Origin of the sequence: Methanoregula sp. (assembly GCA_041645435.1) — an archaeon.
Classification (GTDB): Archaea; Halobacteriota; Methanomicrobia; order Methanomicrobiales; family Methanospirillaceae; genus Methanoregula.
Window position 1 is genome coordinate 173,015 of the sequence record JBAZQB010000002.1, and the last position, 57,671, is coordinate 230,685.

The 57,671-nt window shown below is 47.4% G+C and carries 56 protein-coding genes (1 of these 56 cut by a window edge); 20 read left to right on the forward strand and 36 right to left on the reverse strand.

Translation table 11 applies throughout. From position 1 onward, the window contains the following. The 4 genes in view from WC593_04490 to WC593_04505 are tightly spaced (at most 43 nt apart) and all read right to left on the reverse strand, a layout consistent with a single transcriptional unit that may run on beyond the window. Window positions 1-288: the beginning of a transketolase C-terminal domain-containing protein gene (locus WC593_04490; GenBank protein MFA4824397.1), read on the reverse strand. It extends 867 nt beyond the left edge of the window; 288 of the gene's 1,155 nt are visible here — the first part of the coding sequence; the start codon lies at window positions 286-288; its stop codon lies off the left edge, out of view. Continuing rightward, complete coding sequence (locus WC593_04495) at window positions 289-549, reverse strand: 4Fe-4S binding protein (GenBank protein ID MFA4824398.1); 261 nt, start codon at window positions 547-549, stop codon at window positions 289-291. It abuts the gene before it with no gap. Beyond that, window positions 549-1,091 (reverse strand): pyruvate ferredoxin oxidoreductase subunit gamma, encoded by a 543-nt coding sequence (locus WC593_04500; GenBank protein MFA4824399.1) that lies wholly within the window; start codon window positions 1,089-1,091, stop codon window positions 549-551. Before WC593_04500 ends, WC593_04495 begins: the two co-directional genes overlap by 1 nt. 43 nt (window positions 1,092-1,134) lie before the next feature. After that, complete coding sequence (locus tag WC593_04505; GenBank protein ID MFA4824400.1) at window positions 1,135-2,007, reverse strand: methanogenesis marker 12 protein; 873 nt, start codon at window positions 2,005-2,007, stop codon at window positions 1,135-1,137. Window positions 2,008-2,046: 39 nt separating this feature from the next. On the opposite strand from WC593_04505, the gene WC593_04510 reads away from it, so the two are divergent. The 4 genes from WC593_04510 (at window position 2,047) to WC593_04525 (ending at window position 5,823) form a co-directional block, all read left to right on the forward strand. Further along, window positions 2,047-2,982 (forward strand): NAD-dependent epimerase/dehydratase family protein, encoded by a 936-nt coding sequence (locus WC593_04510; protein MFA4824401.1) that lies wholly within the window; start codon window positions 2,047-2,049, stop codon window positions 2,980-2,982. 12 nt (window positions 2,983-2,994) lie between these two features. Beyond that, complete coding sequence (locus WC593_04515) at window positions 2,995-4,146, forward strand: cofactor-independent phosphoglycerate mutase (GenBank protein MFA4824402.1); 1,152 nt, start codon at window positions 2,995-2,997, stop codon at window positions 4,144-4,146. A 257-nt stretch (window positions 4,147-4,403) separates the two neighbouring features. Then, complete coding sequence (locus WC593_04520) at window positions 4,404-5,114, forward strand: ABC transporter ATP-binding protein (GenBank protein MFA4824403.1); 711 nt, start codon at window positions 4,404-4,406, stop codon at window positions 5,112-5,114. Between the two features lie 13 nt (window positions 5,115-5,127). After that, window positions 5,128-5,823: an ABC transporter ATP-binding protein gene (locus WC593_04525; GenBank protein ID MFA4824404.1), complete on the forward strand. Its 696-nt coding sequence runs from the start codon at window positions 5,128-5,130 to the stop codon at window positions 5,821-5,823. A 111-nt stretch (window positions 5,824-5,934) separates the two neighbouring features. Here WC593_04525 and WC593_04530 read toward each other — a convergent pair whose 3' ends face one another. The 4 genes from WC593_04530 to WC593_04545 form a co-directional block, all read right to left on the reverse strand. Continuing rightward, window positions 5,935-6,924 (reverse strand): branched-chain amino acid ABC transporter permease, encoded by a 990-nt coding sequence (locus WC593_04530; GenBank protein ID MFA4824405.1) that lies wholly within the window; start codon window positions 6,922-6,924, stop codon window positions 5,935-5,937. 4 nt (window positions 6,925-6,928) lie between these two features. Then, the gene (locus tag WC593_04535; GenBank protein ID MFA4824406.1) at window positions 6,929-7,807 is read right to left on the reverse strand and encodes a branched-chain amino acid ABC transporter permease; all 879 of its coding nucleotides are present in this window, start codon (window positions 7,805-7,807) and stop codon (window positions 6,929-6,931) included. A 69-nt stretch (window positions 7,808-7,876) separates the two neighbouring features. Next, the gene (locus WC593_04540; protein MFA4824407.1) at window positions 7,877-9,208 is read right to left on the reverse strand and encodes an ABC transporter substrate-binding protein; all 1,332 of its coding nucleotides are present in this window, start codon (window positions 9,206-9,208) and stop codon (window positions 7,877-7,879) included. A gap of 267 nt (window positions 9,209-9,475) precedes the next feature. After that, on the reverse strand, window positions 9,476-11,182 hold the full coding sequence (locus WC593_04545) for an ATP-binding protein (GenBank protein MFA4824408.1): 1,707 nt from the start codon (window positions 11,180-11,182) through the stop codon (window positions 9,476-9,478). Window positions 11,183-11,433: 251 nt separating this feature from the next. Here WC593_04545 and WC593_04550 point away from each other — a divergent pair, with 251 nt between their 5' ends. Continuing rightward, window positions 11,434-12,558, forward strand: a complete 1,125-nt coding sequence (locus WC593_04550; GenBank protein MFA4824409.1) for an ORC1-type DNA replication protein — start codon at window positions 11,434-11,436, stop codon at window positions 12,556-12,558. An 86-nt stretch (window positions 12,559-12,644) separates the two neighbouring features. Next, on the forward strand, window positions 12,645-13,589 hold the full coding sequence (gene mch, locus WC593_04555) for a methenyltetrahydromethanopterin cyclohydrolase (GenBank protein MFA4824410.1): 945 nt from the start codon (window positions 12,645-12,647) through the stop codon (window positions 13,587-13,589). 265 nt (window positions 13,590-13,854) lie between these two features. On the opposite strand, the gene WC593_04560 is transcribed toward mch, so the two are convergent. Beyond that, window positions 13,855-14,415, reverse strand: a complete 561-nt coding sequence (locus tag WC593_04560; GenBank protein ID MFA4824411.1) for a hypothetical protein — start codon at window positions 14,413-14,415, stop codon at window positions 13,855-13,857. 297 nt (window positions 14,416-14,712) lie between these two features. Here WC593_04560 and WC593_04565 point away from each other — a divergent pair, with 297 nt between their 5' ends. Beyond that, on the forward strand, window positions 14,713-15,690 hold the full coding sequence (locus WC593_04565; GenBank protein ID MFA4824412.1) for a cation diffusion facilitator family transporter: 978 nt from the start codon (window positions 14,713-14,715) through the stop codon (window positions 15,688-15,690). A gap of 43 nt (window positions 15,691-15,733) precedes the next feature. Here WC593_04565 and WC593_04570 read toward each other — a convergent pair whose 3' ends face one another. The 14 genes from WC593_04570 to WC593_04635 all read right to left on the reverse strand — a co-directional run bounded on the left by WC593_04570 (window position 15,734) and on the right by WC593_04635 (window position 28,409). After that, complete coding sequence (locus tag WC593_04570) at window positions 15,734-18,286, reverse strand: cation-translocating P-type ATPase (GenBank protein ID MFA4824413.1); 2,553 nt, start codon at window positions 18,284-18,286, stop codon at window positions 15,734-15,736. A 213-nt stretch (window positions 18,287-18,499) separates the two neighbouring features. Further along, complete coding sequence (locus WC593_04575; GenBank protein MFA4824414.1) at window positions 18,500-19,135, reverse strand: DUF5803 family protein; 636 nt, start codon at window positions 19,133-19,135, stop codon at window positions 18,500-18,502. Then, the gene (thrC, locus tag WC593_04580; protein MFA4824415.1) at window positions 19,072-20,277 is read right to left on the reverse strand and encodes a threonine synthase; all 1,206 of its coding nucleotides are present in this window, start codon (window positions 20,275-20,277) and stop codon (window positions 19,072-19,074) included. Before thrC ends, WC593_04575 begins: the two co-directional genes overlap by 64 nt. A 75-nt stretch (window positions 20,278-20,352) precedes the next feature. Further along, a complete protein-coding gene (locus WC593_04585; GenBank protein MFA4824416.1) occupies window positions 20,353-21,186 on the reverse strand; it encodes a nitrilase-related carbon-nitrogen hydrolase in 834 nt (277 codons plus the stop codon). Continuing rightward, on the reverse strand, window positions 21,179-21,373 hold the full coding sequence (locus WC593_04590) for a hypothetical protein (GenBank protein MFA4824417.1): 195 nt from the start codon (window positions 21,371-21,373) through the stop codon (window positions 21,179-21,181). The genes WC593_04585 and WC593_04590 overlap by 8 nt, the downstream gene beginning before the upstream one ends. A gap of 2 nt (window positions 21,374-21,375) precedes the next feature. After that, on the reverse strand, window positions 21,376-22,026 hold the full coding sequence (locus WC593_04595; GenBank protein ID MFA4824418.1) for an NAAT family transporter: 651 nt from the start codon (window positions 22,024-22,026) through the stop codon (window positions 21,376-21,378). Between the two features lie 74 nt (window positions 22,027-22,100). Further along, entirely contained in the window at window positions 22,101-22,553 is a 453-nt protein-coding gene (ndk, locus tag WC593_04600; protein ID MFA4824419.1) for a nucleoside-diphosphate kinase, read from the reverse strand. 6 nt (window positions 22,554-22,559) lie between these two features. Continuing rightward, window positions 22,560-22,751 (reverse strand): 50S ribosomal protein L24e, encoded by a 192-nt coding sequence (locus tag WC593_04605; protein MFA4824420.1) that lies wholly within the window; start codon window positions 22,749-22,751, stop codon window positions 22,560-22,562. 3 nt (window positions 22,752-22,754) lie between these two features. Continuing rightward, entirely contained in the window at window positions 22,755-22,964 is a 210-nt protein-coding gene (locus WC593_04610) for a 30S ribosomal protein S28e (GenBank protein MFA4824421.1), read from the reverse strand. A gap of 10 nt (window positions 22,965-22,974) precedes the next feature. Beyond that, a complete protein-coding gene (rpl7ae, locus tag WC593_04615) occupies window positions 22,975-23,343 on the reverse strand; it encodes a 50S ribosomal protein L7Ae (GenBank protein MFA4824422.1) in 369 nt (122 codons plus the stop codon). Between the two features lie 167 nt (window positions 23,344-23,510). Further along, a complete protein-coding gene (locus WC593_04620; GenBank protein MFA4824423.1) occupies window positions 23,511-25,529 on the reverse strand; it encodes a DUF2298 domain-containing protein in 2,019 nt (672 codons plus the stop codon). After that, the gene (locus tag WC593_04625) at window positions 25,513-26,484 is read right to left on the reverse strand and encodes a lysylphosphatidylglycerol synthase transmembrane domain-containing protein (protein MFA4824424.1); all 972 of its coding nucleotides are present in this window, start codon (window positions 26,482-26,484) and stop codon (window positions 25,513-25,515) included. The genes WC593_04620 and WC593_04625 overlap by 17 nt, the downstream gene beginning before the upstream one ends. Then, window positions 26,468-27,184 carry a glycosyltransferase gene (locus tag WC593_04630; protein ID MFA4824425.1) on the reverse strand — a complete coding sequence of 239 codons (717 nt, stop codon included), beginning with the start codon at window positions 27,182-27,184 and terminating at the stop codon, window positions 26,468-26,470. Before WC593_04630 ends, WC593_04625 begins: the two co-directional genes overlap by 17 nt. Continuing rightward, the gene (locus WC593_04635; GenBank protein ID MFA4824426.1) at window positions 27,171-28,409 is read right to left on the reverse strand and encodes an NAD(P)/FAD-dependent oxidoreductase; all 1,239 of its coding nucleotides are present in this window, start codon (window positions 28,407-28,409) and stop codon (window positions 27,171-27,173) included. Before WC593_04635 ends, WC593_04630 begins: the two co-directional genes overlap by 14 nt. A 193-nt stretch (window positions 28,410-28,602) precedes the next feature. On the opposite strand from WC593_04635, the gene WC593_04640 reads away from it, so the two are divergent. Together WC593_04640 and WC593_04645 are read left to right on the forward strand one after the other, a co-directional pair. After that, window positions 28,603-29,781 (forward strand): tubulin/FtsZ family protein, encoded by a 1,179-nt coding sequence (locus tag WC593_04640; GenBank protein MFA4824427.1) that lies wholly within the window; start codon window positions 28,603-28,605, stop codon window positions 29,779-29,781. Between the two features lie 8 nt (window positions 29,782-29,789). Then, complete coding sequence (locus WC593_04645; protein ID MFA4824428.1) at window positions 29,790-30,899, forward strand: hypothetical protein; 1,110 nt, start codon at window positions 29,790-29,792, stop codon at window positions 30,897-30,899. A gap of 573 nt (window positions 30,900-31,472) precedes the next feature. On the opposite strand, the gene WC593_04650 is transcribed toward WC593_04645, so the two are convergent. The 3 genes from WC593_04650 to tuf are packed head-to-tail and all read right to left on the reverse strand — an operon-like array spanning window position 31,473 to window position 34,725. Further along, window positions 31,473-33,110, reverse strand: a complete 1,638-nt coding sequence (locus tag WC593_04650) for a flippase activity-associated protein Agl23 (GenBank protein MFA4824429.1) — start codon at window positions 33,108-33,110, stop codon at window positions 31,473-31,475. 9 nt (window positions 33,111-33,119) lie between these two features. Beyond that, on the reverse strand, window positions 33,120-33,428 hold the full coding sequence (gene rpsJ, locus WC593_04655; protein ID MFA4824430.1) for a 30S ribosomal protein S10: 309 nt from the start codon (window positions 33,426-33,428) through the stop codon (window positions 33,120-33,122). Window positions 33,429-33,447: 19 nt separating this feature from the next. Next, window positions 33,448-34,725 (reverse strand): translation elongation factor EF-1 subunit alpha, encoded by a 1,278-nt coding sequence (gene tuf, locus WC593_04660; GenBank protein MFA4824431.1) that lies wholly within the window; start codon window positions 34,723-34,725, stop codon window positions 33,448-33,450. Window positions 34,726-35,018: 293 nt separating this feature from the next. Between tuf and WC593_04665 the strand changes: the two genes are divergently transcribed. Next, the gene (locus WC593_04665; GenBank protein ID MFA4824432.1) at window positions 35,019-35,195 is read left to right on the forward strand and encodes a hypothetical protein; all 177 of its coding nucleotides are present in this window, start codon (window positions 35,019-35,021) and stop codon (window positions 35,193-35,195) included. Between the two features lie 221 nt (window positions 35,196-35,416). On the opposite strand, the gene cobS is transcribed toward WC593_04665, so the two are convergent. Together cobS and WC593_04675 are read right to left on the reverse strand one after the other, a co-directional pair. Then, window positions 35,417-36,127, reverse strand: coding sequence for an adenosylcobinamide-GDP ribazoletransferase (gene cobS / locus WC593_04670; protein ID MFA4824433.1), 711 nt, complete (start codon window positions 36,125-36,127; stop codon window positions 35,417-35,419). Beyond that, entirely contained in the window at window positions 36,124-36,558 is a 435-nt protein-coding gene (locus WC593_04675; GenBank protein MFA4824434.1) for a phosphatidylglycerophosphatase A, read from the reverse strand. Before WC593_04675 ends, cobS begins: the two co-directional genes overlap by 4 nt. Before the next feature lie 96 nt (window positions 36,559-36,654). On the opposite strand from WC593_04675, the gene WC593_04680 reads away from it, so the two are divergent. The 5 genes from WC593_04680 to hxlA all read left to right on the forward strand — a co-directional run bounded on the left by WC593_04680 (window position 36,655) and on the right by hxlA (window position 41,416). Then, window positions 36,655-37,665 carry a TIGR00303 family protein gene (locus tag WC593_04680; GenBank protein ID MFA4824435.1) on the forward strand — a complete coding sequence of 337 codons (1,011 nt, stop codon included), beginning with the start codon at window positions 36,655-36,657 and terminating at the stop codon, window positions 37,663-37,665. Window positions 37,666-37,701: 36 nt separating this feature from the next. Next, window positions 37,702-38,265 carry a GMP synthase subunit A gene (locus tag WC593_04685; GenBank protein MFA4824436.1) on the forward strand — a complete coding sequence of 188 codons (564 nt, stop codon included), beginning with the start codon at window positions 37,702-37,704 and terminating at the stop codon, window positions 38,263-38,265. 158 nt (window positions 38,266-38,423) lie between these two features. Further along, window positions 38,424-39,470, forward strand: a complete 1,047-nt coding sequence (locus WC593_04690) for a DUF3821 domain-containing protein (GenBank protein MFA4824437.1) — start codon at window positions 38,424-38,426, stop codon at window positions 39,468-39,470. 52 nt (window positions 39,471-39,522) lie between these two features. Beyond that, entirely contained in the window at window positions 39,523-40,038 is a 516-nt protein-coding gene (locus tag WC593_04695) for a nitroreductase family protein (GenBank protein ID MFA4824438.1), read from the forward strand. Between the two features lie 91 nt (window positions 40,039-40,129). Beyond that, window positions 40,130-41,416, forward strand: a complete 1,287-nt coding sequence (gene hxlA / locus WC593_04700) for a 3-hexulose-6-phosphate synthase (GenBank protein ID MFA4824439.1) — start codon at window positions 40,130-40,132, stop codon at window positions 41,414-41,416. A 7-nt stretch (window positions 41,417-41,423) separates the two neighbouring features. On the opposite strand, the gene WC593_04705 is transcribed toward hxlA, so the two are convergent. Genes WC593_04705 through WC593_04715 form a run of 3 tightly spaced genes read right to left on the reverse strand, consistent with a single transcriptional unit; the run spans window position 41,424 to window position 44,449 of the window. Then, window positions 41,424-41,858, reverse strand: a complete 435-nt coding sequence (locus WC593_04705; protein ID MFA4824440.1) for an ACT domain-containing protein — start codon at window positions 41,856-41,858, stop codon at window positions 41,424-41,426. Next, on the reverse strand, window positions 41,859-43,160 hold the full coding sequence (locus WC593_04710; GenBank protein MFA4824441.1) for a phenylacetate--CoA ligase: 1,302 nt from the start codon (window positions 43,158-43,160) through the stop codon (window positions 41,859-41,861). Beyond that, window positions 43,160-44,449, reverse strand: coding sequence for a phenylacetate--CoA ligase (locus WC593_04715; GenBank protein ID MFA4824442.1), 1,290 nt, complete (start codon window positions 44,447-44,449; stop codon window positions 43,160-43,162). The genes WC593_04710 and WC593_04715 overlap by 1 nt, the downstream gene beginning before the upstream one ends. 198 nt (window positions 44,450-44,647) lie before the next feature. Between WC593_04715 and cas1 the strand changes: the two genes are divergently transcribed. Continuing rightward, window positions 44,648-45,580, forward strand: coding sequence for a CRISPR-associated endonuclease Cas1 (gene cas1 / locus WC593_04720; GenBank protein MFA4824443.1), 933 nt, complete (start codon window positions 44,648-44,650; stop codon window positions 45,578-45,580). Here cas1 and WC593_04725 read toward each other — a convergent pair. The 5 genes from WC593_04725 to WC593_04745 form a co-directional block, all read right to left on the reverse strand. Beyond that, complete coding sequence (locus WC593_04725) at window positions 45,564-45,860, reverse strand: acylphosphatase (protein ID MFA4824444.1); 297 nt, start codon at window positions 45,858-45,860, stop codon at window positions 45,564-45,566. The genes cas1 and WC593_04725 overlap by 17 nt on opposite strands. Continuing rightward, on the reverse strand, window positions 45,860-49,417 hold the full coding sequence (locus tag WC593_04730) for a hypothetical protein (GenBank protein ID MFA4824445.1): 3,558 nt from the start codon (window positions 49,415-49,417) through the stop codon (window positions 45,860-45,862). Before WC593_04730 ends, WC593_04725 begins: the two co-directional genes overlap by 1 nt. Window positions 49,418-49,686: 269 nt before the next feature. After that, window positions 49,687-51,054 (reverse strand): phosphoglucosamine mutase, encoded by a 1,368-nt coding sequence (glmM, locus tag WC593_04735; GenBank protein MFA4824446.1) that lies wholly within the window; start codon window positions 51,052-51,054, stop codon window positions 49,687-49,689. Window positions 51,055-51,076: 22 nt separating this feature from the next. Next, window positions 51,077-51,493 (reverse strand): molybdopterin-guanine dinucleotide biosynthesis protein B, encoded by a 417-nt coding sequence (gene mobB, locus WC593_04740; GenBank protein MFA4824447.1) that lies wholly within the window; start codon window positions 51,491-51,493, stop codon window positions 51,077-51,079. Continuing rightward, complete coding sequence (locus tag WC593_04745) at window positions 51,490-52,386, reverse strand: DUF5806 family protein (protein ID MFA4824448.1); 897 nt, start codon at window positions 52,384-52,386, stop codon at window positions 51,490-51,492. Before WC593_04745 ends, mobB begins: the two co-directional genes overlap by 4 nt. 532 nt (window positions 52,387-52,918) lie before the next feature. Between WC593_04745 and WC593_04750 the strand changes: the two genes are divergently transcribed. From WC593_04750 to xerA, 4 genes are all read left to right on the forward strand, one after another. After that, the gene (locus WC593_04750) at window positions 52,919-53,107 is read left to right on the forward strand and encodes a hypothetical protein (GenBank protein ID MFA4824449.1); all 189 of its coding nucleotides are present in this window, start codon (window positions 52,919-52,921) and stop codon (window positions 53,105-53,107) included. 599 nt (window positions 53,108-53,706) lie between these two features. After that, a complete protein-coding gene (locus tag WC593_04755) occupies window positions 53,707-53,943 on the forward strand; it encodes a hypothetical protein (protein MFA4824450.1) in 237 nt (78 codons plus the stop codon). An 83-nt stretch (window positions 53,944-54,026) separates the two neighbouring features. Continuing rightward, on the forward strand, window positions 54,027-54,161 hold the full coding sequence (locus WC593_04760; GenBank protein ID MFA4824451.1) for a hypothetical protein: 135 nt from the start codon (window positions 54,027-54,029) through the stop codon (window positions 54,159-54,161). 1,517 nt (window positions 54,162-55,678) lie between these two features. Next, the gene (gene xerA, locus WC593_04765; protein MFA4824452.1) at window positions 55,679-56,599 is read left to right on the forward strand and encodes a site-specific tyrosine recombinase/integron integrase; all 921 of its coding nucleotides are present in this window, start codon (window positions 55,679-55,681) and stop codon (window positions 56,597-56,599) included. Window positions 56,600-57,671 lie beyond the last annotated feature (1,072 nt).

A 57,671-nucleotide genomic window follows, 5' to 3' on the forward strand; every position in this document is an offset into this window, starting at 1 on the left:
CATACCCGCTGCGTTGAAGACTACTTCGGCCATCAGCATAAGTCCCTGCGAGGTGGTTGCGGAATATGTCCGGGAACCCGCTGCGCTTGCACCCACGCAGGCAGAGAGAGCGGAGAGTTCATTCTCAACCGTGATGTATTCGGCATCGAGCTGGCAGTTGGCCACAAAATCAGCCAGTGCTTCGACAATATGGGTCTGGGGTGTGATCGGGTAGGCAGAGATCACCTGCGGACGGCAGAGACGGACTGCCTCTGCAATGGCATGCGACCCCTCGGTTATCTCCATCATTTACTTCTCCTCCTGTTTCATCGCGATCGCTTCTTTGGGGCATTCAGCTGCGCAGATCCCGCAGCCCTTGCAGTAGGTATAATCGGGATCGAAGAACCCTTCTGCATCCTCATGTACGCATCCCTCGGGACAGAGCGTCTGGCACATCCCGCATTTCGAGCACTTCTCGTGGTCGAAGACAGGCTTGAACACGCGCCACGAACCCGTCTTGTTGTCCCGCGCTTTTCCCGGCCGTGCCCGGCACCCGACAGCGAGTGCCATTATGCCGCCCCCTTGACCATATCGAATGCCACTTTGGCGGCAGCGATATTCTTTGCCGCAAGCTCCTTGGGGAAGCGGTTATTGAGTGCCTTTTCCAGGGCTGAGAACTGGATCTCTCCTGTTGCGGCAGCAAATGCTCCCATGAGCGAGGTATTGGTGATAGGCAATCCTATTGCCTTGAGAGCAATCGAGGTGGCATCGATCGTAATAAGTTTAACCCCTTCAGGAACCGTATAATCCGGCTTCTTTTCGGTGTTGACGATCACGATTCCTCCTTTCTTTACGCCCATGAAGACGTTTACGTCTTTGATTAAGGTGCTGTCCTGGACAATGATGTAATCAGGTTCATACACCTGGCTGCGCAACCGGATCGTTTTGTCATCGAACCTGACAAATGCCTGCACCGGAGCCCCGCGCCGTTCAACGCCAAACGCCGGGAATGCCTGGGCAAAGACGCCGCCTTCAAACGCGGCGACTGCAATCAGTTCGGCAGCAGTGACTGACCCCTGGCCACCCCTGCCGTGGATACGTAGTTCTCTCAAGGAAAATCCCTAAATCATATTACATGATTAATCGATATAAATCCTAGAGATCTACATCGAGCCCGAGAATTTCTTTGTTTCCGGAAAAAACGTCCCGGGCAATCCGGGCAAGGCCCCGTGAAGCGCACCATTCGTCGTATACGGCCACATCCGTGTCCAGAAGTTTCCTTACTTCAGGGGCAATTGCCGGTGCGAGGCTTCCTGCAAGGGCAATAGCAGCGCGGGGGTTTAAGAGGCGGAGTGCGGCACATTCCATGGCAGAAAACATGGCAACCGCCGGGATGCGCTCTTCTTCAGCCAGGGAAAAATTCACTCCCGCATGCTGGAATGCCTCGTTTGCGGTGCACTCCCCTGCATCGATCTTCCGGATCGCATCCACATCGAGCGCACCGTGCAAAGTTCCCGGCGCAAATATGCATGCATCAAAGGCTCCCGTGATCTTCCCCTGGGAAACAAGCAGGCTTACGGTGTTGGAACTCACATCGGAAACGATAACGTTCCGCCCCAGGTCATGGCAGGCTTCGTAGGCAATGCCGATCTTCTCCGGGCTGGTCTGGTGGGAATACACCTTGAAGCGCGGGTCCGTTGGTGAACCCCGGTGAAGGCCCGGGATGACGATTGCCGGAATGCCGCTCTTTGCAACTTCGTCAAAGACTTTTGTGCCTCCGCCAATGTGTTTGCCGGCACCCTCACGGCTGATGATCCCCCGGTTCTGCACCTTGCCGATGGAGGTGATGGACGTAATACGGTCCCCCATGGAATAGCAGAGCGCAATTCCCTCTATCTCGTCGATCGGGCAGAGCAGGGAGAGAGCACTTAGGGAAAACTCTCTGGCAGCCTCCCGCGAAAGTTTGAACTGCCCGCTCTCTCCGGCAAACCGCATTGCGGTAGTGCCGTGATCAATGCCGATAAACATAGCAGTAATCCTATAGCATGGATGACATAATAGGTATTGATGTTTGATGTGGTAACAGGAGGAGCCGGTTTTATCGGCTCGCACCTGGTTGACACGCTCGTTGCACAGGGTAACGAAGTTTTGGTGATTGACTCGCTTTGCGCAGGACGCAAAGAGACGATTGCACGGCACCTTGATTCCTGCAAGGTCCGGTTGTTACAAAAAGATCTGCTCACCGATAGCTGGCAGGACGCGATCGAAGGCGCAGACCGGTTTTTTCATCTCGCAGCAGATCCCGATGTCCGCCAGAGCGCGGTGAACCCGGACCCGACAATACAGAACAATATCATCGCTACGTACCGGGTGCTCGAAGCCATGCGGCTGCACCAGGTTCCCGAACTGGTGTTCACCTCGACTTCAACGGTTTACGGCGATGCAGCGGTTATTCCCACGCCGGAAGATTATACACCCCTTGAACCTATATCCGTGTACGGGGCGAGCAAACTTGCCTGCGAGTCCCTGATCTCGGCATACTGCCACTCGTTCGGCATAAAGGCTTACAACTTCCGGTTTGCCAATATCATCGGCGCCCGGAGCGGTCACGGGGTCATCACCGATTTCATAAAAAAACTGGAGCAAAACCCCAAAGAGCTTGAGATTCTTGGCGATGGCAAGCAGACAAAATCCTATCTCGAAGTGCACGAATGCGTTGCGGCGATGCTCTTTGCTGTCGGGCATGCCCGGGGTACGGTCAATACCTTCAATATCGGGTCCGAGGACTGGATCGATGTGAAGAGTATCGCGGAGATCATATGCGAAGAGATGCACCTCCCCGGCACGAAGTTCCGGTTTACGGGTGGTGAACGCGGGTGGGTCGGGGATGTGCCAAGGATGCAGCTCTCGGTTGAAAAGATCAAGGCGCTGCGCTGGAAACCCCAGCTGGGTTCCCGCGAGAGCGTGCGGATCGCCGTGCAGGCAATGCTTGCAGAACGATAACGAGGCATTACGATGAAATATATGGTAATCTGTGGCGACGGCATGGCAGATGAGCCCATCGCTTCGCTCGGCAACAAGACTCCCCTCGAATATGCAAAAACCCCGAATATGGACCGGATGGCACGCGAGGGTGCCTGCGGGTTGCTGCGCACCATTCCGGAGGGTTTTGAGGCGGGCAGCGATATTGCCAACATGTCGATTCTCGGGTATGCTCCGGAAAAATACTATACCGGCCGAGGTCCGCTTGAAGCATTGAGCATGGGCGTTGACCTTGCACCGGGCGACGTGGCGTACCGCTGCAACCTGGTGACTGTCGAAGATAATTCGATGGTGGATTTCTCTGCCGGTCATATTTCCAGTGAGGAGGGAGCCGCGCTCTTTTCCTCACTTCAGGAGGAAGTTCCTGAGGTTATGCTCAAAGCCGGTGTCAGCTACCGCAACCTGCTCGTTGTCCCTGACGGAAAAGGGGCCGCTTCGACTCCTCCGCACGATATCGTGGGCCAGGGAATCTCACCCTACCTGCCCAAAGGGGGCGATGCGGAACTGCTCCTGCAGTGCATGGAAAAAAGCCGCCATGTATTTGATCGCCATCCGGTGAATACTGCCCGGAAAAAGGCAGGCAAACGCATGGCCACCCGGATCTGGCCCTGGAGCGGCGGGCACAAACCGGCATTTCCCCTGTTCTCCCGTAAGTATGGGAAAAAAGGCGGCATCATATCCGCAGTCGATCTCTTAAACGGGATTGGACGCTGCGCTGGCATGGAAGTGATCCATGTTCCCGGTGCAACCGGGTACCTTGATACGGATTATGATGCAAAAGCGCGGTATGCGCTCGCTGCAATGGGGCACCTCGATTTCCTCTACCTGCACATCGAAGCACCCGATGAAGCCGGGCATATGGGGAGTATTGAGGAGAAACTAAAGGCGATTGAGCGGGTGGATGATGTTGTCGGCATGATTCTTGAACATTTTGACGGTGTTGTGGCCGTACTGCCGGATCATCCGACCCCGATACGGGCAAAGACGCATACCCGCGATCCGGTACCGTTTGCGGTGCTGGGAAAAGGAACGGATAATACCCTGGAATTTTCAGAAATGTCCGCCCGGTCTGGTGGGCTTGGCACGAAAAACGCCGTGGATTTCCTGGGTTTCTTATTCGGCTAAAAGGAGTGTGGCATCAGTACCCTGCTTCATCACCAATCAGTGGGGGTAACTTTCATCATCTGCCACAAAATTTCAGAATATTTTGTTTAAACAACCCTATAAAGTTATTGACCCGTCTCTCTATTCCTGATAAGAAAAACATAAACCGGTGATCAGTCCCCGAAATATGTTTAATACTCCGCCCTGCGAACTTAGAACACAGCATAGATAAAAATGGTTTCTTTGGGGGTTATTCAAGCACGCTCAGTCTCTCGGCAGTGACCAAACAGATCGGCGGCCTTACCGCGGTGAACAAGGTAAGCCTGGAGATCGGAGACGGCCAGATCGTCGGTCTTGTGGGTCCGAACGGTGCAGGGAAGACCACGCTTTTGAATATTATCTCCGGCATCCTTCCCCCAACCGGCGGGACGGTCACATTCTGTGGCGAGGACATTACTGGTATGAAACCGGACCGGATCTGCCGGAAGGGGATCGCAAAGACGTTCCAGATCGCCGAATCCTTCCCCGACCTGACCGCCAAGGAGTGCGTGATGATTGGCGTCCTTTTCGGGAACGACACAGCGCCATCAATGAAAGAGGCACAGTCACAGGCACTTTCGATACTGGCAGACGTCAACTTCCCCCCAGAGAAGGCTGAAACCCTCAACCGGAACCTCAATGTCGTCGAGCTCAAGCGCCTGCAGCTCGCCCGGGCGCTCGCATCACGCCCAAAACTCCTCCTGCTCGACGAACTCACCACGGGTCTCAACCCGAAGGAGAGCAATGAGGCCGTGGAGCTGATCCGGAAGATCCGGGACCGGGGAACCTCCATCCTCATCATCGAGCATGTCATGAGCGTCATCATGGGGGTTTCAGATCGCATCGTCGTGCTCGATCACGGTGAGAAGATTGCCGATGGCCGGCCGTACGAAGTCGTGAACAACCAGCAGGTTATCGATATCTATCTCGGTGACTTCAACGCTTTTTAACGAGGGAAGAAACATGCTCGATGTGACCGGTCTCAATGTCTTTCACGGGAACCTGCAGGTTGTCTGGGACCTGAGTTTACGGGTTGGAAAAGGCGAACTCGTAACCCTGATCGGACCGAACGGCGCCGGAAAGACGACGACGGTTGAGACCATCATCGGACTCAACCGGAACGCATCGGGTTCGATCGTTTTCGAAGGAGAGAGTATTCTCGGTCAGCACCCCTATGCTCTCTATAAGAAAGGGCTCGCGCTGGTCCCGGAGAAACGCGAGATCTTCCCGAAGATGCCGGTCGTCGAGAATCTCCTCCTCGGCGGGATTGGCACGGATGAAACCGAGAAGACTCTTGCGCATATCTACCAGCTTTTCCCGATCCTTCTGGAGCGTGAACACCAGATGGCCGGGACCCTGAGCGGCGGCGAGCAGCAGATGCTTGCAATAGGCCGGGCCCTTATGTCGAAGCCCCGTCTCCTCATTCTCGATGAACCCTCAACCGGACTCTCCCCTCTTCTTGTTGGTCAGGTTTTCAGATCCCTCGAGCAGCTTGGCAGGGAAGGAATGACGATTCTTTTACTTGAGCAGAACGTCCGGCATGCGCTCAATATGTGCAACCGTGGGTACGTCCTTGAGAACGGCAGGATTATCAAAGAGGGGAAGGCAAAGGAGCTCAAGCGCGACCCGCATATCCAGAGGGCATATCTCGGATTTTAAAAAAAAGCTCTGGAACCATTTTATAGTAATTTTGCTGGTTTTATAGTGTTTTATACGAGGAAGCAGCTGGGGATGGAACCCTGCTTTCTTAAAAAAGGGAGGGAGGTAAAATTATTCCCGTTGCGGCTTCGCACCGGTCTCATTCCTTCCGCGTCCCTTCCACCATACCTGTATCCGTTCCGGCAGGTTCACAAGCCCCTTGGGCAGGAAGATGATCGTCAGGATAAGGATGAACCCGACGATGACGTACCTTCCGAACGTCAGCCCTGTTGCCTTAAGCCCCTCCCAGATGACCGTGAGCACGATCGTGCCGATGACCGGTCCTGCAAGAGTGCCAAGACCGCCTAGGATTACAAAGGTAATTGGCCAGAATGAGTTGTCGACACCATACAGTTCCGGGGTCAGATAACCGATATGATGGATCTGTATCGCCCCGGCAACGCCGGCGAGATACGCGCTTATGGCAAACGCAAAGAGCCGGTAACGGACGGGATCGACACCGGCAGAGCGGGCTTCTACCTCGTTCTCCCGTATCGCGAGGAACGCGAGGCCGATCCGGGATTTCATGATATACCAGATTGCGACCAGGGAAGCGATCGTGATGATGAGGACCGCGTAGTATTCGATAAGCTGGTAGCCGGGGATAGAAGGGCTCAGGAGACGGGGCGATGCGATCCCGTCCCAACCGCCGGTAATGGGCGCGAGCACACTGACTGTCAGTGTCTGGACGATGATGGCAAACCCGAAGGTGACCATCGCAAGGAACCACTCCTTGAGCCGGACGCAGGTGAGCCCGATAAGCACGCCGATAAATGCGGCAACCGCGGCCCCGAGAAAGATAGTGATGAACGGGGAGATGCCGCTCTGTACCGCAATCATGGTCGAGGCGTAGGCCCCTATACCAAAGAATGCGGCGTGGCCGAGTGAGCCCTGCCCCGAGAACGCGAGCAGGTTCCACGCCGATGCAAAGATGATGGAGATGAGCATAAGGACGAGCAGGTTTATGAGGAACATACTGTCCGAGAGAACCGGCACGGCAGCCGCGATTACGAGTATTGCAACGAGCCCGTATTTTGTCAGGTCATCCCGTTTGAAGTTCACGTTCTCACTCCCCTTTCTCCCCGAACAACCCGGTCGGCCTTACAACGAGCACAACGATCAGGATAATGAACGAGACTGCGTCCTTCCATATCCCCCCGAGAAGGTATGCTGCGCTGTTCTCGGCGATACCCATCAGGAGCCCTCCGATAATTGCGCCCGGGATGCTGCCGAGCCCGCCAAGGATGATGATGGCAAAGGCCTTCACCGCAGGTATCGATCCCATGTATGGGTTGAAGACCTGCCCGCTTACTACCCAAAGCGTCCCTGCTGCAGCCGCAAGTGCGCATCCGAGGCCAAAGCTGATGATGTCGATCCGCTCGACATTGATCCCGACGAGCATCGCACCTTTCCGGTTCTGGCTCGTTGCCCGCATTTCCATGCCGGTCGTCGTCTTTTTGAGGAAGAAGTAGAGGGCAAACAGGATCGCAGCTGTGAAAGCCACGATGATAATGTAATCGAGCGGGACGCTGAGCGAACCAACAGGGACCGTGATGCCGTCATAGGGGCTCCTGACGCTCTGCCAGGCGTCGCCCCAGATCATTGCGGCACCGTTCTGGAAGATATAGATAAGCCCGATGGAGAGGAAGATCTCGTTGAGTTTGCCTGTGCCAAGAATGGGCCGGAAACAGAGCCGTTCGACAATTGCCCCGATGCCAATGAGCGCGAGCATGGACAGAAGGATAATTACATAGGGATTAATTCCGGTCAGGAAAAAGATCGTCGCGGTGATGTACGCACCGATCATCAGGAACTCCCCGTGTGCAAAGTTGACGATCTTCATGACCCCGAAGATGAGGTTCAGGCCGGTGGCGAGCAGGATATAGATACAGCCGGCATACAGCCCCCAGAACATGATCTGCAGAAAAATACCAAGGTTGTCCATCACTGCCTGCCTTCCATTTGTTTATGCTATAAAATCGTCCGCCTGTGATAAAAAAGGGATGTAATGGATTTATGCGCTGCCGGCCGTGTACCAGGAAGGCAGTGCAAAGGCCGTTGTCTTTAAGTTGTCTGGCCAGACTATCGCGGGTCGCGTCTCACCGAGGGTCTGGTTGAACGATAGCTGTTCCATCCAGAGGTCGAAGGTCGACTCACGGAAGTCCGGTGAGAATGAGATGGTCTGGTCCTTCATTGCTTCGATGACCTGGGGCATCTTCAGATTGACGAGTGCCTGCCTGACGGTTGCCTTGTCGGTGGTTCCCGCGTTGCCGATTGCCTTTGCAGCGATGAACACTCCCTCATAGGTGGAGGCGCCCATCATGTCCGGGTAGGTACCGAACTTGGTGAAGTATGCCTGCTTAAAGGCGTTCTGGGCATCCGCGACAGCACCGGCCGGTGCAGTGTAAGGCGAGAACCTGCTCTCGATGATGGCTCCCTCGCCGTACTGCCCGAGATCCTTGTAGAACTGGGCGTTGTCATTGTTCTCAACGTTGAGGAAGATCGTGTTCAGACCAATGTCCCGCCGCGCCTGGGTGATGATCGGGGCACCTTCGTTCGGGAATGCCGCGATGTAGACCGCATCGGGGTTTGCTGCCTTGATCGCGGTCAGCTGCGTCCTGAAGTCGCTCTCGCCCATCTTGAAACTCTGCTGGGAGACGAGCTGGATATTGAGCTTCCCTTTCGTGATGGTATTGTTTACTGCAGTCTGCACACCTTTGCCAAACGCGGTATCCTGGTATATCAGCGCGAGCCGGAGCGGGCGGTCAGCGGAAAACCCCGACTTCTTTGCAATGGCCGACCGGATGACCTGGTCGATGAAGCTCGTAGTATACTGGCCGTATGTGTCGGTTGTCGGGCAGTGATGGAAGACATAACTGGTATCAATATCGGTGCGGTGGGTGATGATGGGGCTCGATGCACCGGTAACAATGTACGGCACCTTGTACTCCGCGATAGTCTGTTCATATGCGGAAGTTACTGCACTCGAGTACCCGCCAACAAGGATATCCACCTTGTCATCGGTGATCAGCTTGGTTGCCGCTTTCTGGCCACCCTGCTGAGTTGACTCGTCATCTCCAACGATCAGCTTGATCTGGGCCTTTGACCCGTCTTTTAAGGTCACGCCGCCATCGGCATTGATCTTGTCAGCGGCGACCTGTGCCGACTGCCACATGTTGTTGCCGACATTGCTTGCAGGGCCGGTCAGTGATACGATGACTCCTATCTTGATGGTACCCTGAGAAGCCGACGTTGTCTGTTGCTGCGTTGCTGCCTGCTGAGTACAGCCTGCGAATAATGTGGCCAAGACAAGCAGGGCCACGATAAAGAGAACCGGGTATTTCATTCCATATCCCCTATGCTATGAGATAGCATGGCACATTAACTGTCGATAGTTAAGCTAAAAAGAATATCGATTTATACCCGGAAAAATTCCGTTAAAAACTGCCGGCAGGTGTATCCTGAGAATGCCTATGTGAAAGGGCTGAACGAACTTGCTGACCGGTTATCCCGGAAGGAAAAGGATCGGCCCAAAATAGCGGGGCAATCATGAGGGAATTGATACATGTTCCTCATATTCCACCCGTGCGCCTGAGGGAATGGCTGCTGAAGATCAGTGATATCTCCATGCATCGGAGGGAATATGGATCTCAAACCGGGCTCCCCTGCCTGCTACCCCGGTCTCAACGATGCGAATGCCGGTCACGGCAAGTATCTCCCGGGAGAGTGTGAGGCCCAGCCCGGTATTTTTCCCGTACCCGCGTTTGAAGATCAGTTCCTTTTCTTCATCAGCAATACCTACACCATTATCCTCGAATACTACCCCCAGTTCCCCATTTATCCGTCCTTGGCTGTATATCTGGATCAGCGTGGGTGGTCCGCCATGCCTCAGCGCATTTTCCAGCAGGTTGTAGATTACTTTTTCCGTGAGAGGATCGGCATAGATATCGATCGATTCAACACGGGAAGTTATCTCCACTCTTTCGCGGGCGAGGTTGTTGACAGCCCGGATGATCATCGGCCCGAGTGCCTGCCAGACCGGTTTGTGTATGCCTATATCTTCGTACTGGCTGGAAAACCGAAGATGACTGGAGATATTCTCAACTATCTCGAGGCTTGCTGTGAGGTGGGGAAGAGAGACGGGATCAGTTTCCCCTTCTTTAAGCAGTGTCAGGTACCCGTTAAGGGCTGTGATAAGGTTGCTGATATCATGACGGGTCAGCTGACTTAACAAGGAGATCTTTTCATTGGCCCGACTGAGGGCCTGTTCTGATGCTTTCCGGCTGGTGATATCCCGCAGGATCAGGACAAATCCTGCCGGTTCGCCATCCGGGTCTTTTACCAGTGAGCCGGCAATGCTGACCACTTTGCATTCGCCACAATCCAGTTCTGCCTCGAGATCTGATACCATTCCTTGCTCCCGGATTGTAGCCCGTAAATTCTGGCACGCTGAAAGGGGAAGGAGAATATCGAGAGACTCTCCGGGAAGATCTTTTTCTTGTTTCTCAAGAATTTCTGCTGCTGACGAATTACTTACGATAATGCGGCCATCCAAATCAGTAAGGATCAGTCCATCGGGCATCGTGTGGATGATGTTCATAGCAGCGGATTCCGGGGTAATGGTGAAGAGCCCGTGTCTGAGAATGGAATAGGAAATAATTACGGAGAAGCAGACGATGCCTATAAAAACCAGGTTCGGGAGATATATCCCGAATGCCGGGAGAAAAACCCCGGAAAGGGATCCAAACAGCATGACAACAACGATACCAATGCTGATAAAACCGTTCTGTTGCCGGATAATTCCCGGCCCCCGTTTATGCCATGAGGAAAGGCCGACATACAGGGCAAAGACCATCACCAGAATTATAAAGACCGATTCGGCCTGGTACGCCAGACTTTCCCGGACGGGCACATAGACGAACCCGAGTTCCGGCTGGTAAACCACTGTGAAGATTGATTCTGTGACCAGTTCGATAAAGGTTATCGCAAGTGCAGGCAGGTAGAGAAAAATCACCAGGTACCTGAGGTTCTCCTTTTTTGCAAGCGGGTGTTCGGTTAATGCGAGAACGAAATGCAGGGTGAATGCGATAGTGAGTGTCCAGAATGAACTTGCTTTAAGCCAGAACCAGACCCCGTTATATCCTTGGGCAGTCCAGATGAGATACTCCCCCGCTGCCCAGTACGTGGCCATGAGCATGGCTGCAAGAAAGAGGCGGTTTGCCATCGATTTGGGATTTTTTGCATAGACATATACCCCAAGACCGTACGTAATGGCAGCAGATACAAGGCAGAAGAATACAAGGACGGGGAGAATATCCATAGATTGTTCAAATCCGCACGGTCGCTTAGAAAACGGGCACTGCAATCAGGTCTCCTGCTGATCTGCTCTAAGCATACGGCATGTAAGAGGTTTTGCGATACTGCCCGTAGTTATTTTAATCTGGGTTTTTTTAAAAGAAAACACTTCTCTTATTATTTTTCAGGGATTGCCCGACCCATTTTTTTGACTATAATCCGGCAGGACAACAAATTCCAATGGAGTTAATACTGATCGCGTAAACGTGTACTACGATGAAAAAGAACCTGCTGATGTGGGATGAAACACTCTTCCGCGACCCGGAGGTGCTGGAGATTGATTATGTTCCCGAGCAGTTCGAGTTCCGCGATGCCCAGATGCGCGAACTCGCGTTCCAGATCCGTCCCGCCCTCAGGGGGGGACGCCCGTTAAACACGGTCTGCAAAGGGTTGCCGGGCACGGGAAAGACAACAAGCGTCCGGAAGCTCTTTGCCGAGATCGAAGAGACAACAAAAAAACTCGTACCGGTTTATATCAACTGCCAGATCGACAACACCAAGTTTGCCATCATCTCGCAGATCTACAAAAAACTCGCCGGCCATCTACCCCCCTCTTCCGGCACATCGTTCAAACAGGTGTTTGACGCGGTTGCCCGGATACTGGTCAAAGACGAGATTGTGCTGCTCGTAGCGCTCGACGATGCGAATTATCTCCTCTACGAAAACGAGATCAACAAGGTGCTCTACACCCTCCTCCGCTCCCACGAGGCCTATGAAGGCACCCGTATCGGCGTGATCGTGATCATCAGTGATATGGATGTCGACCTGTCACGGGCAGTAGATGCCCGGGTTGCCTCGGTCTTCCTGCCAACTGAGATTTATTTTGAACCTTACGGGGATGCCGAAGTGCAGGAGATCATGAAAGCGAGAGTGATGCAGGGACTGTTCACCAGTGTGCTCAGCGATGACCTGCTCAGCCTGGTTGTCGAAAAGACCCTTGCCTGCGGGGATCTCCGGGTGGGTATTGATCTCCTGAAGCGGGCAACGCTCAGTGCCGAGCGTGCTGCCCGGCGCAGTATCGAACGCGAGGATATCTGCGGTGCATACGAGATATCGAAGTACCTGCACCTCTCCTACACGGTAAAGACCTTAAAAGACGAGGAGCGACAGATTCTCAAATCCTTTGCAGAGAGGAGCCTTAAGGAATCCGATATGAACGCAGGCGAGGTTTACAAATCCCTCAAGGAATCGCTCTCGATTGGTTACACCCGGTTCTATGAGATCGTGAAAAAGATGGATGCGCTGCGTCTGATCAACCTCCAGTACCGCGACGGAAAAGGCAGGACCCGGATTATTACTCTCCGTTACGAGCCGGTAAAGGTTCTTGAATACCTTTCATAAATCCATATCCCCTTTTAACATCCAAACGTTTGAAAAATATTATCTATCCCCAAAACCCTCTTTTATGATACAGAGGGTTTTTGTTCATGCTGAGTGTTAACGAACTGGCACTGGAGATTTTTGATAATCTGGCCGATCTGGCTGAAGAATTCAACGCCTGCTATCATGAACTTGATAACGGGGCACGCATTGTTGACTGTGGTGTAAGTGTACGCGGCGGCTATGCAGCCGGCAGGGCTTTTACCGAGATCTGCATGGGCGGTCTTGGCGAGGTGAACTTCCGCATGGGACACATCAAGGAGTTCCCGATGCCCTTTGTCGATGTCACCACGGACTTCCCGTCGATCTCCTGCCTTGGTTCACAGAAGGCCGGCTGGACCGTCAAAGTGGGCAACTACTTTGCGATGGGCAGCGGCCCGGCCCGGGCGCTCTCCTTAAAGCCGAAGCACACCTTTGAAGTCATTGAATACGAAGATGACTACGATTGTGCCGTGATGTGCCTTGAGAGCGACCACCTTCCCAATGCAGAAGTCATGGAAAAGATCGCGGAAGAGTGCCACGTCGATGTGGCCAATGTCTGTGCGGTTGTTGCACCCACGTCCTGCCTGGTCGGCTCGATCCAGGTCTCCGGCCGGTGCGTCGAGACCGCGGTATACAAACTCAACGAGCTCGGGTTTGATACCCGGAAGATCATTGCCGCAATGGGAACTGCACCGGTTCCCCCGGTGCGGGGAGCCAAACTTGCGATGGGGGTCACCAATGATGCCACGATCTACCACGGCAGGATCAACCTCACGATGAATGCGCCCGAGATCAAGGACTACCTCGCAAAGATCCCGAGCAGCAGTTCCAAGGGATACGGTAAACCGTTCAACGACATCTTCAAGGAAGCAGGGTATGATTTCTACAAGATCGATACCTCGCTCTTCTCACCCGCAGAAGTCATCATCAACGAGCTCTCAACGGGCTCTGTCTACCATGTCGGTGCTGTGAACCCCGAAGTGACGCTGAAGTCATTCGGGCTCCAGTAAAATCTCCACTCTCTTTTTTTCTCTCCAGATTTTTAAAAGGGGAATTCCAATATGGAATTCATTTTCTTGTGGTGTCTTGTCAGTTCAGGAGAATAGCAATGCAGGAATATTCGCATGATTGCCGATGATAAACCAACGATGATGTCTTGCCCAGGATTTTTTTCTGAAGGAATCCTAGTGAACAGGTCAAATCATTTAGGAATACTGCAAGGCATTGCTCGGTTTTTCCCACGGGGAAATATTTTCTGATATCCCTTTATTGGAATTATATGATGGATAAGAGATTTTCTTCCATGATCGTTGTTGGCGTTATACGGCGAATACTGGTCGGAGTACCCGTGGGGGGTTTGAGCATTATGGTAATCACCTGATTCGGAACGATTGGTGCTGCAGGATTGATGCGGATGACAAAATGCTCTTCGTACTCAATCCTGTTATTGGGATTACCTACCTCATTTTGCACAGAGAGTATCCCCCATCTTCCTGGTGGGGGATTGCCCCGGAATCCCTCGACAGGCTTGAGGGTTTCAGTTCGGATTGCATCCGCATATACGATGACCAGCTCTTCTATCTCCATGGATTTTATGTCAGGTACAAGACCGACCGTAAACGTGATGGTATCAACGGTGCCCCGTGGTATGCCCAGTCCGGTCACGTCCCCGAAAACCTGCAGCACCTGACCGGGTTGCAGATTACCCTGAGGGTTTATTGCTGCAGGTGCTGGTGTTGAGGTGTCCTCTCCAATGCAGCCGGCTGCAAGGACACCTGATATAAGCATGAGTGTCAGGAAAAAGAAATACCCCTTTCCCATGGATTGTCCTGCCATATGGTGTAGAGAAACTCTGTGGAGGAACTTAAAAAACAATGCTATCAAACACAAAAAAATGGGGATAAGAAAATCTTCGGCAGCCTCGACTGAATAAGGATCAGTAGCCATTCAGATCCTGCCTGAAACGATCGATTTTACCGTTGTGACCCTTCTTGCAGAATCGCGCGTGATTCAATAGCAGGTTATTCTTCATTATATCAGCCAGTGGATCTAGTATCATCTCTCACGTGTTTTTTCCGGATTCACTGTTCCATACCTTGAAGTGAACAGGTAGCAATAATTAATCAGAATCCCATGAATGCGACTCCTCTGGACAAACAATCGCTTGACCAGCTTAAAGAAAAGACTGCCCGGCTGTCTGTCCTGTCCAACACCTGTCTGGTACTCATGAAATTTGTTGTCGGGTTCGCAATCGGTTCGGTCAGCATTATTTCAGAAGCTATCCATTCCGCTATGGATCTGATAGCTGCAGTGATCGCATTTTTCTCGGTGCGGAAATCTGCAGAGCCTCCGGATGCAGCACATTCGTTCGGGCATGGAAAGTTCGAGGATATATCGGGGCTTATTGAAGCCCTCCTCATCTTTGTTGCGGCGATCCTGATCATCAGGGAAGCCTTATCAAAACTTCTGGGTGAACCCTCCGAGCACTTCACCCCGGAACTGCTCATCTATGGTATTGCTGTCATGGGTATCTCGGCACTGGTCAACTGGTATGTCTCCCAACGGCTTATGAAAGTGGCAAAACAATCCGAGTCCATTGCGCTTGAAAGTGATGCGTGGCACCTGCGGACGGATGTGTATACTTCAGCGGGTGTGATGGTCGGACTCGTCCTGATCAAGCTGACCGGCATTGCCATCTTCGACCCGCTCTTTGCGCTTGGTGTCGCCGTTGTGATCATGAAGGCAGCCTATGATCTCACGGTCCGCTCATTCTCTGATCTGATCGATCACAGCCTGCCAAAAGAAGATAACAAGCGCATCGAAGAGATCATCTGCGAGCATGCAAGCGATTATGCCGGATTCCATGATTTAAAGACTCGGCGTTCGGGCCCGGAAATATTTATTGAGTTTCATCTTGTCATACCCGGGGAGGTGACGGTCTACCAGTCCCATGATCTTGCGGATCATCTGGAATCTGATCTTAAGATCGAGTATTCCCGGGCGAATATTACGATCCATATAGAACCGTGCAATGAAGGGTGCACCCGGTGTGGTTCGTTCTGTACTTTTTATAATAAAAATAAGGCATGCGAAAAACGCGTTCCTGAATAAATGAATACATCCCCCTTTATTTTGAAAAGGTTTTATTGAGTCGTCATCCCGGTCCGGTTTTTGCGTTGCTCCAGTACTTGTAGCATTCAAACCAGACAACGCTCACCACACCAGCCCCTGCACAGCCAATAAGATCAACAAATGATACGGAACCAAACCTGAAGAGCGCTTGAAGTACCGGGACTGAGAGGACAAGGATCAGGCAGACCAGTGTTCCTGCAAACACCCACACCATTGCCTTATTCGGTGTGCGCAATGTGGTAACTATGGTTTCAGACCAGGACCGGTTTGTCAGGATCAGGCAGAGATTTGCAATCACAATCGTCGTGAATGTCAGTGTCCTCACTTCTGCCTCACCAAAGCCCCTTCCGAGCGCATTTGCGTAAACCATCAGGACCACCCCTAAGACAACAAATCCCTGGAGGAGACTGAGCCCGAGGGTCTTTTTCGAAAAAAGCCCTTCCTCTTTGTGCCGTGGGGGGCGGGTCATTACGCTTCGTTCTTCTTTTTCTGCTTCAAATACGATCGAACACGCAGGATCAATAATCAGTTCGAGAAAAACGATATGCACCGGCAGAAGGATAAGGGGCAGGTTGAAAAGAACGGGTATGAGTGACATACCGGCGATAGGAACGTGGATGGAGAAGATATATGCCATCGCTTTTTTCAGGTTATCAAAAATCCTCCGTCCCAGTCGCACGGCTGACACAATGGACGTAAAGTTGTCATCCAGCAGGACAAGCGACGAAGCTTCCCGGGCAACATCGGTTCCCCGTCCCCCCATAGCAATGCCGATATCTGCGGATTTTAATGCCGGGGCATCGTTCACCCCGTCACCGGTCATAGCAACAACGTCCCCGTTTGCCTTGAGGGCATTGACAATCCGCAGTTTCTGTTCAGGAACAGCCCGTGCAAAGAGAGTTGCGCTCCGAATACGTTTCTGAAGCTCCGCGTCACCCATCTGTTCAAGCTCAGCGCCGGTGATACACTGGTTGGTATCGGCAAGACCGATCTGCCGCCCGATATTCTGTGCAGTGAGGGGATAATCCCCGGTTATCATGATCACGCGGATCCCTGCGGTATAACATTCCTTCACCGCATCTGCCACCTGGGGGCGGACCGGGTCGGCAAACCCGACAAGCCCAAGGAAGGTAAACGTAAAAACATGTTGTTCTGTGGGCAGCTTGGGTTGGGTGAACGATGCCTTTGCAACGCCAAGGATGCGAAGTCCCTGTGCAGCCATCGCGTTGATATCTTCGGCCAGAGCTTGCCATTCATTCTCGCTGAAATGGCACAGGTCTGCGATTGCTTCAGGCGCTCCTTTTGAGGCGATGATATAGTCATTGCCACCGGGAGACCGCCATACATTTGACATGGCAAGCAGTTCGGGGCAGAGCGGATATTCGACAATCAGTTCCCAGAATGTATGGATGTGTTCCGTCTTTCCAAAATCGCCTTCCCGGAGCCGGATCAATGCCTTTTCCATGGGATCGAACGGATCCTTTTTACAGGCAAGGATGGCAAACTCGGCAAGTTCGTGACAGATATCTGCTACCGAATTGTTCCCGGTGGCATCATGTTCGCACATCTCCCCACCGGCACAAAAAGTCTGTACGGTCATCCGGTTCCGGGTGAGAGTGCCGGTCTTGTCAACGCAGAGCACGGTTGCCGAACCAAGAGTCTCTATCGCAGGCACCTGCCGGGTCAGCACATTTTTCCGGGAGATCCTCCAGGCACCCAGTGCAAGAAAGATCGTCAGGATTACCGGGAACTCTTCGGGCAGGATCGCCATTGCAAGGGTAATTCCCGCAAGAAGCCCTTCAATCCAGTTCCCCCGGGTCAGGCCATAGACGACAACGATAATCCCGCACAGGAAGAGGCCGACAATAGCGATTGTGCGGACAATCCGCGAGATCTCTCCTTTAAGTCGTGTCTCCCCGCGCTGGACGGTTTGCAGGACTGTCCCGATCTTTCCCATCTCGGTCCGGGCACCTGTTGACCTGACTTCTGCGAGACCCTGGCCCTGCACGACCATTGTTCCGGAATAGACAAAGGGCTGGTCATCCCCCCCGGGTCGTTCGGCTCTCATTCCTTGTTTCCACGGGACTTTCCGGACGGGTACTGATTCTCCGGTCAGGAGCGATTCATCAACGGACACATTGTTTGATGAGAGAAGGATACCATCAGCCGGGACCCGGTCGCCTTCAACGAGGATGAGCATATCGCCTGTTACCACTTCGCGGCCCGGAATCCGTTTCTGTTCCCCGTTACGGATCACCAGTGCACGTGGACTCGAGAGATTCCGGAGTGCTTCCAATGCCCGTTCGGTCTTCTGTTCCTGATAGACTGTGATAGCGATGATGACAAACACAAAACTCATCAGCATGAAACCCTCGGTGATGTCCCCAAGGACAAAATAGATCAGGCCGCTTGCTACCAGCAGAATAAACATCGGCTCGTGGATCACTTCAAAAATGATGCCAAAAATACCGCGTTTCTTTGACTCAGGAAGTTCATTGAATCCCTCGGTCATGAGTTTTTCAGCAGCTTCTTTGTCAGAAAAACCGTTGACAGATTCGATATCCAAGAGAGGCATTATCGAGTTCCCTTTTGGAGCAGTTCACCCTATATCATACATCATCCAGATATTGTTTTTACCTTTTGCGGTCTTTTTTTGTCAGAAGATGTAATGTACCAAGAGAATTCTTTCCACAACAGGCATAACAAGGATCGAAATATCTGAACTTTTTTGGAACTGGAAAATACAGATTATATTTTTTCCGGTTTTGAAACCCACGATAAAAAAAAATTATTCTGACCGTTTCATCATGAGCAGGAAGGGCAAGAGTAAGACGATTGCAAAAACAATCCAGAAGTTGCCAAAGAGATAGAGCAGCTGTTCGCGCCATGGGTCATAAAACCGGATCTCGAAGGTCCGGATTTTACTCCACTGGATGCGTGTGGTATTGTCAGCAAACCGCGTGATGTTTGCTCCCGGGTTGATGCTGGCGAGCAGGGGATTTCTCACATCCAGTTCGGCCGGGAGAATAACACTCACGTTGTACTGGTTGTCGTAGTTTGCCTGGAGGGTATTATCCTTCAGCGGGGCTACGTACGAGACGGTGTAATTACCCCGCAAAAATGTGATCGCTGAAGGTCTGCCCCAGGCTTTGCTCCAGTTAAATTCGCACGGGGAACAATTTCCGGATATGCTCACATTGCCAACGTTGATGGCAACGTCCTCCCCCAAAAAACCGACATCGGCAAACTGATACCGGTCTGCGCTGGAGATCTCGACGGAAGCGGTGTATGCGGTCCCGTTGGGAAAAATCTGGTAATCTGCCGATAGTGCACCTGCTGCCGGAACTGCTGCCAGCAGGATTACAAGTGCAGCGCAGAGAGCAGCGAGGGTAGATCGGCGTCGATCTCGGTTGGGGGTTCGCATTGTTTGATCACCGTATCCGGATCCTTGAGCAGATGTCCGGTCACTACGCAGACGATCTTCTCGTTCCGGTCAATCATTCCCATCTCTACCAGTTTGCGTATACCGGCAACTGATGCCGCCGATGCCGGTTCGACACCGATGCCTTCTTTGCGGGCAAGATCTCGCTGCATTCGCAGGATCTCTTCATCGGTTACTGTCTCAGCAAGCCCCCCGGTCTTACGGATTGCCATTAATGCCTTTTCTGCATTGACCGGTGCTCCGATTCTTATAGCCGTTGCGATGGTCTCGGGATTTGCTTCGGGTATTACTACCGGCAGGTTATCGCGGATGGCCCGGACAATCGGGCTGGAACCCTGTGCCTGGATGCCGGTCATCATCGGCAGCCGGTCGATGAAACCGAGTTCCTGCAACTCCAGAAACCCTTTGTATACTGCAGAGATATTGCCTGCATTGCCGACCGGGAGCACAAAGCGGTCCGGTATTTCACCGAGCTGGTCGAGTGCTTCAAACCCGATGGTCTTCTGTCCTTCTAACCGGTAGGGATTGATGGAGTTGAGCAGGTACAGCCCATGGGACAGGCAGAGATCGTGGACCATCTCAAGCGCACGATCGAAGTTGCCCCGGATGGAGATGACTTTTGCGCCATGCATCAGGGCTTGTGCGACTTTCCCGACTGCAACCTTTCCTGCGGGAAGCAGCACAACGGCCGGGATACCTGCTTTTGCCGCATACACTGCAAGGCTGGCTGAAGTATTGCCGGTACTTGCGCAGGCAACACTCTTCTTGCCGAGCTGGATGGCCATCGATACACCGACCGTCATGCCCCGGTCCTTGAACGAACCGGAGGGGTTCATGCCCTCATGTTTGGCATACAGGTGAGGCAGTCCCATCTCTTCTCCCAGTTTTTTTAAGTGATAGAGCGGGGTGCCGCCTTCGTGCAGGGTGACGGGGGAGATCGTGACCGGCAGCAGTTCCTTATAGCGCCAGACCGAAAGCGGCCGCTGGTTCCAGGTTGACCTTTTAATCGAAATTTCATCCAGCGGGTATTTCACCGCGAGCAGATGGCCGCATTTTGTACAGTTATAGAGGATCTCGTCAGCGGGATAGGTGGCTCCACAGTTGACGCACACGAGATGGTACATGGAATAGTGTTGATCTGCCAGATACATATAGGCGTGCGGTTTCACCGTTCCTTTCGTTAATATTTTATCATACGATCACTTTTTGTTAAGAAGGGTATGATAGAGGGCATCCTTCCGGTCGTTTTCTACCGGGAGCGCAGCTCGGGCTTCAGCGACCTCTGCTGGATCGAGCTCTATAAAGAGCAGCTGCTCGGCTTCATTTGCATGGCTGATAATAGTGCCGTGGGGATCTACAGCCATCGATGAGCCGGAATACCGGTCGACTGGTGTAGTTCCGGTTGTATTCACACCGATCACATACATCTGGTTCTCTGCTGCCCGCGCCTGGATAAAAAGGTCCCAGTGCCGGATGCGGCTCGCCGGCCATGCTGCGGGTACAAAAACTGCCTGTACGCCTTTCTGTGCATAAACGCGGAAGAGCGACGGGAACCGGAGATCATAACAGATCGCAAGCCCGCAGGTGAGTGGCCCGAGAGAAAAAATACCCAGATCCGTTCCCGGGGTGAAATGCTCGTTTTCTTTGACCGGGGAAAACAAGTGAATTTTTGAATACGTGGAAAGAATGCGGCCATCGTTCCCGATTACTACTGATGTATTTTTCGGGTACGGTGACGATGCTTGACGGAGCGATCCGATTACTGCGATCCTGTTCGTTTTCGCACAGGTTTGGAGCCGGGTGATGATACTCCCTTGTAAGTCCTGTATATTTTTTAATGATAATGGATCCCAGCCGGTTGCAAACTGCTCGGGGAAACAGATCAGCTGCGCACCGCATGCTGCCGCATGAGTGATGAATACTTCCGCTCTGTCTAAGGTTTTTTCCGGTTCTTCCCATGCACTTGAGAGTTGGGCAACGCATACCCGGATACCCCTGCCCGGATCCAGGATGGGATCGCTACTGTCATGCATTGGTTTTTTGTTTCCCGTAAATGATCAGGATTGCGCTCATCACGATCAACAGGGCTGTGGTGATGAGGAGAAACGGGGCAATACGGATGGTAATTCCTAAAAGCAGCGCCGCAATGATGGTACCTGCAGCAGTAATACTGCACCCGATCAGCACCAGACCCACCGATGTAAGATCCCAGTTATCCATTTTTAACCTCCTGATAGCAGCGGAAATGCGAGCCGGATACCATTTATCACGAACTGTACTGCAATAGCGATGAGCAGCATACCCATCAGACGGTTGATCGCACGGTATTCCCGCTGTCCTATTTTCGTCAGGATATAATCTGAATTTCGCATCATATAATAGGTGAGCACGATTGAGATGGCGATTGAGATAAGCACGATTCCAATCGCAATCGGTGTCATGGTGGTTGCTTCATTCATCAGAACAATCGTTGTGGTGATTGCACCCGGCCCGGCAATCATGGGGATGGCAAGTGGCATAATTGAGATATCCTCGGTATCCCGCGACTCATACTTTTCAGTTGCTGTAAGTTTAGTCCGGGATGTTTTTGCATAGACCATTTCCATACCAATACCGAATAACAGGATTCCTCCGGCAATCCGGAACGCTTCGAGAGTAATACCGAACAGCTGCAGGATCCATGTACCGATAAGTGCGACAATGAGCAGGATTAAGAATGCGAACCGGCATGCATCGCGGGCTACTGCATCCCGTGCGGAGTGATCCAAATTTGTTGTGAGGGAAACGTAGATGAGGGTTGCTCCAAGGGGGTTGACAATAATGAGTATGGATGAGATGGATAACAGGGCAAAACTGAGGACATCTCCTGACATTATGCAATAGTGCTGTGCCAAAGAGTAATAGAGATTATGGTATCCCGATTAAAACGTGGAAAAGAAAAAAAGGATTAGTATTCATATATCACAGATTCGTCAATCCGTGTATATGTGAACAGTTCAGCGGGTTTGAAGTGGATTGCAATCTCGCGTGTGGCACTCTCGGGAGCGTCTGAAGCGTGGATAACATTCCGACCGATATCGATACCGAAATCGCCCCGGATGGTTCCTGGCATGGCTTCCTGCGGATTGGTAGCACCGATTACCTTGCGGACGATTGCTACGACATTCCTGCCTTCCCAGACCATGAGGAAACAGGGTCCCCCCATGATATATTTCTTTAATGACGGGAAGAAGGGTTTTGTAAGGTGTTCCTTGTACTGTTCCGTCACTCTTGGTTCAGGGAGAACCTCGAAGCGGGCTGCAACAAGTTTCAGTCCTTTTGCTTCGAACCGGGAAACAATCTCACCGACAAGACCGCGCTGGACGCCGTCGGGTTTGATCATGACGAATGAGCGGTCCATGGGTGCTCACTTCTTGCCTAAGGCTTTCTTGCCGGCAACGGTCCATTCAACACGTCGCGGCACTCTGCCGAGCTTATGGTTGTTCTGGCACTTCGAGCTGCAGAAATACATGACCGATCCGTCCTTTTTGACATACATTTTGCCGGTGCCGGGTTCAACGGGACCCCCGCAGAAAGTGCAGACATAGCGTTCTACCATGGTTTAGCGCCTCGACATTTTCTTTGCTTCGCGCTCGGTTTCGAGGAGCATGATGACATCCCCTTCACGGATTGGACCAACTGTATTGCGGGTGATGATCCTGCCCTTGTTGTTGCCGTCGAGGATCCGGCATTTGACCTGCATTGCCTCACCGTGCATACCGGTTGAGCCAATAACCTCAATCACTTCGGCTGGCGTTGCATCTTCTGCCATGATTATATCCTCACGCCTTCAGCGCGGTCAGCTGCTTTGCAAGGTCGTCGATCGTTTCTTTTGCCTTGCCGGGCTTTACGATTGCAGCTGCTGCCGATCCGACATCAAGACCGCTTGCAGCGCCGACATCATTCTGCTTGTTGATGAAGATATAGGGAATCTTCTTCTCTTCACAGAGGGGGGCAAGGTGCATCACGATCTCTTCGGGTTCGACATCGGCACCGATCAATACGAGGGCAGCGATACCGCGTTCGATGGCTTTGGTTGCCTCGTTCGAGCCTTTCTTGATCTTACCGGTGTCTCGTGCAACTTCAAGGGCTTCAAGAGCCTTGTTCTGGAGCTCTTCTGGAGCTTGTGTTTTAACGTAGCCTTTTGACATAACTCACCTCATTCAGGAGTAGCGTTCTCCTTCATTACTCATCAGTCAGCAATGATGCCATGATGTAGCCATATTATTACGACAAGAACTGAAATAAAGGTTTGTGCCTGACGGGTCAGCAGATTTTTGTATACCGGTTTTTCTATTACCGGAAAAATTGCCGGCGTTTATCCGGAGAGACGATATATCTGGGTCCCTCCTGCGGAATAAACCAACTCAAGACCCGAAGTTGAGGTATTTACCTTGTAGCGCTCACGCTCTGCATCGCCTATATAGAGGAGTGTGGCCTGGTACTTCTTCATAAGAGAAATTGTCTTTTCCGGCTGCTCATAAATTGTCCGTATGTCATTGTTCCGGGTACCGAACCACCCGGTATCATCTCCACGCCACATGAACTCGTGGAATGGCATGCCGATAATGCCGGGAATCCCCGTGAAGGACGATACCCGGGAATAATACGTGTAATCGCCCCCCTCTGCTTCAACAAGGATCTCGTTGCCGGGGAGCGATCGCAAGAAAACTATTGCAGCAGCATCCCCCGGGTGCGAGTCCTTTATGTAAGCCAGTCCATCAAGAGTATGGGTTCCATAACTGACGGTAAAAGGGACAACAAAGGGCACAACAAAAAGTATGCCGATAACAGTCAAGGTTAGTACTGCCGATTGCCGGGAGGGAATGACTGGAATTTTCCCCCAGTTCTCCAGCCATTGTCCTGCTATAGTGAATGCAGCAATGCCGAGCAGGATCCATGCGGGAAGGTAACATTTAAAGACCGTGTTCATCCGGAAATAAGTGTCACCCATATTATCCTTGAGATAGAACAATTCGCAGAAGATTAAAATTACAAGGCCGAGAATCGCCAGAAGCCCGGCGCTGTCAGTTTCTCTTTTTTGTGCCAATCTTGCAATAAAGTAGGTAGCCGGAATCACTGCAATGGCTGCTGCGGTATATCCTAAAAATGCAAAAGGAATGGCAACCAGCAAAAGGTACGGGCGCTTAACGATATCCCGAATAAGAAATACATAAAAAAGTGCAATGAACCAGCCGTTTACGAGTAAAAACTCGACCGGATTAGAGGCGCTCTGCACTATTGATAGCCCTCCGGTATGGGTCTGTAATTGCAGGTAGAATGGCAGGTAGCAGAGAATGGCAGCGGGAGGCACAATAACGAGTAATGCCCATGCTTTGCTCGGGAACCAATCTTTCCTGCAGCGCCAGAGAATCAGTGCACCAAAGACAAGGGTAATTGGGGCATAGATCAGCACATCCCATGTGTTGAACAGGGGCATGGAGCCAAGACTGAGTGCGGCAAGTATGCAGAGGAGCCATCTCCCCCTTGATTCAAGTGATTCCCACCGCTGGTAGGCAAACAGGAGCAGGAAGATCAGGGACCCCTGGTTGAAGATGGAGACGACATGGGCATGGACATCTCCCCAGATGAACGAGAAGAGGGGATACTCATTAATGGTATTTGTTATGGTCCGCGTGCTGTCCCACAGTACCGTATTCATTGCTTTCCCCTGCAAAATCTGGTAAAAGAATGAAGGATTTGGTAAGAAAAAAATCACCAGCGGGAGCCAGCGGAACCGGTTAAGCACCAGTGTTCCGATGGCATACACATTCACTGCCGCAATGCCAAATACCGTGGGGAGTGCTAGGTTAAATGCAATGTTTGACGGAACACCGCTCACAATCGCAAGGCAGCCGAACATCCAGTACCCGAGATAATAGTAGATATTTAATGTTCCCCCGGCAAACCACGGGTCAAGAGGGGGAACAATGGGGGTCCGTATCACTGATGCAAGAAATGCGTGGTCCATGAACTTCTCTGCATAGGAGATAGTAGGATTGACAAACCGTACATCGAGCATCAGTAAAAAGCAGATGAGGAACAGGAGTTCCCAGCGCCACTCTTTTTTCAATTCGCCAAACGTGTAATCCCGGTGCCAGATATGATACACAAGCAGTACAAAGAAAGGCAGCAGAGCGAGTTGAACCGGCAGGTGGCTTAGTCCACAGTACCATGAGATAATAGTGAAGATAAGGAGCGAGGCAGAGAATGCGGCTGGAAAGGCAAAACTGCCGAATGTTTTTTTCAGCGATGGGTAAAGGGAGATCTGGATCAGTGTGAGGACAAGAAGCCAGCAGATGACCGAGAAGATCTGCTGTTCAATGCTCAGGTTTATCCTCTCCCCCGAATTTTATGTTAAATGCATTTTTAATACTTGGAATTACCCAGTCCCCGAAATAATAGATCGAGACAATTCCTCCCACGAGGGTAACAAGATTTTTGATCAAGTGGTCGATCACGGCAATCAGGGTAGCAACTGCCGGTGCAACTCCCACAAGACCGAAGGTAATGGCAAGAGAAAGTTCATACGTGCCAACACCCCCGGGGGTAATGGGAACCGCCTTTACGAGATTACCAATCACAATCGCAAGAACGATAATTGCAAAGGGGATCTGCTGCTGGAACATCATCACAACAGCATAGCAGACGAGGATGTCCAAAAGCCAGATCACAAGGGAAGAACTTCCCAGCAGGACGACAGATCGCAGGGTAAGAGATGCTCGTTTGATCTCGTGGAGCATATTGAGGATAATCTGGATATACCGGTTTTCCGATGAAAATTTTCCGATGAACAACAAAAAGATAAAAAATATGGCTACAGCAATGATCGGGACGAAAATGATAATATAAAATTCTGAACGCACATTCAGAACGAACAGGAGTGATACTGCACCGAGGAGAGCGATGGTGACTATGTCAAAAACCCGTTCGACAACAAGGGAAGAAACTCCTTCAGAGTACGTGGTGTTGTATTCATGTTTCAGGATGAATACACGCACAAAATCCCCCAGTCGTGCAGGTACGATCAGGTTGACGGTCTGGCTGACAAATATGCATGCTGTTGCAATGGTAATGCTGGCCGGACAATTGAGACTTTTGAGGATAGTATGGTATCGCCAGCCTCTCAGCCACCATGCCATGAGGCATATGATGACTCCTGCTGCCAGGTATTGTGGCACTATATGCTGAAGTGCTTCGAGCAGATCTCCCCATACCCGGTACAGCATATATGCAATAATTCCGAAGGCGAGAATTGTGGGAACAACGATTGCGCTAATTTTTTTGTACATGAATCTGCCACCAGAGACGCAGGATGGATGATCCCATCTCAAACACATCTTTTAGTTTTACTGTTGTTCCCTTGCCTGCCCGCCAGCGTACCGGGAATTCAGCAACCCGGTAGCCCTTGCGCTGGACCCGGACAAGGATCTCTGTGTCCCAGAACCAGTGGTCCGACTTGATTGTCGGAAGGAGAGGAATGATGTGAGTTCTGTCAAATCCCTTGAACCCACATTGGTGATCAAAAACCCTGCTGCCAAGAAACAGCCGGACAAGGAAATTGTATGTGCGGCTTGCAATCTCTCTCCCGCTCGTACGAACAATATCGCTGGCAGGCATCAATCGGGATCCTGTTGAGATTGCTGCCCCGTTTCGGATAGCTGCTATCAGCTCGGGAAGATGGCGTATGTCCGTGGCGAGATCGACGTCATAATAGCAGACAATTGCTCCTTTGGCATCGTGGATCGCCCGACTGAGGGCTTTTCCTCTCCCGAGACGATCATCACTGTGCAAAAGCCGCACCCGCATGTCCCGTGTTGTATATGTCTGGACAAATTCTGCACTCCCATCAATACTACCATCCACCGCCACGATAATCTCAAAATTGCCCGTGATAGTTCCTAGTATCTCAATCGATCGCGGAATGGCAATCTCAAGTGACTTACGGTCATTGTACACAGGAATGATTGCCGTGACTTCAGGATATGTCATGGGCACTCCGTACGTTTATGCACGCTGCAACATCCTGCCCGGCACGGATTGATCCTTCCATACTCCGTTCGGGATAATTGGGCTGGGAAAACATTCCTGCCAGATAGAGTCCTTTCTGTTCGTATGCGGGGATTAACGAGCGGTAGCCGGTTGTATAGACGGGGCCCGCTAAGGGATCAATCGCCATTTTATGCCAATGGATTTCTTGTGGAGCAATGGAAAAGCGGTTGCAGAAGTCATCAAGCATACGGCGGTCGAGTTGTTCCGGAACCGTTCCGGAAAAGTATGATGCCAGGTAAACAATATGCTCGCCATAATGCTCTCTGGAAATAAAGTTTGTATGAGTAACCACAGCCCCATAGGGTGCAGCATCCTTCATGTTCAGCCAGTAAATTCCCTGTGTCACTTCCCGATCCATGGCAAGGGTCATGCAGGCAGCTCCCTGGTAAGGTATCGATTGCATTGTAGGCCCCCCTGCTTTCGCAAGTGCCTGTGGTGGAATTGTTGAGATTACTACATCGTAACGGCTGTCATTGATAGTCCAGTATCCCTTTTCATGGCGAATCGATGAAACCGGTTGTTGTTTCCTGATTTTTCCGCCCCTTCTTTCAATGGAATGCCCAAGGGCATCGATCAGGTGGTGAAAACCGCCTTTGAGATAACCGAGATGTTCTCCCGATACACCCCGGTTTGAACGAATGGCAATTCGGCTTATAAGCCATGCTGCAGACACATCTTTTCTCTGATCCCCGAATTTACTTTTCAAGAGCGGTTCAAAAAACGAAGAATAGACATTCTCTCCAAGATGTTCAACGATATATTGATCTGCCGGTATGTCATCCAACGCATTGAGATCGGCATTTTTTGCCGTTATTGTAAGATAGGCCAGTCGGGCTTTATCAACTATGGAGAGTTCAGGGTAAAGCAGGATCTCCATGGGTGTATTGAGGGCATAGATTTTTTTCTTGGCATAATAACCGGTTGTTCCGGTCTTCCATTCGAGTTTTTCCGACAGCCCCAGTTCATCAATAAGAGTAAAAAGGTGAGTATCGGTGGAAAAACAATGGTGATAATAGCGTTCAATCCAGTAATCGTTGATGGGATAAGATGAGAGACATCCCCCAAGGAAGGGCATTTTCTCAAAAATATCAACCTCATGTTCCCCCGATAGGGCATGAGCTGCGACAAGCCCGGTCAACCCTCCCCCGATAATCCCGATCTTCATGATGAATATTCTATAGTATTTTTCAGGGCCAAATGAAAAATCCTCCGCAAACAATTGAAAATTTTCTATTGTACCCTCGAAGATTTTATAAGAAAGTTTTTGTATTGTCGAATTAAAGGTTCATACGAGCAAAAGGACTTAAAAGAATTAAAAGAAAATAATTATCTCTTAGCCCATTGGATGGTGTCACCAGATGCGTGTATTTTTCATAGGATTCGGCCAGGCGGGCGGTAAAATTGTTGATATGTTTATCGAGCAGGATAAGAAGCTCGGTACCAACAGTTTCAGAGGCATTGCCGTCAATACTGCGCGAACCGATCTGATGGGATTAAAAAATATCGAGATGAAGGACAGGATTCTCATTGGTCAGACTATGGTTAAAGGCCATGGAGTAGGTACCGACAACGTGACCGGCGCTCGTGTAACAGCCGATGAAATTGACAGCATTATCAGTGCGATTGATATGAGGGGCACTCATGATGTGGATGCATTTGTTATTGTCGCGGGTCTCGGAGGCGGTACGGGTTCAGGAGGATCACCGGTTCTTGCTCGCCATCTCAAACGAATCTATCGCGAACCCGTTTATGCACTGGGAATTATTCCGGCACCTGAAGAAGGACGACTCTATTCTTATAATGCGGCAAGGAGCCTGACCACACTTGTAAATGAGGCCGACAATACGTTTATTTTTGATAATAGTGCCTGGAAAAATGAAGGGGAAAGTGTAAAAACTGCGTTCAACCGGCTGAATAATGAGGTGGTCCGGCGTTTTAGCGTTCTTTTCCGTGCAGGAGAAGTGAGCAAGATGGGTGTTGGGGAGATGGTGGTCGATTCAAGTGAGATTATCAATACCCTTCGCGGCGGTGGGATCACTTCTGTCGGATATGCGATCAGCGAAGTTATGAGTAAGACCACGAAAGACAAACGTGGAATTTTTGGGGGACTTAAAGACAAGTTCGGTCCAAAGAAAGAGGCAAATGAGGAAGCCCTGATGGGGGAGGACAAGTCTGCAAAAATTATCTCCCTCGTGCGCCGGGCCATGCTGGGAAGACTTACCCTCCCCTGCGATTACTCCACTGCAGAACGTGCACTGGTTCTCATTGCCGGACCTCCGGGCGAGATGGACCGGAAAGGTATTGAAAAGGCAAAGAGCTGGGTTGAGGAAAATATTGCCGGTGTTGAAGTGCGTGGCGGGGACTACCCGGTAAACAGTGAATATGTTGCCGTAGTCGTGATGTTAGCCACGGTTGGTAATGCCCCGAGAATCAAAGAGCTTCTCGATATTGCAAAGGAAACAAAGGAAGATGTTATTAAGTCAAAGGAGAAAAAATCGAATATGTTTGAGGAAGGTATTGATCCGTTATTTGAGTGAGGTTGACAATGAAGGGTTTTAAAACGTGGATTATCTTAACTGCAATTCTGTTATTCTGTATTTCGGCTGTATCAGCATTTTCTGTATCATCGGTCTCAATAGATCCTTCGGGATCATTGATTCCTGGCACTCCGGTTACAGCATCATATAAGGTAGAATTGTCTGGAGTATTTCCTTCGGGGGATGATCTCCAGTTCTATACCGATCTTGAGAACCCCAAGTGGGCCTACACAATCATAGTGAATGGTGTTGAAAATGTTCGCCCGGCAATGGGTGGTCGCACCCTTACCATCACTGGTTTTGAACTTTCCTACAAGTCTTCGGATACAGTTGCTGTCAGAGCAACCCTCGAAGGTAAAACACCGACTGTCACCGAAACAACAGATAAAACAATTATCCGAATACAGGAGATGGATGCTCAGGGACGGGCAATCTCCAGCACCAAGGTTGAGCGCATCGCTAAAGTGATCAATACTGCTGAGGTGCCCAAAGTAATTGCCGAACGTGATACCGAACTCCAGACGTACAGAACTCACATTGATGAGAAGGCAGTCCTTGGTATCGATACCTCCGCCGCTGAAACAAAATACAATGAAGCAAAACAGAAGATAGATTCTGCACGTGCTCGTTCGGCAGCCCAATATACAGATGCATTGACTGACTTGACTGCCGCTCAGTCTAGTATCAGCGATGGTGAAAAAACTCTTGATAAAGCATGGGCAGAGAATGAAGTTGCCATAGCACAGATCCCAATCAACAATGTTGATAATGTAATCGCATGGTTCAAAGGTAACAAGACCACCGCTGAAGACCAGCAACTGCCTGCCATTGTTGCAAAACGTGAGGTTGCGGTCAGCTATATTTCTACGGCAAATGATCAGATCGCAAGTGGAGAATATTCACAGGCTCGATCAAAAGCACAGGAAGCCTTTACGAAAGGCAATGAATCGTATATTGATGCGCTTGCACGCCAGAAACAACTGATGTCCGGCTTCAGTTTCTCTCTACCCCAGATCCCTGGTGGAATCTTTATTGTATTAGGTGTTGTAGTTGTCATTCTGGTTGCTGTGGGAATTGTAATATACCGAAAACGTTCCCGCTGGGACGAGCTCGGATAATCTCTTTCCTTTTTATTATTTTTGTGCAGGTTTTTTGATCCTTTTGGCGATTTTATCCTGTTATTTTTCCCGTTTAACTAATGATTAGGGCAATAAATATCTTGGTTTATATTATTAACAAAACGTGACTTCTTGGTGTTATGGTTAACCTTAACATCGTTATGTTTGGATAATAGATACTCCCTTGTTTAGTAGAAATTTTCAGTCGTTTTACAATAACTTGGATAGATCTCATGGACTATAAAAAAACCAGAATATTGCAAAAAATCAACGTTTTCAAAAAAAGATTGGAACCAACCCTTCAATGAAAACAGTTAATGGGCTCCGCTCATAATGTTCCATTGGGATAAGTCTAGTATATAAAGGGTAAAAACTTCATGTTGTAATTGATTTATATTCTGTTGTTTATGATGGTTTTAATCCAAATCCAACTTTATTGAAATCTTAAATTTTTTATCGCCGTACTCTTGTATCGCAGTAATGTTTTTAAAAGTGAGTATTGTGAAGAGGTCATGAAATTCAAAAAAATACTCATATTCTATGTCTTTCCTATCCCAATATTAAAAAGAAAAATTATGCGGTTTTCCGAATAGTAAAAACATCAATATTGATACTACCTATCTTCCCATCCCGGCGAAGATAGTAATCGATCAATCTTTTTTCATTATCGTAGAATGAGAACCAATAACTCAGTTTATAGGTTTTTTTATCATAATTGTCGATAACTGGATAGCTTTCGGTATCATGAAGAATAATTACACCAGGATTTTTCTCTGTTAACTTATTTTTTTCAGCCCGTTCGCCATAGAATTGAATTTTGTTCCAGCGATCACCACGATAATACCACGGGAGGGGCCAGTAATCCTTTGATGCAATAACGACATTATTGGATGTATCAATAAGGTACATCACCTCACGCATATCTTCAGAGTTCTGAACCTGGACAATTGGCTCATTGATATCCATTGGAATGAATGCGACATGCCAGGTCATTGTCACAAGGAAGATACATCCAACAAGTGCAAATGCGATCTTCTGCCAGTTCAGCTTGTATACTGCGACAAAACACATGGGGAGCAGCTGGGGGATGAGCAGCCAGGGTACTTTTTCTCCGACATATGCATAGAATGCCATGGTCAGGATCATCCAGTAAATACAGAACCGGAAAAATTCATCAGATTTTGAATAAGCCGAGCGAGAATTTTTTAGTTGATGGAGACTTATTTCAGCAAGTTCTCCGGTTGTTAAAGAAAGTTTACATGTTAAAATGATATTTTTCAACCGTTTGAATGCGATAGAGAGATCAATCCCCGTAAGCATGAACTGGAGTGTACCGATGATGGCAAGGATAAAGATCGGCAGTTCATACAGGAAATAAAAGGGGATGTAGAAGTAAAACGGACCGCCAAGACGCTGCTGGTTGTGCATGGTGGTCCAGTGTTCGATAGCTTTGTACCAGCCACTGGTATTCATCTGGAAATTCTGACCTATAAGTGTCTCGATATGCATGCCAAACGCTGAATACAGGATTCCCATGAGAGCAACGGTCAGTATAAAGCAGAATATCAGATCCTGTTTCCATCTGGGTGGGAGAGTTAAGCGTCTTCTCCAGAGTGCAAAAACTAAAAATGAAGCAAAAATGAGAAGGATTACCGGCATCTCCTCTTTACAGCTGAGTGCTCCGGCCATTGCAACAGCTGCGATAATTGCAAATCGCGTATGTCCACGTTCGAAATAATACAGAATAGCAACAAGAAGAAGCAGGGTAAAAAAGAGCATGAATATGTCATGTCTCAGGAAGCGGGAGAAATACACCATATCCGGAGATAGTGCGATAAACAGGGCAACAAGCAGAGTCTGATTTTTATTGATATACCCTATGCGATAAATGCAGTATACCAGGGGAATTAATAGCGTGCCAAAGAGGGCAGGAAGCAACCGGGCTACCAGATCGGAATCCCCAAATAGGGAGAACATACCGGCGGTAACATAATAGAGAAAGGGTCCATGGTAGCTAGGATCGTACATCCAGGTCCCTTTTGTGAGTAATTCATAGGAGAACCATGAATGGATTGCTTCATCATGGTGGAGGAGTTTGAGATCAAGGTTCCAGAACCGTAAAAATACAGCGACAATAAGGATAAAAATAAAAATCCTATTAAAAGTGAAAAAATTTTTAATTTTTTCTGAGATGCATGCGGCCTGCTGCATGCCGCACCTTCAACTCTCTAATACGATCTCAATGCCGATATCTTTTGGCACCTGAATGCGCATGAGCTGGCGGAGTGCACGCTCGTCTGCATCGATATCAATAAGGCGTTTGTGCACACGCATCTGCCAGCGGTCCCATGTGGCAGTCCCTTCACCATCAGGGCTCTTGCGGATTGGAACAACCAACCTTTTGGTTGGGAGCGGTATCGGACCGGCCAGATTCACTCCTGTGCGTTCTGCTATCTCACGGATTTTGTCGCAGACCATCTCTACTTTATTAAAGTCTGTACCTGTCAGGCGAATTCTGGCTTTTTGCATGGTATGTCTCCAAAAAAAATTATCTCATTTGTTTTGCCTTAATGGCAATACACATGCCCGCGGCAATAGTTGTTCCCATATCACGGACTGCGAACCGTCCCAGCTGGGGGAGTTCCTTGATATTTTCAATAACCATCGGCTTTGTTGGTTTGATAACAACAATTGCTGCATCGCCGCTCTTGAGGAACGTCGGGTTCTCTTCTTTGGTCTGACCGGTGCGGGGGTCAAGTTTTTTCTGGAGTTCCATGAAGGTGCAGGCAGTCTGGGTTGTGTGGCAGTGGAAGACCGGGGTGTATCCAACAGTCAGTGCACTGGGGTGCTGGAGCACGACGATTTGTGCAGTAAATTCATCTGCAACAGTTGGCGGTGCCTCTGCAGGTCCACAAACATCACCACGGCGGATATCACCTTTTGCGATACCTCGGACGTTGAATCCAATGTTGTCACCGGGTAATGCCTGTGGGATCTCTTCGTGGTGCATCTCAATGGATTTGATTTCCCCGTCTTTGTTGGCAGGCATAAAGGAAACTTTCATTCCTTTCTTCATGATACCCGTCTCAACACGACCAACCGGTACAGTGCCAATACCACTGATGCTGTAGACATCCTGAATTGGAAGACGGAACGGTTTTTCAGTTGGTTTCGCGGGTTCCTTGAACGTGTCAAGTGCCGGGATGAGTGCCAGACCCTTGTACCACGGGGTTTCAGGGCTGATAACCTTGATATTCTGGCCACCCAGTGAACTGATCGGGATGAACATAGTCTCTTCAGGTTTATACCCTACCATCTTGATAAGATCGGAGAGATCCTTCTTGACTTCGTTGAACCGCTTCTCATCGAATTTTACCATATCCATCTTGTTGATGGCGATGATGAGCTGCGTAATGCCGAGGGTTCGGGCAAGGAATACGTGCTCTTTCGTCTGGTCCATTACACCATCGGGAGCTGCAACCACGAGAATTGCTGCATCCGCCTGTGATGCACCGGTGATCATGTTCTTGACGAAGTCTCGGTGTCCTGGGCAGTCTACGACTGTAAAGTAGAACTTGGGTGTATCGAACCGCTTGTGGGCGATATCAATGGTGATACCTCTCTCACGTTCTTCCTTTAAGTTGTCCATAACCCATGCAAACTCAAAGGTGGCCTTACCTTTTGATGCAGCCTCCTTTCGGTAACCTTCGATAATATGTGCAGGTACTGCACCAGTTTCGAACATCATTCTTCCGACGGTTGTTGACTTTCCGTGGTCGATGTGTCCGATAACAGCCAGATTCATGTGGGGCTTGTCAGATGCCATTAATCTTCCTCCAAATAAATGTGTGGGACTGTCCGCTTACAGTCAGTTTATGCGAGTATTACTTATATGAGACCCATCTATATAAAGCATTTCGATTGACGGAGATTTTGCTTTTTTAACAGGTAAAATACACATCGGCATTATCATATCGGATGGTTGAATACCCTTTCTGTATGAAGACCTTGCCGTTCGAGCGAGATGAGAAAAAAAACCGGGTACTTGTTTCGTGTGCTGATGGAGATGTATCTGTATACAGTCATTGTGCATACTGCAGATATTGTAAAGGCGTGTGGGTGGCAAAACGACTAAATCCGACACCCCAGCAGCAGGCACTAAATGAAATCAGAAAAGGATCTGCATCCGATGATAATCTGATGAATGCTGCAATGTTATTCAACACGTTAGTCCGGGATGGCTCGGCAATCGAATGCGATGATGACGCAAATAAAGGGTTTGCAGGAATGTACTAGATCTCGTTTTTTGTAAATTATTCCGCAATCTTTTTTAATATTTTCCATGGATTTCCTGAAATGGAATTCATCAACCGGCTTACAAATAAGCCTGTCACACCTTGCGCGCCTGTACACCTAGTTCATAATATTCTCTATATCGTTTGAACTATCGGCATTTTTTTCAAATGAATTTAATAATCAATTCAAACAGAAAATAGGTTTTTGAGAGAAGTGAAAAATCAAATTATCACCAAAGCAAGAATGACACCTGCCCTTGTAATCTCATTTGTAGCACCTACAACATCGCCATTCACCCCTCCAAACAAACGGTTAGAAATTAGGAGCATTATTGTCGGGCATAATAGTGCAACTAAGATGGCACCTATCAATTTGAGAGGAGCCATGGGAATAAAGAGAAGTGGCGCACACAAAAGTGCGGCAATGAGCAGGAAGTGGGGTTGTGAGAACTGGTGGAGATAACTGTGAATACCTTGCCTGAATGGAGTGCCATATACGGTAAGAACTGTCATTGAAAATTTTGCACAGACCTCTCCTATAATTATAGCAAATACGAGTGAAGTTGAAGCCTGAAATCCAGCAAACAGGAGGAGTGTGATCACGATACCAGCAGCAACACCCCCAGCTCCTATATATCGGTCTGTAAGTGCCTTGATCCGCTTTTCCCGATCCCCGTGCGCCATTAACCCATCCCCGAAATCCAGGAGCCCGTCAAAATGATGGGCACCTGATATCAGCATGATCAGGGCAATGGCAACCGCTGCTGCAATCGTCTGGTTCGCAATAAAAAAAACCGGGAGTGCTACAAGTGCCCCTATGACGTAGCCTGCTAACGGGTAGAGATATGAATGGCGGGCAAACGGTTCGAGATCCTGCGGTTTGCCCAGCGGAAGAATGGTGGTAAACTGCAGGAGGGAAAGGAGAATTTTCATATGCATTCGCTGTAGAGTCGGGATGTGCATCCGGCGATCAGACCTGCGACCGCGTCATCGAGAAACGGTCCGAGCTTTGCGAGTATTCCCGGTTTTTTCTGGTCATACCGGGTGAATTCAAACCGTGCATAGGTACCCCCGATACATTCTGCAATCGCCATACCGAGGATCTCATCGCTCAACAGAAAGACCGGGTCATCGGCAATTTCTGAATTTTTTCGTTTATTGTAGAGTTCGTCTTCGAGAAGGATTGCCCCAAGGAGGAGCGATGCGACGTTGGGATCGGCCAGATACTTCCTGATTTTGCGCATGATCTCCTCTGCCGCCTCCTCCTCCGGCATGCCGTGGGAGACATAAAGTCCCATGGCAGCATCGACAATATCTTCAAGCGTGATGCCGTTCTCGCGCAACCGCTGTTCAATTTCAAACATATGAATAGGTGTTGTACCGAATGGACTATTATACCGTTGTGGATTTTTACCGATATCTTCAAACTGGAATGCAGAGAAATATATGAGTAGATTCTTATGGGATTCCTCTCGGAAATACCAGATGTCACGTGTAAAAAACCGCTCTTCTGCGCGATTCTGGGAAATACCCTGCTCTCCACCGTGCCGGGAGTGTCAGGTGCCGGGTCAACTCCAGATAACACCCTTCTCACCCCAATACTGGATGCGGAGCTCATTGTTCAGGGTGCAATTACGAGTTATCCTATAAAACCAAACACCCCTACGGGCTGTCCAACACCGGCATCGATTACCCGGTCAATGATGGAATTATGCGACCTGCAACCATTATTTATCAACGCCGGGCTCCGCCATACCCCTACCGTCCCCTGCCTTGACGTGTACGGGCAGATTGGCGAGGATCCCCGGTTCCGCGATGCAGTTCCGCAGGCACAGGCATTGTTCGAACAGGGAAAACGGATGGGTAAATTTCTTTCCGCATCCAGCGACCTTGTCGTGCTGGGAGAATGTGTGCCCGGAGGGACTACTACGGCGCTTTGTGTACTGCGTGCACTGGGGTACGATGCATCGGTGAGCAGCAGTTTTGTTGACAATCCGGTTACCCAGAAAGAAGAGATCTGCCGGATGGCGCTTGCACGGGTCAGGGCAGACCATATGACCGCACCACTGGATGTACTACGATATACCGGAGATCCGATGATGCCCGTTGCGGCCGGAATTTCCAGCACCTATACCGGCCACCTTCTCCTTGCCGGGGGCACCCAGATGCTGGCGGTGAGTGCAATAATCAGGGCATTGGGATTGCGTCTCCCCTCTGTAGTCACCACATCCTATGTGCGGGACGACCCGTCCGCCAATGTCGGGCAGATCGCCCGGCAGATTGGGGTAAAGATCTACTATGTTGACCCGGATTTCGGGGACATCGGGCATGCCGGCCTTGCAAGGTATTGCATAGGGGAAGTCAAGGAAGGTATGGGTGCTGGCGGGGCGATGTGTCTTGCTTATCTCCTTGGCCACTCACCTGAAGAGATCCGGGCAAAAATCCTAAAGACGGTAAGTGCCTACAGCTGAACAGAATTATAGTACATCAATACAAACCTCATCATGATGCGTCCTATCTATGTAGTCAATAACTTCGGCCAGTTTAATCACCTCATCCACCGTGCTTTGCGGGATCTGGAGATCGATGTGGAACTGGTGCCCAATACTACTTCTCAAGAACAGGTTGCGGAAGGATGCAGGGGGATCATTCTTGGAGGTGGCCCGGCCATAGAGCGTGCAGGGAACTGCAGCCAGTATCTCGACCTCGGATTACCGGTACTGGGGATCTGCCTTGGCCTTCATATCATCGCAAAAAAATTTAACGGGGACGTGCATCCCGGTCGCAGCGGAGGATACGGCCCGGTTGAAATAGAAATCTGCCAACATGATGATATTCTCGCAGGTTACCCGGACAACATGAGCGTCTGGGCATCGCATGCCGATGAAGTATCACGGTTACCGGATGGATTTACGCTGCTTGCCCGTTCATCTATCTGCAATAACGAGGCAATCGCCCTTCCGGATAAACAGATATACGGGCTCCAGTGGCACCCGGAAGTGAGTCATACGTTTCAGGGGAACCGTATTTTTGAAAATTTCAACCTGCTCACGCTTGAGAACAGGGGATGACCCGCCGGATATCAGTGCTGCCGGGAATATGAAGGGCACAGGATCCCGCGCTCGAAATCCTGCCCGATACTGATGTGCATCTCAAAGACCGGCCGCTCTTTTTCTCCGGGACCGTTTTTTTTGGGTTTGTAAATTTTATATATTAGCAGGAAAGATGGATGAATATGATAAGCAAAAACGCAAAATGCTGTGTTTTATTGATATTCGGGATCCTTTTTTTGATTAGTCCTGTGTTTGCTGCAATCAGTACAATACGTCTTGGCGAAACGGTTTTTCTTGGCGAACAGGGACTCGATATAACCCTTGCAATGGAAGGGGATACACAGATTGGATGGTGGGCATCCGCAGCATCGATTACAGACAGTGCCCCCACGGGTATTGTACCTGTTTCAAATCCTACAAGTTTCTCCGTCTCTCCAAATACATTTGGGTCTCAAACCGGTGTATGGTACCACATTAACTCCTTGGGAAAAGCAAATGGAACGGCATTCAATATAGCAGATCCACAACTGGATATTATTGTCGAGGACACTTCGGTCAATGTTGATGTGACAGATAAATGGGTACCCACAGATGACGAACTCCGTTTCAGGATTGATACAAATCTGGTGCCCATATCAGGAAGAACAGGTCAATCGTGGACCCCAATAACTATCAAAGTCCAGTCTCCTGATGGAGCGATTTTTTCATCATTGATCAGCAAAACCGGAGGTACAACATCCATCGTTGATTATCATGTTCAAACAAGCCCCCAATATACCGATTCAATCTGGGGTACCAGCAATCGAGCTATCTATCCCCCAGGAAGGTATACGATATGGGCTGAATGTAACGTCAACAGCATGAAAGACAATTATGGTGTGACGGGTAAGACTATAAGCAGAAAAATCAGTTTACTAAATCAGGATCAGAATCCTCTTATCGGTGGATATATGCCGACAACAAATCCTACCTCCCCGACAAGCACTCCTACTACAAAAGCTACAACCTTTCCAACTCCGAAACTGACGACATCTAAAAATACTCCCATGCCTTCCCTCACTCAACCCCCGATACCCTCAGCCACTCCCACAACTGCCGAAACCGTAGTTACTCTGCAACCGACACTGATCCCCACAAAAACAAAATCAGCCGGATTCGAAGCTATCCTTTCGGGTTTAGCCATAATAGCAGTACTGGTATTTGCACAAAAAAACAATAAATAACCATTTTTCCCGGTTCGCAACCTTTTATTAACTTACTTTTCCATTCCGGTGTATGAATGTAGTAACCACCGTGATAAAATCCCGTCATAGTGTACGGAAATTTAAACCTGATTCTATCAGTGCTATCATAATAAAAGACGTGCTTGAATGTGCTGCGCAGGCACCCACAGCAATGAATCTCCAGCCGTGGTTGTTTGGTGTTATTAAAAATAAAGAAGTACTTGCGAATATTGCATCAATCGCAGATCATGGAAAGTTCATTGCAGAATGCCCCTTATGCATTGCGGTTTTTGGCGAGAAGAAAGAAACCTACTATCTTGAGGATTGCTGTGCTGCAACAGAAAACATTATTCTGGCTTTGCAGGCTCACGGGGTTGCATCCTGCTGGGTTGCCGGAGAGAAAAAAGTGTATGCTGACCAGATTCGTGTCCTGCTTGATGTTCCCGATCAATATGTATTAGTCTCACTCATCGCGGCCGGTCTTCCCGCTGAGATTTCAATGACAAATAAAAAGGAAATGAAAAAAATAGTCTTCCATGAAAAATTTGAAACTGATTTATATGCGTGAATTAATTATGTGATCACCTTTTTCTTAAAAAACATTCCAATACTCAAAAACCCCGGAATTATTAAGCATCAGGCCAATAACATCATTGATCATGAATAAACCGGTTCTGCAAGTAGCACTGGATCTTCTTGAATTGAAACGGGCTTTGCAGATCGCACAGGAAGCTATTGATGGCGGTGCAGACTGGATTGAGGTTGGAACCCCCCTTATAAAAAGTGAAGGAATGTCCGCAATTCGATCGATGAGGGAACGTTTTCCTGATACGGTTATCGTTGCTGATATGAAAGTTGCCGATACTGGTACATTGGAAGTGGAGATGGCTGCAAAGGCGGGTGCGGATATTGTATGTGTGCTTGCGGATGCAGATGATGCGGTCATTGAAGAGGCAATCCGCGCAGCCCGGCTATATGGAGTTCGGATAATGGCGGATTTGATCAATGTCAAGGATCCTGTTTCCCAAGCCTGCCACCTCGAATCCCTTGGCATTGATATTATCTGTGCCCATGTCGGCATAGACCAGCAGATGACCGGAAGGGATTCGGTTGAACTCCTGACCTCTCTATCAGGAAAAATTCACGTTCCTCTCGCAGTTGCCGGCGGAATCGATTATAAGAGTGCCGGAGAAGCAGTGCAGGGTGGGGCAGATATTGTCATTGTGGGGGGAGGCATTGTCCGCTCTTCAGATGTAACCGGCTCAACAAAAAAGATCCGTGCTGCAATGGACCATCCCTCGATTAAACCGATCAAAAAAAAATCCGCGGATGAAAATATCCGATCCCTTTTAATGCAGGTTTCGACCCCCAATATCTCGGATGCAATGCACCGTAAGGGAGCGATGACGGGGATTTTTTCAATATGCGGAAATGTCAAAATGGTAGGAAGGGCAGTCACCGTCCAGACGCTTGCCGGGGATTGGGCAAAACCTGTGGAAGCCATCGATGTTGCCAGAAAAGATGAAGTGATCGTGATTAACAACGACGGATGTACACATGTAGCCCCCTGGGGAGAACTGGCTACGTTAAGTTGTGTAACAAAAGGTATCTCGGGTGTTGTTATCGACGGGGCTGTTCGGGATGTCGATGATATACGGGCAATGAAGTTTCCCCTGTTTGCAAAAGCAATCGTGCCAAATGCAGGAGAACCCAAAGGATTTGGGGAGATCAATTCGGAGATCCAGTGTGCGGGACAGTATGTCTGCCCGGGTGACTGGATTGTTGGTGATGAAAGCGGTGTCGTGGTAATTCCCGCGGGGCGAGCTTATGAAGTAGCACGCAGGGCACTGGAAGTAAGGAAAAACGAAGAACGAATACGGGAAGAGATCCGCAGAGGGAGTACACTCTCTCAAGTAGCAGAATTAATAAAATGGGAAAAACAGTGATGCAGTTCTAGTGGAACACGCTTCGTTCCAGAAGAATTGCACCAGAATTTTTAATCTTTTTTATCGCGTCTTCAACTAAATCTACACGAAGGATGAGCACTGCACCTTCTTTTCCGGAATATGCGTAGGAATACTCGATATTAATACCCGCATCTCCCAGAATTTTTGCCACTTCATAGAGACCGCCCGGCTGATCTTTCATACGAACTGCAATCACATCAGTAAATGCGATATTAAATCCCATTGATAACAGTTTGTCATGCGCTTTTTCCGGGTGATCCACCAGTGCTCTCACAACGCCAAAACCGTTTGCTTCTGCGATGCTGAAAGCAAGGATATTGATCTTCTCCTCTCCCAATGCATGAGCAATGGCTGCAAGCCTGCCCGGGCGGTTTTCAGAGAATATTGAAATCTGCCTGATTACATATTTTTGTGTGTCCATTTACATCGACCTCTTATCAATTACCCTCTTTGATTTACCTTCAAACCTTGGTAATGAGCCCGGTTCGACTAATTCGACATCTACATTAACGTTCAACGAATTCCTGAGCCGGTGTTCAACCTTCTGCCGTATCTGCATAAGATCATTGATTTTATCGCTGAATGACTCCTTGTTCAGTTCGACACGGACAAGCATGTCATCGAGAGCTCCTCTCTTCTCGACAACAATCTGGAAATGCTCCCCCACTTCAGGAATTGCCATCAGCGCATACTCGACCTGTGAGGGGAAGACGTTGATACCCCGTATGATGAGCATATCATCTACTCTTCCCTGAATACGCTGGATCCTTGGGTGAGTTCTGCCACAGGCACAGGTATCTTCCTCCATTGTGGTGATATCCCCGATGCGATACCGTATCATAGGGAGGGCTTCTTTCTGAAGGATAGTGATAGTGAGCTCGCCTTTTTCCCCAGCTTCAAGTGATTCACCGGTTTTGGGGTCTATAATCTCTACCAGTGCGATATCCGACCAGATGTGGAATCCTTTTTGTTCCGCACATTCAGTAAACATCGGGCCTGATAGTTCGCTGGTACCATAGATGTCATATGCATTGATACCAAGCCACTCCTGAATGCGGTTGCGCATCCCCTCCGTCCATGGCTCCGCACCCAGAATTCCGGTGCGCAGTTGGGTATCTTTTTTGATATTAACTCCCATCTTCTCTGCAACTTCACCTATATGGAGGAGATACGAGGGTGTGCAGGCAATAGCGGTTGCTCCCAGATCCTGCATGAGTTCTATCTGGCGTTCGGTATTTCCTACACTTGTCGGGATTACGGTTGCTCCAATCCTCTCGGCACCATAGTGCATACCAAGTCCCCCGGTAAAGAGACCGTATCCATAACTTACCTGAATTACATCGCCTCTGCCCAGTCCGATTGAGGTAAGGGCACGGGCCAGTGAGGTTGTCCAGGTGTTTATGTCGTTTTGTGTATAACCAACAACGGTTGGTTTTCCTGTGGTGCCCGATGACACATGATAGCGGACGAGCTCGTCCTGCGTTGCCGTGAAGATCTTATCCGGGTAATTGTCTCTCAGATCCCGTTTGAACATGAACGGGAGTTTATGCACATCAGAAAGTTTAGTGATGTCATCCGGGTGGACTTTCTGCTCTTTCATCCGGTCGTGGTAAAACGGAGAGAAACTGTACAATCGGTACACCAGACTCTTTAGCAGTTTGTACTGCATCCGCTGGAGATCTTCTTTGGGCATTTCCTCGATGCGTGGATCCCAACATTTCATCAAATCGCCTCCCTTCTGTCTATCACTCGCTTTGCCTTTCCTTCGAAACGCGGCAATGATCCTGGCTCAACAAGCCTGACCGTTGTTCGCAGCTCCAGGGCATCGCGGAGTTCTTTTCCTACTTTTTTCTGGATTCTTGCCAGATCCGTGAGTTCGCCACTGAAAAAGTCTCTGTTAATCTCAACTTCCACCGTCATTTCATCCAGATGATTTATTCTGTCGATATATACCATAAACTGATTGCCGACTTCAGGGATTTTCAGGAGCACGTGTTCAATCTGGGAGGGGAACACATTGATACCCCGGATGACCAGCATATCATCGCTTCTTCCCGTGATTCTGGCGATCTTCTGCGCTCTTTTACACAGGCAGCCATCTTCCATCAGCATCGTAACATCACCGGTACGATATCGCAGCAGAGGCATGGCTTCTTTGACCAGCGGGGTTACTACCAACTCCCCACGCTCTCCATCTGAGACACGGTCTCCGGAAATTGGATCAATGATCTCAACCAGATAGGAATCATGCCAGATATGGAGCCCGTCACGCTCCTCACATTCGAATGCAACACCCGGTCCAAAGAGCTCGCTCAGGCCATATGAATCGTACGCTGTTACACCAAGTCTTTTTTCAAGAGTGTGCCGTACACTTTCTGACCATGGCTCAGCCCCGAAAATTCCTGTTTTGAGACTATCGAGAGATTCACCCATCTCTTCTGCAACCTCCGAAAGATGCATTGCGTAACTGGGTGTGCAGTGAATTGTTGTCACGCCAAAATCTCTGATCATTTCGATCTGGCGTTTGGTATTCCCTGTGGCGCTGGGGATAACCGTCATCCCTATTTTTTCTGCACCATAGTGGAAACCAAGACCCCCAGTGAACATGCCATAATTGACCATATTCTGGAAGATATCATCCTTTCCAACACCGATCATGGTCATATTGCGTGCAATCAGGTCTGCCCAGACATCAAGGTCTTTTTTTGTGTATCCAACAACCGTAGGTTTTCCTGTTGTTCCCGATGTTGTATGGATGCGGACGATATCCCTTAGAGGAACTGCGAACAACCCGAAAGGATAGCCATCCCGAAGATCCTGTTTTTTGGTAAAAGGTATTTTCTGGATGTCATCCAGTGTTTTTATCGATGATGTCGTGATTCCTGCCTCGGAAAGACGCTTTTTAAAAAAACCAACTTTTTGTGCCTGGTTTATCGTTTTCTTCAAACGTTTGAGCTGAAGTGCCTGTAAATCATCAGGTTTCAGGGTTTCAATCTGCTTATCCCAGAACATCTCCGACCTCTGTTATGCTATCGCATGACAAATTATGTCTTGACTACGGTATATATCCACCGAAAATGCAGAATTTAGGTAATATTGGGAACCGGACTTTTGTAACTTACTCTCTACTTCCCTAAAAGGTACAACGATGATTTAATCTGTGGAAATGTGGTAGTAATTATCTGAATTGGGAAGGATCATACGGGGTTTATGGAAACGAATTATCCTTGGTTGTCGGTTAGCGGGTTTGGCTCTCATATCAAATCGACACAAACAAAGCTAATTGTCCAGAAAAAAAACAGCGTTGAAGAATACCCTCTTGAATCTGTAAAAAATCTTCTCATCGTTGGTGGCCATACGATAAGCTCGGGAACGATTACGCAGCTCATAAAAAAAGGTGCAATAATCTCATTTTTCGAACCAGATGGGAATCCAATTGGGATTATCAGCCCTTTCGGCTACCATAACGATCCGGAGGTGTATCATGCACAGCAAACCGGATCACGACATCGCTATGCAACGGTTATTGCTCAGGGAGCATTGAAGTCCCGCCTTGTCGCTATTAATCGCCTGCAGGAGACGCAGAATGTGGTGCTTTTTTATGAAGGTGAGTCGGATTTCCTTCATAAGTCCTTAGAGGAAATGGCATACCTGATCAAACTCGACGAGATCCGCCGTCTGCACCGCCTGACCTCTGATATGTATTATGAGATCATGTCGCGCAACACCAAGCCCGAATTTGGATTTCGGAGACGGACATTGCGTCCTCAGATAGATCCCATCAATGCCATGCTCTCATTTGGTTATGCAATGCTGTTTGGCAATTGCTGTGTTTCACTGATCGGGGCGAGGTTGGACCCTGACATTGGCCTGTTGCATGAAGGTAATGGGGGTCTGGTCAATGATATTGCTGAGTCGATGAAATCTGAAATGATTGATAAAGTAGTTTTTAGGATCGCCCGCGAATCCCTTATACCTGAAGATTATGAACTCACCAATGATCGGTGCATGCTATCAGATGAATTAATCAGAAATCTCATTAAAACATTTCATGATACAATAAACAATAACAAAATCGATGAACAGGTATCAAATCTCTCAAATGCAATACGTAATAATGGTGAATTTAAAGCCCTGTACTGATACGTCCCTCTCCTTTGATAATTGAAAAGTCGTCAAAAACCTTTAACTGAATTTCTGATTGCCGGAGATCGCGGATTACTGCACGGGGACAACCATACACCATTGATACAAATTTTTCAAGAATCATCAATTCACCGGTTACATAAATGTGGACCCTTCCGTCAGGTAAATTCATAACCGTTCCGCTAAGTTTCAAATCGGTGGCGATTCTCCGTACGCATGCCCTGAATCCGACTTTCTGGACCCTTCCCGAGATGAATATTTCTATTGTTTTCACCATCAGATCCCCTGCATAATTTTAATTGCATGTCCGAGTTCATCGAACACTTCATCACGGAGAGTTGACTGGCGAATATTTGTCGCTGCGTCAATGGCACAATCAAGGACATCCTGAGCAGCACTTTCACAACCAGCAGCATGACTCTTCATAGCAATATCACACATAACATAAGCCCTTCGGGAAAGTGGCCGGATTATCTGCGCCTCTTTTATTGCACTTTGCATCATGCGTTTTGAGAGTTTTCTATTGCCTTCTCTTCTGAATAGAATTGAAAGGTCACAGAAAAAGATCGCTTCTTTTCCGCGATCGGCAACCGAACGGATAATTCGTTCAAGTGAGGCTATCTGGTTGGGATGAGCCCCGTCATCAATAATTTTTTCCGACACTGCCCTGATCTTACTATAATGACTGGGAATCTCATGAGACTCTTTTTGCCCCAGCTGCATAAAGCGATGATGTCTCAACTCATCATCGGTAATAGTCTTTGTAGTATCAATTGCATAGCTGAAATATTTCTTATTATTCCGTGTTGTGTACAGCATCGAATATGTCTGGGCAACATTGTCGCGGATTGTGTCAGCGATATACTGGATATTGATATGTTTTGTTAATGTATCTGCCTTTTTTAGTAAAGGCAGGAATGCTTCATCTTTACTATATTGAAGTGAGAAAGGGATAATATCCAGAATTATTGATGCCCGTTCATAGGGTGAGGGTATTTTTTCTGCAGCCTCCACCATTAAAGTGAGCAATTCAACACATTGATCACTATCGTAACTTACCATTCGGAACATTGCAATAAGTGAATTGATGTAATCGACTGGTTCTTTGATTTTCGATACGATATTGAATGCGACATTAACTAATGAATTGTCGGGAGTGATTGTGTTAAGGCTGACGATTGCAAAAATAATCTGCCGGCGGGCAATCGTGCTATTGGGAAATTCTACGGATTCCAGAATTTGAATTCCCACATCAAGGCAATTCTTTGCCATTTTCTGATCGATATGGCAGAATAGTGTTGTCAGATCCGCTAAAACAATTACTTTCTGATATTCTGCCGGAAGATTTTGTAATGAATCAAAAACTTCTTTGAGAATTTCTGATGAATGTTCCGTATCCCCCGATTTAAATGCAGAATCTGCAAGGTTTAGTAACCCTGTGAGACGATTGTAGGGATCTTGTATCAAGTGAAGGACGCGATACATCAGATTGATAGTAATTGGATTTGATCGGGCTCGTTCACTTCTCTGAAGGAGGTATGCCATTATTTCATAGGGATCAGTCGAACCGTGAAGGGGAGTATCCTCGTTGAGGTTTGAGATAATCCGGGACATCATCGCATCCCGTTCTAATGCATTACTGATTTCAACAGAGTATATCGCAAGAGGGATAATAAAATCCGGATTGTCACTCGTTTTTGAATAGGAGATTATCACATCTATTAATCCAGCAATTTTAAGGGAGATCTGTTGGGGTTTTACACTTTTTTTAATTATCTCCAGAGCGCGCTCGAATGGAGGTACAGTCATTGAAACCTCTTGAGTACGTGATTGAATTAACGGTTCTTTGAGTAAAATACATCCAATTTCAATAAAACACTTAGCAATACGTTCAAGTAATTGGGTTTTTAATGCAGGTGCATCGATATCCTGTGCGATTATGTACGCCTTTTCGAGCGCCTCAGGTGATCGGTTATCAATTGAGTATTTTATTATTCCCTCAATGATGTTAGCCATTGCCAAGACTGCCAGATCTTTTTCAAGAAGGGAATTGCTCCATTCTTTCATTCTTAAAAGGAGATCAAGATCTCCCTGCTGAGCTGCCAGGATCGCTGCTTCATCGATAATCCTGCTCAATGTGGCAGATCGGGTTTTTTGTCCATTTATCTGGCAGGTCAGTCCAACAGCTCTCTGAAGGAAATCACGGTTTTTTCGCTGCACACCAATTTGGGCAATTTTTATGACAATACTTGAAATAGCTCGTTCTTTTAATGACAATTCTTTGATAGAATCCGCGAGTTTTATCAGGATATCCGGTTCATGAGTATTGAGGATACCCCGGTCCACAAGAAGGGTGATGCATTCAAGAAAGAGAGAATCCCTTCGGGGATGTAAAAGGATAAGATCTTTCATAGAATGGATATGGGGGATTATTTCATCAAAAGAAGAGTCCTTAGAAATTTTAATGACTGCCTGATATATCGCATTATAGGAAATTTCTACGGGAATCGTCTGGAGAATTGAACTGTTAATCTTTGCAATTGAATTCTTTTTTACTCCAGTGATCAGGAGATTGGTTAAGCAATCTGTGTAGGAAGAAATATTTTCGGATTCATGATTGACTTTCCCAAATATGTCGAGTGCTGATTCAAAATCTCCTGAACTGACAATAATTTGTGAAAACTGAAAATAAACCCGGGATAAATATTCAGTATTGCAGTTTTTTTCAATAATGGGTACCAGTTCAGAAAGCATGTTTATTTCATTCGAGTGACGGGAAACAGAGATTCCTGCTTTGATTATCTCCCGTATTGGGTATTTATCAGGATTTTTTTCAAGCTGTTGAAGTGTCATTGCAGATTCAAGATACCAGATATCTCCTGATTGCTCTGCCTTCCTGAGAAGATCAATGATAAGAGTTCCCGTAACAAAGGGTAGGGTCTCACAGAGGGATTGTAGTATTTTGGCGATCTTTTGTTTGTCCTTTTCGCGTTCGAGAAGCTGATCTACCTGGGCGCTGATAATCTCAAGTTGCTTATCCGAGTTACTATCTTCAAAGTTACGGATAAATTCTGTAATATCAGACAATTCTCCGGAAAACGCAGATTTAATTCCATTCTCAATGATTAAATTTACGCAGTTCTGTCTACGGATCTTCTGGTGAATATCGGATGCAATTTTGATACTCTCTATGAATAATGGACGATTCCTTTCCAGAACTGCTATAGTTGCAATTGCTTTTGCAAGTTCAGAGTGAAGGACCGCACGTTTTGAGATATCGCTGATATCCTCAATAAGACTGAGTGAACTACGGAGACGTTTTTCATCACGTGTTGTGATCGACCAGACTATCAAAAGTGGTATAATGTCGATCATGATATCAGATCGGTACTTCCTGAAGCTGATCCGTTCGAGCATGATCATACCCTGTTCGATAAACGAAGGATCAGAATGAGATACGCCGGCTTCAATGAGATCCCGTGCGATCAATGCAAATACACGTGACTGATAACTTTTTTTATCTAAGATATCTGACAGGAAAAGAAGTGATTTTAGCCATGCATCATTCTTTGTTTTAATGAACTGCCCAAGAATGCTTGAGAATAAGGCATCTAATTCGTTGCTTGGAATACTGGGGAGGGCATACAAAAGGGCAGGATTGTTTGATTTGATGGCTGTATCAACAAGGAGATGATTAAGATCAGAGACAATTGTTTTTTTTGCCTGTCGTCCCCAAGTCTGGTGTAAATCATCAATACTATCCCTTACGATCTTCCAATCATCTGGTGATAGCGCCTGTTGAATTTTATCGATTATTTCCGTGGGTTTAACCATTATTTATTTTCCCGGTTAAAGAAATTCAGGTATTTATCTCAATTTGACCCAATTAGTTAATAAAATTTACTATTTTATTTACGCTAAATTCCATATTTTTTTTGGATACTAAAGCAAATTTATCGGTTTTTTACCCGAAATCTCAATAATGAAACCCTTAATTTTAATAAACAATAAAAATTTCAATTATTCCTCGAATTCATCCCCAAAAATCCTTTTTTCCGATAATTCCAATCTGAACTAAAAAACCTATATTAGATTTAAAAGGCTTATTTTTCCTTAACTTTTTGAATTGTTTCCATAAGTTCATCCCGGAGTGCTCTGCCCTGATCCGTATTCTCCGCATCAATAATGATCCTGATCAGCGGTTCAGTCCCCGATGCTCTCACCAGTGCCCAGGAATTATCCCGATATATTTTAATCCCATCTGTTTCATCTATAATACCGTGAGAATATGCAGATTTGAGCGTTTCGAGTATGGCCGCACCCCCGACTGCTGATATCTTCTCTTTAATCATACATCGCTTGGGTAATTGTTCTAATAACAACGATAATTTCTGTCCGCGTGAAGCAAGAATTGCTACCATAGTAGCAGCGGTCATACCCCCGTCACGGCAGAACTGATGGTCGGGGAAGATGAGTCCACCATTTCCCTCACCCCCAAAAATAACATGGTGCCCCTTCTCAATGAACGATCGCATCGTGCGGGCAACATAGATGCTCCCGACGGGTGTGTAAATCACGGTACAGTTGTTCTTATTCGCGACGATCTCAACCATCTGTGACGTGCTGACCGGGGTAACAATTGCACCTTTTTTCTGGTGACATATGTGGTCTGCGATAAGTGCAAATTCCTGGTTTTCTTCTACAAATTGTCCATTTTCATCAATAAACACTGCGCGATCTGCATCACCATCGTGAGCAATACCGAATGCAGCACCGCTGCTCACAACGAGAGCTGCAAGCCCCTTCAGACCTTCCGGTGATGGTTCAGGAAGCCTTCCGGGAAATGTGCCGTCCAAAATACCATTAATCGTCAGCACCCTGCAACCCATCCGGGTGAGTATCTGCGATGTTGTGGAGCAGGCAGGGCCTGAACCCGGGTCCACAACAACAGTAATTCCCTTTCCCGGTTTGCCGGGAAAAAGATTCGCAATTGCGGTGATATAGTCTTCAATCAGGTGAGGTGCGACGGTTTCTTGTCCTACATGTTCCCAGGAATTTGCGGAATAGGAATGTGTAAATATTCTTTCTTCGAGTTTGAGGGTTTCTTCGTCCCCCATTTCTGTTCCATCAGATTCAATGATTTTAACGCCGTTATATTCTGGAGGATTATGAGATGCGGTGATCATCACCCCGCCATCAAATGTATCTTTTACCAGATACTGGAGTGCCGGCGTCGGGAGGATGCCACAATCCGTTACATCGCAACCTACAGCAAGGAGTCCTGACTTAACTGCGTTGATAAGGGTTTCACCGCTGGTTCGTGTATCTCTGCCAACCGCGATTTTTCCTTTTCTCATCGTTCCGAAAGCTTCTCCAATGGAAAGGACAAGTTCGGGTGTCAGATCTTTTCCAACAATCCCTCTTACACCATTGGTACCGAACAACCGTTTTTGGACCTTTTTTACTTTCATGTCTTCCTACTCCAGCGACTTTTTAAGGACAAAAATCTTCAAAGGCATTGAGTGATGCAAGGACCTCATCAGGACAAGGGTTGGTAAGAACACAGTGGTCTGTTTCGAGATCTCCTATTACTATTCTGGGGAATGCCTGCTGTTTGAATCCTTCGATAACGGTAAAATCTATACCTTGATCAAAAAGGAGCTTTAACGCACCCTTTAATGAGTTATTACGTATCGCAACTACGGATTTATCAGCATCGATTCCTACTGAAATATCAGCACCAACATCAAAAAAACCGGTCGTATCTTTTCCCTCTTCAAGCTCGTATAAATGGTCTCCAAGGTGCTTGATAACTGCAACATGCCCTTTGGTTTTGAGTTTTGGGATAAGCTGTTTGATAAATGTGGTTTTACCGGAATTTGATCTGCCAACAATCTGAATTATCTTCATGGGGTCTTATCTCCAGCAATTTCGAGTTCTTCTTTATTAGGGCTGACTATTCTTACCCTTTTTTCATCATTAATTGATACTGTAAGTGGAGTTGCAGGTTGATCGGAAATGTTCTCCTGCTCCTTATTGACCGTTGGTGAAGCATTTGACTGGATATGTTCGGTTGATATAATCCCCCGTATGGCAGATTTTTCCGTAACTACGGGGAAATCTTCCCTCTTTTCAAGAGGTCCCGGTCCAATGGGGGGATTATGTGAAGAAATTATTTCGGTGGTTTTCTTTCTTCTCTTTGTTTTTTGTGGGATAGAGTTATTTGTTTCCTTGGATCCCGACATTTTTTTTGGTGTATCACGTCCTCCATCATGAGGTATGTTTCCTGCTTCGGTCTCTTCTCCTCTTGTACGGAGAATTGTTTTTGCAGCTTCTCCAACACTTCGCATGACTTTGGTGATCCGATCCTCTATATCGATTTCTTCATCAATATCCAAAGTTGTCCCTTCCACTTCAAGTAAAAACCGTGCAACTTCGCTAGCTTCAAAGAGTAAATCATCCAGTTCGTCAGTGGTAAAGAACCCGCACATTGCACCATAAAAAAAAGTGGCACTTGATTTGCGCACCTTTTTTTTAAAGGAATTCCGTGCCTGGTTCACTGCCTGGGGGGTATAGGTATCCTCCATAAAAGGGACAAGATCAGGCAGATGGTTTCCAATAAAAGTCATTTCAGCACCGCCGGAGGTGCGGAAATCTGTGCACAAACGTGCAAGCGCCCATTCTCTTGCGGTGATATATGTCCTTTTGCGTAAAAACTGGTTTACTTTATGATAGGTTGCTCCATCAACTTTTTTGAATTTTTTATATTTATTGATTTCCTGCTGGATATTTGCGCTGTCCATTATCGTACACCTTTTAATAATTGGTTTATGTTTTTATTGGAACATTTTCTAAGAGATAATTGATTATTTGGCCGCTTTATATATAGCATTATATGGTTTATTATACCCTATAATTATGTCGCTGGGGATGATCTGATCAGTAAAATTTAGCGTCAAAAATCGAATATATTCAAAAAATAATCCAGATTTGGGTATATTTTTGATTACTCTCTTTATTGAGAAAATGCAGAGATTTTTCTGTTTTTCTTATGGGAGCAATTTCTTTTCTGAATCGATCCCAATAATATGCCTGCATGTAATCTTCATAGGAGCGCTCTTCATTCAATAGAGAAATTTTTGGACTGGGTTTAGGATTATGATTTTGTCATATTTCCGGTTCAACTTAAAAGATATCCATTTTTTTTGGGTAAACTGCTAGTTTAGCACCTAACTTCTCTCTCAATTTACGAAGAAAGATTGGGCAAAAATTTAGTGACCGAAATGCATCCATAAAAAGTGGATGAAGAGAAAAAAATAATCATATCACCAGTGTATGAACAGTTTTAGTTCTTATCGCTATATGGGGGAGGCCACAGCGGCGGGGGCTGAGGCAATGCCGAAGCCCCCAGGAGCGTCAAACAGGATAGTTAAGATCGAAAAATCCACGAAAAACCTGTTGATTTTAGGTGTTAAAATGGTATATTACCTTTCTTTTTTAGTATCTGATGGTGTGGTTGCATGAACCCACTCTATTATTCGATAAAAAATGAAGGTCTGGAGAAATATGCGTTTAAGGTAAAGGTTTTTGACTCCTCGTACGGCATCGATAACTGCCAGACTGGTTATACAAATTATAGTCTGCACACGGGTCATTTCTGCAACTCTTTGGGTAATAATAACTGCAGATCCTTTTTTGCCTGTGGTATAACGTCGTTTACTGTGTTGTGAAAATTTCGTTTGTAATTGGGAGAATTTTCCCCCTATCTAAAAAGAGTCTTTCATAAATTTCGGATATGTTTTCTTTACCTCAATTGTTATCTGACTTGATATTTCGGTTTTTTTCGTTCAAATTTTTTTTTAGTCAAACTTGACTTGGGGTGCTGGAAACTTGTCAAAAAAGGCTCTTTTACATATAGCATCATATGGTTTATTTGAAAATAAATACAACGATTTAATCCCCTCAAAAATGCTTAAAATGAATTCTTTTTTAGATAATACTCTTAAAATGAGGTTTTTCACTTTTATTAGAAATAATGGTATTTTCTTCGATTGCCTTGTGTATCAGGATTATTTATTGTGGTATCCCGAATTAATTTTATAGATATAACCATTTCTGCGTATATGAAAACACACTCTCATGACGCAAACGATACCAGAAGACATTGGCAGAATCATCGTAATCGAGACTCGTGTGAGGATCGATTACATTCTTCAATCGAACAATTTTCTCAACAGGCTAAACATTTTAATTATTTGCCCGACCTCTCCGAAGAACCGTTAGATTTTCCCGTTGATCTGGGGGTGGTTTACCCTGGTGAAGATGAGCTTGATGTTGTTATGATCAAGGAAATCCCTTAATTTATGTTGCGCACGTTCTCGGTCTCTGGTTAAAACGAACCGGGTATTAGGCAGGTCAGGATCTTGCGAAAAGTTCTGTATTCATGGCTCCTTCGATTCAGGACAGTAATCGTGTTTTCGGGGGTCGGAGGATCGAACACGCCATAGCAGGTAATCAACCGGGAGGAGTCATCTATGAATGCGACAAGCCATTTGTTCGATCCATCACGCTTGAATGATTTCTAGTCCCCCTGCCTCATCGACATGGAGTGAATCCGTTCATAGCAGAAATACTTTTACGGCTGCCGTTTCTTCATGTTAATCTCCATCAGGCCATGGTTCAACAATTCCTATAGTGTGCCAGTATTTCTATCCGCTTTCAAGAGCACCGATCTGGTGCTTGAAGGTGAAAGCGACAATGGAGATCAGGATCAAAGCAGTCGTATTCTATGACGAAGGGATCGGAAGTGCAAAGGAGATAGGAGAGACCAATATTATCTCCGAAAGGACGGTGAGGCGATAGACAAAAGCTCATAGTCATGACCCTGAGAAAGGATTACAGCCAAAAAGATCCGGCCGAAACGGTCTTCCCGGGTAATTTTCCCGGTTGTTGGAACAATGAATTATCCGATTCAAAAAGAAATACCCGACATGGAGCGTCTGTCGTATCACGCACCAGTTCAACCTCCCCTGTTCATGGAGAATCGTTTATCGTATCCTCAAGAAAAACAGTCTTCTTATCCGAGTCAAAGCGAAACCCCAACCAGCCGGCAAACGATTACTATGCCTTCAAGTCGATATTATGTTGGCAGGGCGATACGTTTCAGTTCTGTATACGAGGAGTCGTCAAGATATAAATCACCTGTTTTACTGATGACTGCCCATGTTATTGGGTAACGTGTAAAAATTATCTTCACAAAGATGCTGCTCCGCAGTCAATGCTCTCCGTGGGGCACTTCGCCCGTGTCGAATCCGATGAGAAATTTATGTCAATAATGGAAACAATTCGTCTTCCAATTTTTCAAAGATGAAGAATAGAAACATGGAATCAAACTCATCTTCGGCGGACCTTAGAAGATGAGCGATTGCGATAAGATTGAACACTATCACAAGATTCTTTACCTGGAATTCATCGCTCTCAAAGTGTTTTACTCCATGAGCCACTTTAACGTGAACTCTGGAACTTCGACCAGCAATACAATAACTGGCGAAAGCAAGAAATTCTTGATTGGATAACTCCAGCATCAGTTTACCATAACAAAATTATTTTCAACAAAAACAGAAAATATCTCGCAAGCTGATAAAAACTCTATCAGCAAAAAGGACATTTATTGTTGCACTCTATAATTATGATTTAATCAAAAAGATAATCCATGAGCTGCACCCTGATGAATTCCCTAAACAATATTCCTAAGTGAGATGGTTCATTCATCGACGTTAATTGTGTTTGAAAGCCAATAGCGGGCTTCCAGTCAACGATCTCATGTGTGATGGGTCATTGGACCCTCTCAATGAAAAAAAGGCCTGTTTTGGGCCTTTTGTTTTTCCCTGCTTATTGACATTTGGAGTACAGCATCTGAATTTACTGATTATAAGGCGTGGAGTAATAATAAAATTTTAAATTTTTTTCTGCCAATGATGAAATGTGTAAATTATTTTTGTGTGAAAAACTGAAAAAAACCTTCATAATTCCAAACTTCGCAGAATAGGTATTCTACGAAAACCTTTATTTATTCGAGATATGATAGAATAGAGCATGGAAAGCGGGTATTTCTCGGAGTGGCTCAAAAGTTACCGGAACTACCTCCGGATGCGCAATTATTCACCCCGCACCCTTGACAGTTATGAGCAGGTGATCAAACACTTTGCTTACTATGTCTGGCTCCGGCGGAATACTGAGAAGACCAAACTTGTCATCTACTGGAAGGATTTTGAAAATGCCCGCCTTGATACCAGTGTTGAAGTAACACCGGTTATGGTCACAGATTTCCTCTCATTTGTCTCGTCAATGCAAACGTACAAACCGAAGACATTTCATCGGATTATTTCGACAATGAGTTCTTTTTACCGGTTTCTTTACACTCAGGGTGCCGTCAGTACAAACCCTCTGACGGGTATTGAGCGTCCAAGAATTAAACAGCAGGATGTGAAATACCTCAAACATAACCAGGTGCTCAGACTGATTGATTCGATAGAAGATCCGCGTGACAAGCTCATTGTCAGGACAATATATGCCACCGGTGTTCGCGTATCAGAACTCTGTGAAATGAATGTTGAGGACATCGATTTTGATGAGCACACAATCCGAATAAGGGGTAAAGGTGACAAGATTCGTATTGTCTTTGTTGATGACGATACCCTTGCTGACATCCTAAAATTTATTGGCAACCGGATCGTTGGCCCTCTTTTTATTGGCCAACAGGGAAAGCACATTTCCTCTCGTGCTATCCAGCATATTTTCAAGCATTATGCCCCCAACGGTATCACTCCGCATAAGATTCGCCATAGTTATGCAAGTGAGTTGTATAAACGTTCAAAGAATCTTCGGGTAGTCCAGGAAAACCTTGGTCACACATCTATCAAAACCACAGAGATCTATCTGCATACTGATATTGATGAGCGCCGGCAGGTCTACCAGCAGTTTTTCCCGCTATCAACACCCAACGAGAAAATATAATTTAGGGCTCTGTTGAAATTCTCTATTTCCCATTGCTTGCCTATTATCAGCAGCTGATATGAGGATGACCCCCTCTCCCCCTGTGGGGGAAGCAGCCCAAGGAGAGTATCCCCTTGGCCCCCTTTTTAAAAAATTCTCATCAACCTTCTGCGGGTTATCGTAATTTTGGGGGATGCCCGAGCGACGGGGGTGGAAGCACGATGTGCTGTAGCCCCCAAGAGCGATTCCTCCTTTCCCTCCAGGATTTCAACAGAGCTTAATTTGGCTTATCCGTATTGAACAAATGACAAGAAATTGCCTCATCCTTTTTTCTTTTGTAATAATGTAAAATATCTCAATTTTTTGTTATTTTTTTATTTAACGTCCAAATATCGATATATTTGTTCTTATTCCTGTGGGACCATTTCTTAACATAAACCATATGATGCTATATAATATAATGTCCTTATTTCATTTAAAAAAATAGGCCAAGTATGGTGTGTTTATATTATCCTTGGGCCTCGCGTCCCTGTTTTTTTATGATAATAAAAAATCGGAAAAATTGTTCAGATTTGCTCAAAAAACATGAAATTATTATGGTGTAAATATCACGATTCAGAAGAGAGGGCGATAGATCTTTTGAATCCTGGCAACTTCTCGAATACAAACAATTTTCCGGATATCTTTTAGCTCTCCAGCGATCATCGGGTCATTGGAAAGATATGGGTTTGATGATTACATGGGGGAAATTATAGATATCCTGATTACTTCTTTTACCAGTTCGAAATAATGCAGGGAATCGGGAACTGGGATAATGGATAATCCGATACAAAAATTCTCAATTCAATACTATGTAAATCCTATTCAATTCTCGTAATTTGGCATTCATAAATTATTGTATCAAACAATTTGATTAGTTTGTTTTTACACTATAAAAATAGTATTCAAATCAAATTTTTCTCATTTATTTAGTATTCTACGATATAAAATTCAAATATTTCAATTATTTTTGAAATTCTATTTCAAGAAGTGATTATTGTAAAAATCCAATCTTTTAAATTTGTTTCATTTTTTTATTAAAAAATCGCATTAA

Coding starts and splice junctions, on each gene's coding strand:
- WC593_04495 (MFA4824398.1), bottom strand. CDS start 549: ATGGCACTCGCTGTCGGGTGCCGGGCACGGCCGGGAAAAGCGCGGGAC.
- WC593_04505 (MFA4824400.1), bottom strand. CDS start 2,007: ATGTTTATCGGCATTGATCACGGCACTACCGCAATGCGGTTTGCCGGA.
- WC593_04510 (MFA4824401.1), top strand. CDS start 2,047: ATGTTTGATGTGGTAACAGGAGGAGCCGGTTTTATCGGCTCGCACCTG.
- WC593_04515 (MFA4824402.1), top strand. CDS start 2,995: ATGAAATATATGGTAATCTGTGGCGACGGCATGGCAGATGAGCCCATC.
- WC593_04525 (MFA4824404.1), top strand. CDS start 5,128: ATGCTCGATGTGACCGGTCTCAATGTCTTTCACGGGAACCTGCAGGTT.
- WC593_04535 (MFA4824406.1), bottom strand. CDS start 7,807: ATGGACAACCTTGGTATTTTTCTGCAGATCATGTTCTGGGGGCTGTAT.
- WC593_04540 (MFA4824407.1), bottom strand. CDS start 9,208: ATGAAATACCCGGTTCTCTTTATCGTGGCCCTGCTTGTCTTGGCCACA.
- WC593_04545 (MFA4824408.1), bottom strand. CDS start 11,182: ATGGATATTCTCCCCGTCCTTGTATTCTTCTGCCTTGTATCTGCTGCC.
- WC593_04550 (MFA4824409.1), top strand. CDS start 11,434: ATGAAAAAGAACCTGCTGATGTGGGATGAAACACTCTTCCGCGACCCG.
- mch (MFA4824410.1), top strand. CDS start 12,645: ATGCTGAGTGTTAACGAACTGGCACTGGAGATTTTTGATAATCTGGCC.
- WC593_04560 (MFA4824411.1), bottom strand. CDS start 14,415: ATGGCAGGACAATCCATGGGAAAGGGGTATTTCTTTTTCCTGACACTC.
- WC593_04565 (MFA4824412.1), top strand. CDS start 14,713: ATGAATGCGACTCCTCTGGACAAACAATCGCTTGACCAGCTTAAAGAA.
- WC593_04570 (MFA4824413.1), bottom strand. CDS start 18,286: ATGCCTCTCTTGGATATCGAATCTGTCAACGGTTTTTCTGACAAAGAA.
- WC593_04575 (MFA4824414.1), bottom strand. CDS start 19,135: ATGCGAACCCCCAACCGAGATCGACGCCGATCTACCCTCGCTGCTCTC.
- thrC (MFA4824415.1), bottom strand. CDS start 20,277: ATGTACCATCTCGTGTGCGTCAACTGTGGAGCCACCTATCCCGCTGAC.
- WC593_04585 (MFA4824416.1), bottom strand. CDS start 21,186: ATGCATGACAGTAGCGATCCCATCCTGGATCCGGGCAGGGGTATCCGG.
- WC593_04590 (MFA4824417.1), bottom strand. CDS start 21,373: ATGGATAACTGGGATCTTACATCGGTGGGTCTGGTGCTGATCGGGTGC.
- WC593_04595 (MFA4824418.1), bottom strand. CDS start 22,026: ATGTCAGGAGATGTCCTCAGTTTTGCCCTGTTATCCATCTCATCCATA.
- ndk (MFA4824419.1), bottom strand. CDS start 22,553: ATGGACCGCTCATTCGTCATGATCAAACCCGACGGCGTCCAGCGCGGT.
- WC593_04605 (MFA4824420.1), bottom strand. CDS start 22,751: ATGGTAGAACGCTATGTCTGCACTTTCTGCGGGGGTCCCGTTGAACCC.
- WC593_04610 (MFA4824421.1), bottom strand. CDS start 22,964: ATGGCAGAAGATGCAACGCCAGCCGAAGTGATTGAGGTTATTGGCTCA.
- rpl7ae (MFA4824422.1), bottom strand. CDS start 23,343: ATGTCAAAAGGCTACGTTAAAACACAAGCTCCAGAAGAGCTCCAGAAC.
- WC593_04625 (MFA4824424.1), bottom strand. CDS start 26,484: ATGTACAAAAAAATTAGCGCAATCGTTGTTCCCACAATTCTCGCCTTC.
- WC593_04630 (MFA4824425.1), bottom strand. CDS start 27,184: ATGACATATCCTGAAGTCACGGCAATCATTCCTGTGTACAATGACCGT.
- WC593_04635 (MFA4824426.1), bottom strand. CDS start 28,409: ATGAAGATCGGGATTATCGGGGGAGGGTTGACCGGGCTTGTCGCAGCT.
- WC593_04640 (MFA4824427.1), top strand. CDS start 28,603: ATGCGTGTATTTTTCATAGGATTCGGCCAGGCGGGCGGTAAAATTGTT.
- WC593_04645 (MFA4824428.1), top strand. CDS start 29,790: ATGAAGGGTTTTAAAACGTGGATTATCTTAACTGCAATTCTGTTATTC.
- WC593_04650 (MFA4824429.1), bottom strand. CDS start 33,110: ATGCAGCAGGCCGCATGCATCTCAGAAAAAATTAAAAATTTTTTCACT.
- rpsJ (MFA4824430.1), bottom strand. CDS start 33,428: ATGCAAAAAGCCAGAATTCGCCTGACAGGTACAGACTTTAATAAAGTA.
- tuf (MFA4824431.1), bottom strand. CDS start 34,725: ATGGCATCTGACAAGCCCCACATGAATCTGGCTGTTATCGGACACATC.
- cobS (MFA4824433.1), bottom strand. CDS start 36,127: ATGAAAATTCTCCTTTCCCTCCTGCAGTTTACCACCATTCTTCCGCTG.
- WC593_04675 (MFA4824434.1), bottom strand. CDS start 36,558: ATGTTTGAAATTGAACAGCGGTTGCGCGAGAACGGCATCACGCTTGAA.
- WC593_04680 (MFA4824435.1), top strand. CDS start 36,655: ATGGGATTCCTCTCGGAAATACCAGATGTCACGTGTAAAAAACCGCTC.
- WC593_04685 (MFA4824436.1), top strand. CDS start 37,702: ATGCGTCCTATCTATGTAGTCAATAACTTCGGCCAGTTTAATCACCTC.
- WC593_04690 (MFA4824437.1), top strand. CDS start 38,424: ATGAATATGATAAGCAAAAACGCAAAATGCTGTGTTTTATTGATATTC.
- WC593_04695 (MFA4824438.1), top strand. CDS start 39,523: ATGAATGTAGTAACCACCGTGATAAAATCCCGTCATAGTGTACGGAAA.
- hxlA (MFA4824439.1), top strand. CDS start 40,130: ATGAATAAACCGGTTCTGCAAGTAGCACTGGATCTTCTTGAATTGAAA.
- WC593_04705 (MFA4824440.1), bottom strand. CDS start 41,858: ATGGACACACAAAAATATGTAATCAGGCAGATTTCAATATTCTCTGAA.
- WC593_04710 (MFA4824441.1), bottom strand. CDS start 43,160: ATGAAATGTTGGGATCCACGCATCGAGGAAATGCCCAAAGAAGATCTC.
- WC593_04715 (MFA4824442.1), bottom strand. CDS start 44,449: ATGTTCTGGGATAAGCAGATTGAAACCCTGAAACCTGATGATTTACAG.
- cas1 (MFA4824443.1), top strand. CDS start 44,648: ATGGAAACGAATTATCCTTGGTTGTCGGTTAGCGGGTTTGGCTCTCAT.
- WC593_04725 (MFA4824444.1), bottom strand. CDS start 45,860: ATGGTGAAAACAATAGAAATATTCATCTCGGGAAGGGTCCAGAAAGTC.
- WC593_04730 (MFA4824445.1), bottom strand. CDS start 49,417: ATGGTTAAACCCACGGAAATAATCGATAAAATTCAACAGGCGCTATCA.
- glmM (MFA4824446.1), bottom strand. CDS start 51,054: ATGAAAGTAAAAAAGGTCCAAAAACGGTTGTTCGGTACCAATGGTGTA.
- mobB (MFA4824447.1), bottom strand. CDS start 51,493: ATGAAGATAATTCAGATTGTTGGCAGATCAAATTCCGGTAAAACCACA.
- WC593_04745 (MFA4824448.1), bottom strand. CDS start 52,386: ATGGACAGCGCAAATATCCAGCAGGAAATCAATAAATATAAAAAATTC.
- WC593_04750 (MFA4824449.1), top strand. CDS start 52,919: ATGAACAGTTTTAGTTCTTATCGCTATATGGGGGAGGCCACAGCGGCG.
- WC593_04755 (MFA4824450.1), top strand. CDS start 53,707: ATGAAAACACACTCTCATGACGCAAACGATACCAGAAGACATTGGCAG.
- WC593_04760 (MFA4824451.1), top strand. CDS start 54,027: ATGGCTCCTTCGATTCAGGACAGTAATCGTGTTTTCGGGGGTCGGAGG.
- xerA (MFA4824452.1), top strand. CDS start 55,679: ATGGAAAGCGGGTATTTCTCGGAGTGGCTCAAAAGTTACCGGAACTAC.